The 56852-nt window shown below is 60.2% G+C and carries 51 protein-coding genes, 2 rRNA genes and 1 pseudogene (2 of these 54 only partly in view); 36 read left to right on the top strand and 18 right to left on the bottom strand.

Features of this window, described 5'->3' with window-relative positions; translation table 11 throughout:
- The 8 genes from LVW35_RS24220 to LVW35_RS24185 form a co-directional block, all read left to right on the top strand.
- Positions 1–1694: ribosomal RNA gene (locus tag LVW35_RS24220) — 23S ribosomal RNA — on the top strand (it extends 1198 nt beyond the left edge of the window).
- 157 nt (positions 1695–1851) lie between these two features.
- Positions 1852–1967, top strand: a 5S ribosomal RNA gene (gene rrf / locus LVW35_RS24215).
- Positions 1968–2110: 143 nt separating this feature from the next.
- Positions 2111–5563: an exodeoxyribonuclease V subunit gamma gene (recC, locus tag LVW35_RS24210; RefSeq protein ID WP_233892347.1), complete on the top strand. Its 3453-nt coding sequence runs from the start codon at positions 2111–2113 to the stop codon at positions 5561–5563.
- On the top strand, positions 5560–9234 hold the full coding sequence (recB, locus tag LVW35_RS24205) for an exodeoxyribonuclease V subunit beta (RefSeq protein WP_233892346.1): 3675 nt from the start codon (positions 5560–5562) through the stop codon (positions 9232–9234). The genes recC and recB overlap by 4 nt, the downstream gene beginning before the upstream one ends.
- Positions 9231–11336: an exodeoxyribonuclease V subunit alpha gene (recD, locus tag LVW35_RS24200; protein ID WP_233892345.1), complete on the top strand. Its 2106-nt coding sequence runs from the start codon at positions 9231–9233 to the stop codon at positions 11334–11336. Before recB ends, recD begins: the two co-directional genes overlap by 4 nt.
- A gap of 12 nt (positions 11337–11348) precedes the next feature.
- The gene (locus LVW35_RS24195; RefSeq protein WP_233892344.1) at positions 11349–11915 is read left to right on the top strand and encodes a YfiR family protein; all 567 of its coding nucleotides are present in this window, start codon (positions 11349–11351) and stop codon (positions 11913–11915) included.
- Entirely contained in the window at positions 11912–13174 is a 1263-nt protein-coding gene (locus tag LVW35_RS24190; RefSeq protein ID WP_233892343.1) for a diguanylate cyclase domain-containing protein, read from the top strand. The genes LVW35_RS24195 and LVW35_RS24190 overlap by 4 nt, the downstream gene beginning before the upstream one ends.
- 4 nt (positions 13175–13178) lie before the next feature.
- Positions 13179–13670 carry an OmpA family protein gene (locus tag LVW35_RS24185; protein ID WP_175486726.1) on the top strand — a complete coding sequence of 164 codons (492 nt, stop codon included), beginning with the start codon at positions 13179–13181 and terminating at the stop codon, positions 13668–13670.
- Positions 13671–13829: 159 nt separating this feature from the next.
- Here LVW35_RS24185 and LVW35_RS24180 read toward each other — a convergent pair whose 3' ends face one another.
- Positions 13830–14120, bottom strand: a complete 291-nt coding sequence (locus LVW35_RS24180; protein WP_233892342.1) for a DUF3077 domain-containing protein — start codon at positions 14118–14120, stop codon at positions 13830–13832.
- A 325-nt stretch (positions 14121–14445) separates the two neighbouring features.
- Entirely contained in the window at positions 14446–15393 is a 948-nt protein-coding gene (locus tag LVW35_RS24175; RefSeq protein ID WP_028617937.1) for a LysR family transcriptional regulator, read from the bottom strand.
- Positions 15394–15525: 132 nt separating this feature from the next.
- Between LVW35_RS24175 and LVW35_RS24170 the strand changes: the two genes are divergently transcribed.
- Positions 15526–17043, top strand: a complete 1518-nt coding sequence (locus LVW35_RS24170; protein ID WP_233892341.1) for a CoA-acylating methylmalonate-semialdehyde dehydrogenase — start codon at positions 15526–15528, stop codon at positions 17041–17043.
- Positions 17044–17058: 15 nt separating this feature from the next.
- A complete protein-coding gene (gene mmsB, locus LVW35_RS24165; protein ID WP_233892340.1) occupies positions 17059–17946 on the top strand; it encodes a 3-hydroxyisobutyrate dehydrogenase in 888 nt (295 codons plus the stop codon).
- A gap of 48 nt (positions 17947–17994) precedes the next feature.
- Here the strand turns inward: mmsB and LVW35_RS24160 are convergent, their stop codons facing one another.
- The gene (locus tag LVW35_RS24160; RefSeq protein WP_015885872.1) at positions 17995–18339 is read right to left on the bottom strand and encodes a cupin domain-containing protein; all 345 of its coding nucleotides are present in this window, start codon (positions 18337–18339) and stop codon (positions 17995–17997) included.
- 240 nt (positions 18340–18579) lie between these two features.
- Here LVW35_RS24160 and kynB point away from each other — a divergent pair, with 240 nt between their 5' ends.
- Together kynB and kynA are read left to right on the top strand one after the other, a co-directional pair.
- A complete protein-coding gene (kynB, locus tag LVW35_RS24155; RefSeq protein WP_233892339.1) occupies positions 18580–19230 on the top strand; it encodes an arylformamidase in 651 nt (216 codons plus the stop codon).
- Positions 19227–20084: a tryptophan 2,3-dioxygenase gene (kynA, locus tag LVW35_RS24150; RefSeq protein WP_233892338.1), complete on the top strand. Its 858-nt coding sequence runs from the start codon at positions 19227–19229 to the stop codon at positions 20082–20084. The genes kynB and kynA overlap by 4 nt, the downstream gene beginning before the upstream one ends.
- A 56-nt stretch (positions 20085–20140) precedes the next feature.
- On the opposite strand, the gene LVW35_RS24145 is transcribed toward kynA, so the two are convergent.
- The 4 genes from LVW35_RS24145 to antA form a co-directional block, all read right to left on the bottom strand.
- A complete protein-coding gene (locus LVW35_RS24145; RefSeq protein ID WP_177075111.1) occupies positions 20141–21541 on the bottom strand; it encodes an amino acid permease in 1401 nt (466 codons plus the stop codon).
- A 72-nt stretch (positions 21542–21613) separates the two neighbouring features.
- On the bottom strand, positions 21614–22621 hold the full coding sequence (gene antC / locus LVW35_RS24140; protein ID WP_233892337.1) for an anthranilate 1,2-dioxygenase electron transfer component AntC: 1008 nt from the start codon (positions 22619–22621) through the stop codon (positions 21614–21616).
- 18 nt (positions 22622–22639) lie between these two features.
- A complete protein-coding gene (gene antB / locus LVW35_RS24135) occupies positions 22640–23131 on the bottom strand; it encodes an anthranilate 1,2-dioxygenase small subunit (protein WP_233892336.1) in 492 nt (163 codons plus the stop codon).
- Positions 23131–24522 (bottom strand): anthranilate 1,2-dioxygenase large subunit, encoded by a 1392-nt coding sequence (antA, locus tag LVW35_RS24130; protein ID WP_233892335.1) that lies wholly within the window; start codon positions 24520–24522, stop codon positions 23131–23133. The genes antB and antA overlap by 1 nt, the downstream gene beginning before the upstream one ends.
- Before the next feature lie 195 nt (positions 24523–24717).
- Between antA and LVW35_RS24125 the strand changes: the two genes are divergently transcribed.
- Entirely contained in the window at positions 24718–25704 is a 987-nt protein-coding gene (locus LVW35_RS24125; RefSeq protein ID WP_233892334.1) for an AraC family transcriptional regulator, read from the top strand.
- Here LVW35_RS24125 and LVW35_RS24120 read toward each other — a convergent pair.
- The gene (locus LVW35_RS24120; RefSeq protein WP_233892333.1) at positions 25701–26576 is read right to left on the bottom strand and encodes a LysR family transcriptional regulator; all 876 of its coding nucleotides are present in this window, start codon (positions 26574–26576) and stop codon (positions 25701–25703) included. The two genes, LVW35_RS24125 and LVW35_RS24120, sit on opposite strands and share 4 nt — an antisense overlap.
- 114 nt (positions 26577–26690) lie before the next feature.
- Here LVW35_RS24120 and LVW35_RS24115 point away from each other — a divergent pair, with 114 nt between their 5' ends.
- The 3 genes from LVW35_RS24115 to catA are packed head-to-tail and all read left to right on the top strand — an operon-like array spanning position 26691 to position 29092.
- Entirely contained in the window at positions 26691–27818 is a 1128-nt protein-coding gene (locus LVW35_RS24115) for a muconate cycloisomerase family protein (protein ID WP_233892332.1), read from the top strand.
- Between the two features lie 12 nt (positions 27819–27830).
- On the top strand, positions 27831–28121 hold the full coding sequence (catC, locus tag LVW35_RS24110) for a muconolactone Delta-isomerase (RefSeq protein ID WP_233892331.1): 291 nt from the start codon (positions 27831–27833) through the stop codon (positions 28119–28121).
- A gap of 41 nt (positions 28122–28162) precedes the next feature.
- The gene (gene catA, locus LVW35_RS24105; RefSeq protein ID WP_233892330.1) at positions 28163–29092 is read left to right on the top strand and encodes a catechol 1,2-dioxygenase; all 930 of its coding nucleotides are present in this window, start codon (positions 28163–28165) and stop codon (positions 29090–29092) included.
- 60 nt (positions 29093–29152) lie between these two features.
- On the opposite strand, the gene LVW35_RS24100 is transcribed toward catA, so the two are convergent.
- Positions 29153–29626, bottom strand: coding sequence for an Lrp/AsnC family transcriptional regulator (locus LVW35_RS24100; protein WP_016974903.1), 474 nt, complete (start codon positions 29624–29626; stop codon positions 29153–29155).
- 144 nt (positions 29627–29770) lie between these two features.
- Between LVW35_RS24100 and kynU the strand changes: the two genes are divergently transcribed.
- On the top strand, positions 29771–31021 hold the full coding sequence (kynU, locus tag LVW35_RS24095; RefSeq protein WP_233892329.1) for a kynureninase: 1251 nt from the start codon (positions 29771–29773) through the stop codon (positions 31019–31021).
- A 164-nt stretch (positions 31022–31185) separates the two neighbouring features.
- A complete protein-coding gene (locus tag LVW35_RS24090) occupies positions 31186–32592 on the top strand; it encodes an amino acid permease (RefSeq protein WP_233892328.1) in 1407 nt (468 codons plus the stop codon).
- Here the strand turns inward: LVW35_RS24090 and LVW35_RS24085 are convergent.
- Positions 32538–33428 carry a LysR substrate-binding domain-containing protein gene (locus tag LVW35_RS24085; RefSeq protein ID WP_233892327.1) on the bottom strand — a complete coding sequence of 297 codons (891 nt, stop codon included), beginning with the start codon at positions 33426–33428 and terminating at the stop codon, positions 32538–32540. The two genes, LVW35_RS24090 and LVW35_RS24085, sit on opposite strands and share 55 nt — an antisense overlap.
- A 120-nt stretch (positions 33429–33548) precedes the next feature.
- Here LVW35_RS24085 and LVW35_RS24080 point away from each other — a divergent pair, with 120 nt between their 5' ends.
- From LVW35_RS24080 to LVW35_RS24065, 4 genes are all read left to right on the top strand, one after another.
- Positions 33549–34313, top strand: a complete 765-nt coding sequence (locus tag LVW35_RS24080; protein ID WP_233892326.1) for a sulfite exporter TauE/SafE family protein — start codon at positions 33549–33551, stop codon at positions 34311–34313.
- Positions 34314–34373: 60 nt separating this feature from the next.
- The gene (locus LVW35_RS24075) at positions 34374–35270 is read left to right on the top strand and encodes a LysR family transcriptional regulator (protein WP_233892325.1); all 897 of its coding nucleotides are present in this window, start codon (positions 34374–34376) and stop codon (positions 35268–35270) included.
- Positions 35271–35372: 102 nt separating this feature from the next.
- Positions 35373–36266 carry an NAD-dependent epimerase/dehydratase family protein gene (locus tag LVW35_RS24070; protein WP_233892324.1) on the top strand — a complete coding sequence of 298 codons (894 nt, stop codon included), beginning with the start codon at positions 35373–35375 and terminating at the stop codon, positions 36264–36266.
- Between the two features lie 195 nt (positions 36267–36461).
- Complete coding sequence (locus tag LVW35_RS24065) at positions 36462–37907, top strand: SulP family inorganic anion transporter (RefSeq protein ID WP_233892323.1); 1446 nt, start codon at positions 36462–36464, stop codon at positions 37905–37907.
- A 4-nt stretch (positions 37908–37911) separates the two neighbouring features.
- On the opposite strand, the gene LVW35_RS24060 is transcribed toward LVW35_RS24065, so the two are convergent.
- Positions 37912–38292 (bottom strand): lysozyme inhibitor LprI family protein, encoded by a 381-nt coding sequence (locus LVW35_RS24060; RefSeq protein WP_233892322.1) that lies wholly within the window; start codon positions 38290–38292, stop codon positions 37912–37914.
- 247 nt (positions 38293–38539) lie between these two features.
- Here LVW35_RS24060 and LVW35_RS24055 point away from each other — a divergent pair, with 247 nt between their 5' ends.
- Genes LVW35_RS24055 through LVW35_RS24040 form a run of 4 tightly spaced genes read left to right on the top strand, consistent with a single transcriptional unit; the run spans position 38540 to position 42638 of the window.
- Entirely contained in the window at positions 38540–39889 is a 1350-nt protein-coding gene (locus LVW35_RS24055; protein ID WP_233892321.1) for a GntT/GntP/DsdX family permease, read from the top strand.
- A gap of 27 nt (positions 39890–39916) precedes the next feature.
- Positions 39917–40777, top strand: coding sequence for a MurR/RpiR family transcriptional regulator (locus LVW35_RS24050; protein ID WP_233892320.1), 861 nt, complete (start codon positions 39917–39919; stop codon positions 40775–40777).
- Between the two features lies 1 nt (position 40778).
- Positions 40779–42242, top strand: a complete 1464-nt coding sequence (locus tag LVW35_RS24045; protein ID WP_233892319.1) for an N-acyl-D-amino-acid deacylase family protein — start codon at positions 40779–40781, stop codon at positions 42240–42242.
- Between the two features lie 27 nt (positions 42243–42269).
- Entirely contained in the window at positions 42270–42638 is a 369-nt protein-coding gene (locus LVW35_RS24040) for a glyoxalase superfamily protein (RefSeq protein ID WP_233892318.1), read from the top strand.
- A 621-nt stretch (positions 42639–43259) separates the two neighbouring features.
- Here LVW35_RS24040 and LVW35_RS29285 read toward each other — a convergent pair.
- Together LVW35_RS29285 and LVW35_RS29280 are read right to left on the bottom strand one after the other, a co-directional pair.
- The gene (locus tag LVW35_RS29285; protein WP_370636473.1) at positions 43260–44123 is read right to left on the bottom strand and encodes a methyl-accepting chemotaxis protein; all 864 of its coding nucleotides are present in this window, start codon (positions 44121–44123) and stop codon (positions 43260–43262) included.
- Positions 44115–45044 (bottom strand): annotated as a pseudogene (locus tag LVW35_RS29280) (methyl-accepting chemotaxis protein); the annotation flags it as partial. The gene LVW35_RS29285 and the pseudogene LVW35_RS29280, both read right to left, overlap by 9 nt.
- 384 nt (positions 45045–45428) lie before the next feature.
- Between LVW35_RS29280 and LVW35_RS24030 the strand changes: the two are divergent.
- Positions 45429–46046 carry an FKBP-type peptidyl-prolyl cis-trans isomerase gene (locus tag LVW35_RS24030; RefSeq protein ID WP_017531131.1) on the top strand — a complete coding sequence of 206 codons (618 nt, stop codon included), beginning with the start codon at positions 45429–45431 and terminating at the stop codon, positions 46044–46046.
- Positions 46047–46106: 60 nt separating this feature from the next.
- Here the strand turns inward: LVW35_RS24030 and LVW35_RS24025 are convergent, their stop codons facing one another.
- The 3 genes from LVW35_RS24025 to LVW35_RS24015 form a co-directional block, all read right to left on the bottom strand.
- Entirely contained in the window at positions 46107–46364 is a 258-nt protein-coding gene (locus tag LVW35_RS24025) for a PA4570 family protein (protein WP_003194088.1), read from the bottom strand.
- Positions 46365–46525: 161 nt separating this feature from the next.
- Entirely contained in the window at positions 46526–46867 is a 342-nt protein-coding gene (locus LVW35_RS24020; protein WP_233892316.1) for a zinc ribbon domain-containing protein YjdM, read from the bottom strand.
- Positions 46868–47010: 143 nt separating this feature from the next.
- Positions 47011–47979 (bottom strand): polyprenyl synthetase family protein, encoded by a 969-nt coding sequence (locus LVW35_RS24015; RefSeq protein ID WP_010206495.1) that lies wholly within the window; start codon positions 47977–47979, stop codon positions 47011–47013.
- Positions 47980–48218: 239 nt separating this feature from the next.
- On the opposite strand from LVW35_RS24015, the gene rplU reads away from it, so the two are divergent.
- From rplU to LVW35_RS23980, 7 genes are all read left to right on the top strand, one after another.
- Complete coding sequence (gene rplU, locus LVW35_RS24010) at positions 48219–48533, top strand: 50S ribosomal protein L21 (protein ID WP_007950961.1); 315 nt, start codon at positions 48219–48221, stop codon at positions 48531–48533.
- Positions 48534–48567: 34 nt separating this feature from the next.
- Positions 48568–48825: a 50S ribosomal protein L27 gene (gene rpmA / locus LVW35_RS24005; protein WP_003176049.1), complete on the top strand. Its 258-nt coding sequence runs from the start codon at positions 48568–48570 to the stop codon at positions 48823–48825.
- 193 nt (positions 48826–49018) lie between these two features.
- Positions 49019–50242 (top strand): Obg family GTPase CgtA, encoded by a 1224-nt coding sequence (cgtA, locus tag LVW35_RS24000; protein ID WP_015885843.1) that lies wholly within the window; start codon positions 49019–49021, stop codon positions 50240–50242.
- 111 nt (positions 50243–50353) lie between these two features.
- Entirely contained in the window at positions 50354–51472 is a 1119-nt protein-coding gene (proB, locus tag LVW35_RS23995) for a glutamate 5-kinase (protein ID WP_233896545.1), read from the top strand.
- Positions 51473–51487: 15 nt separating this feature from the next.
- The gene (locus LVW35_RS23990; protein ID WP_233892315.1) at positions 51488–51952 is read left to right on the top strand and encodes a CreA family protein; all 465 of its coding nucleotides are present in this window, start codon (positions 51488–51490) and stop codon (positions 51950–51952) included.
- Positions 51953–52053: 101 nt separating this feature from the next.
- The gene (locus tag LVW35_RS23985; protein WP_071489177.1) at positions 52054–52536 is read left to right on the top strand and encodes a glutathione peroxidase; all 483 of its coding nucleotides are present in this window, start codon (positions 52054–52056) and stop codon (positions 52534–52536) included.
- Positions 52537–52668: 132 nt separating this feature from the next.
- A complete protein-coding gene (locus tag LVW35_RS23980) occupies positions 52669–53772 on the top strand; it encodes an NADH:flavin oxidoreductase (protein WP_233892314.1) in 1104 nt (367 codons plus the stop codon).
- On the opposite strand, the gene LVW35_RS23975 is transcribed toward LVW35_RS23980, so the two are convergent.
- Together LVW35_RS23975 and cysZ are read right to left on the bottom strand one after the other, a co-directional pair.
- Entirely contained in the window at positions 53741–54943 is a 1203-nt protein-coding gene (locus tag LVW35_RS23975; protein ID WP_233896544.1) for a glycosyltransferase family 4 protein, read from the bottom strand. The genes LVW35_RS23980 and LVW35_RS23975 overlap by 32 nt on opposite strands.
- Positions 54944–54997: 54 nt before the next feature.
- Complete coding sequence (gene cysZ, locus LVW35_RS23970) at positions 54998–55765, bottom strand: sulfate transporter CysZ (RefSeq protein WP_233892313.1); 768 nt, start codon at positions 55763–55765, stop codon at positions 54998–55000.
- On the opposite strand from cysZ, the gene LVW35_RS23965 reads away from it, so the two are divergent.
- Positions 55764–55919 carry a hypothetical protein gene (locus tag LVW35_RS23965; RefSeq protein ID WP_233892312.1) on the top strand — a complete coding sequence of 52 codons (156 nt, stop codon included), beginning with the start codon at positions 55764–55766 and terminating at the stop codon, positions 55917–55919. The two genes, cysZ and LVW35_RS23965, sit on opposite strands and share 2 nt — an antisense overlap.
- Positions 55920–56048: 129 nt before the next feature.
- Positions 56049–56852, top strand: partial view of a thioredoxin-disulfide reductase gene (gene trxB, locus LVW35_RS23960; protein WP_016976180.1) — the 5' portion only. Its footprint extends 159 nt past the window's final position; the window shows 804 of its 963 coding nt (coding positions 1–804); it begins with the start codon at positions 56049–56051; its stop codon lies beyond the right edge, outside the window.

Genomic DNA, 56852 nt, shown 5'->3' with positions numbered 1-56852 from the left:
TGAAGGTGAGTTGAGAAGCTTGCTGGAGGTATCAGAAGTGCGAATGCTGACATGAGTAACGACAATGGGTGTGAAAAACACCCACGCCGAAAGACCAAGGTTTCCTGCGCAACGTTAATCGACGCAGGGTTAGTCGGTCCCTAAGGCGAGGCTGAAAAGCGTAGTCGATGGAAAACAGGTTAATATTCCTGTACTTCTGGTTATTGCGATGGAGGGACGGAGAAGGCTAGGCCAGCTTGGCGTTGGTTGTCCAAGTTTAAGGTGGTAGGCTGAGATCTTAGGTAAATCCGGGATCTTAAGGCCGAGAGCTGATGACGAGTTAACTTTTAGTTAACGAAGTGGTTGATGCCATGCTTCCAAGAAAAGCTTCTAAGCTTCAGGTAACCAGGAACCGTACCCCAAACCGACACAGGTGGTTGGGTAGAGAATACCAAGGCGCTTGAGAGAACTCGGGTGAAGGAACTAGGCAAAATGGCACCGTAACTTCGGGAGAAGGTGCGCCGGTGAGGGTGAAGGACTTGCTCCGTAAGCTCATGCCGGTCGAAGATACCAGGCCGCTGCGACTGTTTATTAAAAACACAGCACTCTGCAAACACGAAAGTGGACGTATAGGGTGTGACGCCTGCCCGGTGCCGGAAGGTTAATTGATGGGGTTAGCTAACGCGAAGCTCTTGATCGAAGCCCCGGTAAACGGCGGCCGTAACTATAACGGTCCTAAGGTAGCGAAATTCCTTGTCGGGTAAGTTCCGACCTGCACGAATGGCGTAACGATGGCGGCGCTGTCTCCACCCGAGACTCAGTGAAATTGAAATCGCTGTGAAGATGCAGTGTATCCGCGGCTAGACGGAAAGACCCCGTGAACCTTTACTATAGCTTTGCACTGGACTTTGAATTTGCTTGTGTAGGATAGGTGGGAGGCTTTGAAGCGTGGACGCCAGTCTGCGTGGAGCCATCCTTGAAATACCACCCTGGCAACTTTGAGGTTCTAACTCAGGTCCGTTATCCGGATCGAGGACAGTGTATGGTGGGTAGTTTGACTGGGGCGGTCTCCTCCTAAAGAGTAACGGAGGAGTACGAAGGTGCGCTCAGACCGGTCGGAAATCGGTCGTAGAGTATAAAGGCAAAAGCGCGCTTGACTGCGAGACAGACACGTCGAGCAGGTACGAAAGTAGGTCTTAGTGATCCGGTGGTTCTGTATGGAAGGGCCATCGCTCAACGGATAAAAGGTACTCCGGGGATAACAGGCTGATACCGCCCAAGAGTTCATATCGACGGCGGTGTTTGGCACCTCGATGTCGGCTCATCACATCCTGGGGCTGAAGCCGGTCCCAAGGGTATGGCTGTTCGCCATTTAAAGTGGTACGCGAGCTGGGTTTAGAACGTCGTGAGACAGTTCGGTCCCTATCTGCCGTGGACGTTTGAGATTTGAGAGGGGCTGCTCCTAGTACGAGAGGACCGGAGTGGACGAACCTCTGGTGTTCCGGTTGTCACGCCAGTGGCATTGCCGGGTAGCTATGTTCGGAATAGATAACCGCTGAAAGCATCTAAGCGGGAAACTAGCCTCAAGATGAGATCTCACTGGAACCTTGAGTTCCCTGAAGGGCCGTCGAAGACTACGACGTTGATAGGTTGGGTGTGTAAGCGCTGTGAGGCGTTGAGCTAACCAATACTAATTGCCCGTGAGGCTTGACCATATAACACCCAAGCAATTTGATTACTCTAACGAGCATCAGATTGCGGTGTGTGAAGACGAAATGAACCGAAAGTTCGAATCTCACAAAACACCGAATGCTGTCACATACCCAATTTGCTGAAGCGAGGCCAACAGGTCACGACTCAGTACCCGAATTTCTTGACGACCATAGAGCATTGGAACCACCTGATCCCATCCCGAACTCAGCAGTGAAACGATGCATCGCCGATGGTAGTGTGGGGTTTCCCCATGTGAGAGTAGGTCATCGTCAAGATTAAATTCCGAAACCCCATTTGCGAAAGCAGATGGGGTTTTGTTTTGGGCGGGCGAAAGACAGCTAACATCCCAATTCCGCCAAAAACTGCCCACAGTGCTAAAGTCGCACCCTCGATTTTTGCTTTTCCCAAGGAAGCCGTTATGCCGGATGCGACGTCCCTCAGTGCTGGATTCATGGTGGTTCACGGCAACCGCCTGGACGAACTGCGCAGCCTGGTGGTCAGCTGGATGCGCCGCTACCCGCTGGCGCCCCTGGAAAACGAAATTGCCCTGGTACAAAGCAACGGCATCGCCCAATGGCTCAAGCTGGCCTTGGCTGAAGACCCGCAAGAAGACGACATGGGTGGTTGCGGTATCGCCGCCGCCATCGATGTTCAACTTCCCGGCAGCTTTATGTGGCAACTCTACCGCATGGTATTGGGAAAAAATGAAATTCCGCCCAAGTCCCTGCTCGATAAAGCCCCTCTGACCTGGCGCCTCATGCGCCTGCTCCCGGAGCTTATCAATCAACCCCATTTCGAACCGCTACAACGTTTTCTCACCCACGACACCGATTTGCGCAAACGCTACCAACTCGCTGAGCGCCTGGCTGACCTGTTCGACCAATATCAGGTCTACCGCGCCGATTGGCTCGAAGACTGGGCTGCCGGCCGCCACCAGCTGCGCAACGGGCGAGGCGAATCCAAACCCCTCAACCCGGCCAACTGCTGGCAAGCCGAATTGTGGCGAGCACTGTTGTTGGATGTAGGTGAAGAAGGCATGGCCGAAAGCCGTGCCGGCGTTCACCAGCGCTTTATCGAACGCATCAATAAACTTGAGAAAGCACCCGAGGGGCTGCCATCCCGAGTCATCGTTTTCGGAATCTCATCATTACCCGCACAGGCGCTTGAAGCCCTGGCCGGCCTCGCGCGATTCAGCCAAGTCCTGCTCTGCGTACACAACCCCTGTCGCCACCATTGGTCCGACATCGTCGCTGACAAAGACCTGCTGCGTAACGAATACAAACGCCAAGCGCGGAAAGTCGGCATGCCGGTCACCATCGATCCACAAACCCTGCACCAGCACGCCCACCCGCTACTGGCCGCCTGGGGCAAACAAGGCCGTGACTACATCAGCCTGCTGGACAGCTACGACGACCCCAATAGCTATCGCGCAGCATTCCGCGATGGTCGCATTGACCTGTTCAGCGACAGCGAACCCACCACACTGCTCAACCAGCTCCAGGACGATATCCTCGAACTGCGTCCACTCAATGAAACCCGCGAGCTATGGCCTGCCGTCGAGCTGGAACGTGATACCTCCATCCGCTTCCACATCGCCCACAGCGCCCAGCGCGAAGTGGAAATTCTCCACGACCAATTGCTCCAACGCTTCAGTGCCGACCCCACGTTGCGCCCCCGGGACATCATCGTCATGGTCCCGGATGTCGACAGCTACGCGCCGCACATTCGCGCCGTGTTCGGGCAACTCGAACGCAATGACCCACGCTTTATCCCGTTCACCCTGACCGACCAAGGCCAACGTGGCCGCGACCCGCTGCTCATCGCCGTCGAACACCTGCTGAAGCTGCCCGACAGCCGCTTCCCGGTCAGTGAGATCCTCGACCTGCTCGACGTGCCGGCCCTGCGCGAACGCTTCGCTATCAAGGAGCGAGACCTGCCCACGCTGCATCGCTGGATCGAAGGCGCCGGCATCCGTTGGGGGCTCAACGCAGACCAACGTGCCGGTCTTGGCCTGCCAGCGGAGCTGGAACAAAACAGCTGGCGTTTCGGCCTGCGCCGTATGTTGCTCGGTTACGCCGTAGGCACCGGCACCGCGTGTGACGGTATCGAGCCCTACGACGAAATCGGTGGCCTTGATGCAGCACTCATCGGCCCTTTGGTCGCTTTGCTTGACGCACTCAACGACGCACATCAAGCACTGTCGCTACCTGCTGCTCCGGCGGAATGGGGCGAGCGCCTGCAACACCTGACGCAACTGTTCTTCCTACCCAGCAGCGAACACGATGACTACCTGCTGGGCCAACTCGAACAACTCAGGGAGACCTGGCTGGAAACCTGCGAATCTGTCGGCCTGCAGGACGAGTTACCTCTCACCGTCGTCCGCGAAGCCTGGCTTGCAGGTCTGGACCAGGGGCGACTGTCCCAGCGTTTTCTGGCCGGAGCTGTCAATTTCTGTACTTTGATGCCGATGCGTGCGATTCCATTCAAGCTTGTTTGCCTGCTCGGCATGAACGACGGCGACTATCCGCGCGCCCAACCCCCGCTGGACTTCGACCTGATGGGCAGCGACTACCGCCCCGGCGACCGCTCACGGCGTGAAGACGACCGCTATCTGCTGCTCGAAGCGCTACTGTCTGCCCGTGACCAGTTGTACATAAGTTGGGTGGGCCGCAGCATCCGCGACAACAGCGATCGCCCGGCCTCAGTGTTGATAGGCCAGCTTCGCGACCATCTCGCCAGCGGCTGGCATCATGCCAACAGCGACGAACCGCTGATCGAAGCCATGACACAAGAACACCCGTTGCAACCGTTCAGCGCCCGCTATTTCCATGAGGGCGACGTGCTGTTCAGCTACGCCCGTGAATGGCAATTGCTGCACGAAAAACCGGATGCAATCTCAAAAGAAAACGAACTCACCTCGCATCAACAGGACGAACCTCTGAGCCTCGGCCAGCTTCAAGACTTCCTGCGCAACCCGGTCAAACACTTCTTCAGCCAGCGCCTGAAAGTGTTCTTCGAGGCCGCCGAGGTGCCGTTGGCTGACGAAGAGCCCTTCGTTCTCGACGCACTGCAGCGCTACAGCCTGAGCGATAGCCTGCTCAGCGCCGCACTCACCCAACCCGATCACCTTGATCACGCGCTGAACGCCCAGGCTTTGCGCCTGCAAGGCAGTGGCCTGTTGCCGATGGTGGGTTTCGGTGAGTGCCTGCGCAACGAACTGATCGAGCCCTTGCCCGATCTGCTGCGACGCTACCAGCAATTACTGGCCCTTTGGCCCATCCCGCACCCCGTCGCCGAACCAGTCAGTTTTGAGCATCATGGCGTTCAATTGGAAGGCTGGATCAGTGGTCTGCACCGACGCAGTGATGGCGGGTTGCTCAGCGTCACCACCATCCCCAACAGCATCGGCTCGATCAAGACCCGTAAGTGGCATCGCCTGATTCGCCCCTGGGTCAATCACGTGGTTGCCTGCGCCTGCGGCCTGCCACTGAGCACCGGCTTGGTGGCCAGCGATGACACCCTGCTGCTGCCGCCTCTGGATAAAGCCAATGCTCAAGAAATACTCGGTCACCTGCTGTTGGCCTGGCACACAGGAATGAGCAAACCGTTGCCCGTCGCCGTCAAGACGGCTTTTGCCTGGCTCGGCCAAACTGATCCTGCCAAGGCCCAGGCGGCTGCCAGCAAAGCCTACGAAGGCGATGGCTTGACCACCGATGGCGAGCGCCGCGAAACCCCGGCATTCACCCGTCAGTTCCCCGACTACGCCGCTCTGATCGCCAGCGAAGAATTCGAAGGTTGGTGCGAAACCCTGTATCGCCCGCTGCTCAACGCGCCGTGGCGATCACTCACAGGTGAGGAGGCCGGTGCATGACCAACAAACCCTTGGCCCTGGCGTTCCCGCTCAAAGGCAGCCAGCTGATTGAAGCCAGCGCCGGCACGGGCAAGACTTTCACCATCTCCGCCCTCTACCTGCGCCTGGTCCTCGGCCACGGTGGTGAGGAATCAGCCTTCGGCCGCGAACTGCTGCCGCCGCAAATCCTGGTGGTGACCTTCACCGATGCCGCCACCAAAGAACTGCGCGAACGCATCCGCATCCGCCTGGCCGAAGCCGCACGCTTCTTTCGCGAAGAAATCGAACAGCCCGACGTTCTGATCGCTGATCTACGCGATGAGTACCCACTCGAACAATGGCCCGCCTGCGCCAACCGCCTGGACATCGCCGCCCAGTGGATGGACGAAGCCGCTGTCTCAACGATCCACAGTTGGTGCCAGCGCATGCTGCGTGAGCATGCCTTCGACAGCGGCAGCCTGTTTACTCAGACCCTGGAAACCGATCACAGCGACCTGCTCGGCGAAGTGCTGCGCGACTACTGGCGGCTGTTCTGCTACCCAATGCATGACGACGCACTCAACTGGGTGCGCAGTCACTGGGGTGGCCCCGCTGCGTTGATGCCGCGAGTACGCGCGCTGTTCGGCAGCGAACGACCGACGGACGAAACCCGCGAACCCGCAGAATTGATCACGGCTTGCTTGCAAGAGCGCCGCGAAGCACTGACGACCATCAAGGCGCCTTGGCAGCAATGGGCCACTGAGCTGCGCGACATCTGCCTGCAAGCCGTGGCCGCCAAGGCCGTAGACGGGCGCAAGATGCAAGCCCGCTACTTCGAACCCTGGTTCGAAAAGATCAGCGCCTGGGCCGCCGACGAAACCCTTGAACAACTGGATATTGGCACCGGCTTCACCCGCCTCACACCCGAGGGCATGGCCGAAGCCTGGAAAGGCGAGCCACCTCAGCATCCCGGTATCGACGCCATGGCTGGCCTCAAGGCGGCGCTTGATGCGCTGCCAACCCCCGACGCCGCGGTGTTGCAACACGCCGCCGGCTGGGTGGGCAAACGCTTCGAAGAAGAAAAACGCCGACGCGCCGAAATGGGCTTCGACGACATGCTCATCCGCCTCAACGCCGCTCTGCAAGCCGACGGCGGTGATCGCCTGGCCAGTGTGATCCGCGAGCAATTTCCGGTGGCCTTGATCGACGAGTTCCAGGACACCGACCCGGTTCAATACAGCATCTTCGACAGCATCTACCGCATCGAAGAAAACCACCTCGACAGTGGTCTGTTCCTGATTGGCGACCCCAAACAAGCGATCTATGCCTTCCGGGGCGCCGACATCTATACCTACCTGCGCGCCCGCCAGTCCACCACCGGCCGCCACCATACGTTGGGCACCAACTTCCGCTCCAGCCACGCGATGGTCGAGGCGGTGAACCACGTGTTTCAGCGTGCGGAAACGGGCCGTGGTGCATTCCTGTTCCGCGAGCCTGATGGTGAAAACCCGGTGCCGTTCCACTTGGTGCTGTCCCAGGGCCGTAAAGAGCAATTGCAGGTCGATGGCCAAACGCTCCCTGCGATGAACCTCTGGCACCTACCCACCGACCAGCCGGTTTCCAATGTGCTTTATCGTCAGCAATTGGCGGCCGCCTGTGCCACGCAAATAGTTGAATTGCTCAACGGCGGGCAGCAAGGCAGCGCAGGTTTCCTGCAACCGGACGGCAACTTCAAAGGTGTGCTTCCGTCAGACATCGCCATCCTCGTGCGCGACGGCAAGGAAGCCCAGGCCGTGCGTGCTGCATTAGCCGTCCGTGGCGTTCGCAGCGTTTACCTGTCCGACAAGGACTCGGTCTTCGCCGCCCAGGAAGCCCACGACTTGCTGGCCTGGCTCAAGGCCTGCGCCGAGCCGGATGTCGAGCGCCCGCTGCGCGCCGCTTTGGCCTGCGTCACCCTGAACCAGTCACTGCCGGAACTGGAGCGTCTGAACCAGGACGAACTGGCGTGGGAAAGTCGTGTCATGCAGTTCCGTGGCTACCGCGCGATCTGGCGCACCCAAGGCGTGCTGCCGATGCTGCGTCGCCTGCTGCACGACTTCAAGCTGCCGCAAACCCTGATCGCACGCAGTGACGGTGAGCGTGTGCTGACCAACCTGCTGCACCTCAGCGAACTGCTGCAACAGGCGGCATCGGAACTGGATGGCGAGCAGGCACTGATCCGCCATCTGGCCGAGCACCTGGCACTCTCGGGGCAGGCGGGCGAGGAACAGATCCTGCGCCTGGAAAGTGATGAGCAACTGGTCAAAGTGGTGACTATCCACAAATCCAAAGGCCTGGAATACGATCTGGTTTTCCTGCCGTTCATTTGCTCTGCCAAACCCGTGGATGGCAGCCGATTGCCGCTTCACTACCATGATGACCACGGCAGATCCCAAGTCAGCCTGCGCCCTACGCCTGAGCTGATCGCTCAGGCCGACAATGAGCGCCTGGCCGAAGACCTGCGCCTGTTCTACGTAGCCCTGACCCGCGCCAAGCATGCGTGCTGGCTGGGTATCGCGGACCTCAAGCGTGGCAACACCAACAGCACCGTACTGCACCTGTCGGCACTGGGCTATTTGCTCGGCGCAGGCGCATCGTTGGGTGAGTCCGCCGGCTTGGCGCGCTGGCTCTTGGACCTTCAAGAAGGTTGCAGCGCAATCAACTACGCCCAGGTACCCGAAGCACAAGACATCCTTTTCCACCCACCGCGCAACGAAGCCACGCTGCGGGCGCCCTTGCTGCCCAAGCGCAAGGCCGCGGAAAACTGGTGGATTGCCTCCTACAGTGCCTTGCGCATTGGCGACAGCATGAGCGCCGCCGCTCTCGAAGCACCGGAAAGCCCACAGGCCCAGAAGCTGTTCGATGACGAACGTCTCGACCCCGACGCACCGCGCGAAGTGGCGGCGGCCGGCGGCGACATTCACCGTTTCCCACGCGGCCCTAACCCAGGGACCTTCCTGCATGGCCTGCTGGAATGGGCTGGAGAAGAGGGTTTCAACGTCACGCCCGAGGCGATCGAAAAAGCCGTGGGTGCTCGCTGCAACCGACGCAACTGGGAAGGCTGGATCATCACCCTCAGCAGTTGGCTCGGTCACCTGCTGCAAACGCCATTGCCTGTGGATAACGGTCACGTTTCCCTCAGCGCTTTGCAGCAGTACCAGATCGAGATGGAATTCTGGTTTGCCAGCCACAAGGTCGACGTACTCGCCCTCGACAAGCTGGTCTGCCAATACACCCACCACGGCGTTTCCCGCGTCGCCGCCGAGCCTGTGCTGCTCAATGGTATGTTCAAGGGCTTCATCGATTTGACCTTTGAACATGACGGTCGCTATTACGTGGCTGATTACAAATCCAACTGGCTGGGCCCCGACGAGTCGGCCTACACCGTCGATGCCATGGAACAGTCGATCCTCGATCATCGGTACGACCTGCAATACGTGCTCTACCTGCTTGCCCTGCACCGCCAGCTCAAGGCGCGCCTGCCGGACTACGACTACGACCGCCACGTCGGCGGTGCGCTGTATATTTTCCTGCGTGGCACGCAATCCGCGAGCCAGGGGGCGTATTTCACCCGGCCGCCACGGGAGCTGATCGAAGGCCTGGACCTGCTGTTCCAGGGCAAGCCCATCCCGCCCAAGGTTGAGCCCGCCTGGGAACAAGGAGTGTTGTTATGAGCCTGTCGCCGCTACCGCTGGAGGAACTGACGCCCCTCAGCCGCGCCGCCGACCTGTTGCAATTGCTGGAGCGTTGGGTGGATCGCGGTTGGTTGCGTGCCCTGGACAAAGCCTTCGTCGGCTTCCTGCACGAGCTTGATCCACAGGCCGACCCGCTGGTGCTGCTCGCCGCGGCGCTGACCAGCCATCAATTGGGCCATGGCCACGTCTGCCTTGACCTGTTCGAAACCCTCAAGGCACCCGACTTCGCTCTGTCGTTGCCGCCGGAAGGCGATCTGCAAACCGGCGCCATGCTGCTGCCGTCGCAGTTGCTCGACGGCCTCGACGGCGCCCACTGGTGCCACGCGCTGGCCGCCAGCCACCTGGTCGCGCTGGCGGTCGATGGCAGCGAGTCCGCCCAAAGCCGCCCGCTGGTCCTATCCGGCAAACGCCTGTACCTGCGCCGCTACTGGACCTACGAGCGGCGTATCGATACCGCATTGCGCCTGCGGCTCGCCACTCAGGAAAGCGTCGTCGCCGATTTACCGCAGCGCCTGAACAGTTTGTTCGACCAACCGCCGCCCGACGGCGTGATCGACTGGCAAAAACTGGCCTGCGCCCTGGCCACTCGGGGTGCATTCAGCATCGTCACCGGGGGCCCCGGTACCGGCAAGACCACCACCGTGGTGCGCCTGCTCGCGCTGTTGCAGGCGCCGGCCGTGGAAACCGGCAGCCCGTTGCGCATTCGCCTGGCCGCGCCCACCGGTAAAGCCGCCGCACGCCTCACCGAGTCCATCAGCCAACAAGTGCTGTCGCTGAAAGTGCCGGACAGCGTAAAGGAAAAAATCCCGACTCAGGTCACCACTGTCCACCGCTTGCTCGGCAGTCGCCCAGGCACGCGGCATTTTCGTCATCACCTCGGCAATCCGCTACCTCTGGATGTGCTGGTGGTGGACGAAGCCTCGATGATCGATCTGGAAATGATGGCCAACCTGCTCGATGCCTTGCCGCCCCATGCACGCTTGGTACTGCTGGGTGACAAGGACCAACTCGCGTCGGTAGAGGCGGGCGCGGTCCTCGGTGATTTGTGCCGCGACGCCGAAGCCGGTTTCTATAGCGCCGAGACCCGCCAATGGCTGCAAGCCGTCAGCGGTGAAGACCTCAGCGCCAGCGGCCTGCAGGAAGACCTCGACGCCAGCCACCCGTTGGCCCAGCAAGTGGTGATGCTGCGTTACTCGCGACGTTTCGGCGAAGGCAGTGGTATCGGCCAACTGGCGCGTTGGGTCAATCAACAAAATGCCGAAGAGGCGCGCAAGCTGCTGGCGGCGCACAGCCATAGCGACCTGTTCTGCGTCAGCCTCAAGGGCGAGCACGACCCTGCACTGGAGCGTCTGGTGCTGGATGGGCAGGGCGACGGCGCCCAAGGTTATCGCTATTACCTCAACCTGCTGCAAAGCGCCCGTCCGTCACTTGATACCCCGCGTGAAAGTGCCGCCTGGACCCATTGGGCAAAACAACTGCTGCAAGCCTTCGACGCGTTCCAACTGCTCTGCGCGGTACGCAAAGGCCCCTGGGGCGTGGAAGGCCTGAACCTGCGCATCACCGCGGCCCTGCGCAAAGTGGGGCTGATCGAAGGCGACGAGCAATGGTACGAAGGTCGCCCGGTACTGATGACCCGCAACGACTACGGCCTGGGCCTGATGAACGGCGATATCGGCATCGCGCTGAAATTGCCCGAAAGCGACGGCGGCCCGCAGGTGCTGCGCGTGGCCTTCCCACGTAACGACGGCCAGGGCGGTGTGCGATTTGTGCTGCCCAGTCGTCTGAACGATGTGGAAACCGTGTACGCCATGACCGTGCACAAATCCCAGGGCTCGGAGTTCACTCACACTGCGCTGATCCTGCCGGACGCATTGAACCCGGTGCTCACCAAAGAGTTGATCTATACCGGCATCACCCGGGCCAAGCGCTGGTTCAGCCTGATCGAGCCCCGAGGCGGCGTGTTTGAAGAAGCCGTAAGGCGCAAGGTCAAGCGGTTGAGTGGGTTGATGCTGGAGTTGGGTCAGGAGTCAGACATTTCTGACGCTGTGCTATCGTTGCGGCATCACCCTGAAAACATCTGAGAGAATCGCTGCATGAACGTGGCTGTCTCGCCTGCAGAGCGTAGTTTTAGCTGGAGACAACTGCTGCTTGTGGCGGTTTTGTGTGTGTTCGCGTCGGGTGCATTTGCCCAGGCGCCCAGCCCTGCCGAGGCCCGCGCCCAGGCGGTTACCCAAGTGGTACTCGGTATCCTCAGTTATGCGCGCTGGCCGGTAGAACCTGCGCAATTGCGCCTGTGCATCGTCGGCCCGACTCAATACACCGACGACCTGATCAAGGGCACCACACAGGCCACCGGCCGCCCAGTGGTGGTGCGACGCCTGCTGGCCAGCCATCCCGATATCGTCAATGCGTGCGACGCCGTGTATATCGGCAAACTCAGTGCCGATGAGCGCAGCCAGTTGTTCACGTCGTTAATCGGCCATCCGGTACTGAGCATCAGCGAAGTTGGCGACCAATGCACGGTGGGCAGTCTGTTCTGCCTGCGAGTGAGCGATGAGCAGGTGTCGTTTGAGGTCAACCTCGACTCCGTCGCCCGCAGCGGCGTGCGCATTCACCCCAGTGTGCTGCAGTTGTCACGTCGCCGAGCATCCGCGTCATGACGGTCGATAAAGTGCGACCGACCCTGCGCTCGGTCATTGGCCGAGGGCACCTGATTCTGGCGCTGGTGGCCGTGACTCTGGCCAGCGTCTCACTGACCTTGCTCGGTGTACTGGCGCTGCGCGTCTATGCCGAACACAACCTGCACCTGATCGCACGCTCTATCAACTACACCGTGGAAGCCGCGGTGGTGTTCAACGATAGCGCGGCGGCCACTGAAGCCCTCAGCCTGATCGCCTCCACCGAAGAAGTGGCCGAGGCTGAGGTCTTCGATGCCAGTGGCAAGCTGTTGGCGAAGTGGATACGTCCGGAAACCGGCATGCTCTCGCGAGTCGAGCTGGAGCTGGCACATACCCTGCTCGAGCAACCCATCAGCCAGCCGATCCTGCATCAAGGCAAAGCCATCGGCAGCATTCACCTCACCGGCCACGGCGGTAGCCTGCTGCGCTTCCTGCTCAGCGGCCTGGCCGGGATCCTCATCTGCACCGCCCTCAGCGCGTGGGTGGCCCTGCATCTGGCGCGACGCTTGTTGCGCGGCATAACCGGCCCGCTGCAAAGCCTCGCCGCCGTGGCCCACGCGGCCCGCAGCGAACGCGACTTCGACCGCCGCGTGCCACCGGCGCGGATCGCCGAACTCGACAGCCTGGGCAGCGACTTCAATGCCTTGCTCGGCGAGATGGAAGCCTGGCAAAGCCATCTGCAAAGCGAAAACGAATCCCTCGCCCACCAAGCCAACCACGACAGCCTCACCGGCCTGCCCAACCGCGCCTTCTTCGAAGGCCGTTTGATCCGCGCCCTGCGCAGCGCGGCCAAGGCCAAAGAACAGGTGGCGGTGCTGTACCTCGACAGCGACCGCTTCAAAGAGATCAACGACAGCTTTGGCCATGCCGCCGGCGATGCCGTTCTTGTGGCCGTCGCCGAACGTGTGCGTGCGCAATTGCGTGAAGACGACCTGATGGCGCGTCTGGGCGGCGATGAGTTCGCCATCCTGCTGGCGCCGTTGCACAAGGCGCAAGATGCCGAGCGTATCGCCGACAAGATCATCGCCAGCATGGACCTGCCCATCCCCGTGCCTGGTAACACCCAGGTATTGACCTCCCTCAGTATCGGCATTGCGATCTACCCCGATCATGGCGCCACCCCTGGCACCTTGCTCAATGCCGCCGACGCGGCGATGTACCAGGCCAAGCGTTTGTCCTCGGGCGGCCAGCAAACGGCGGAGTCGGAGAATTCCGTCGTCAACGTTCAACACAGGAGTTGACCCCTTGTTCACGACCGCGCGTTTCATGTTTATCACCCTGCTGGTAGCCCTGCTCGCCCTCGGCGGCTGCCAGACGCCGCCCCCCAAAGGCCTGACCCCAGCGCAAGTGGCCGTCCTCAAGCAACAAGGCTTCGAATTGACCGACGAAGGCTGGGCATTCGGCCTGTCCGGCAAAGTGCTGTTCGGCAGCGACGTTGAAACCCTCAACCAACCCAGCACCGACATCGTCCAACGCATCGGCAAGGCCCTGCTGGGCGTTGGCATCGAACGCGTACGCGTCGACGGCCACACCGATGCGTCGGGTAAGGAAACCTACAACCAGCAACTGTCCCTGCGCCGTGCGAAAAGCGTGGCGGCGGTGTTGACCGGTGTGGGCATGAAGGAAGAAAACATCCAACTGCGCGGGTTGGGCAGCAGCGAGCCGGTGGCCTCCAACGATACGGCGGCAGGACGCACAGAGAATCGGCGGGTGTCGATTGTGGTGATTGCGGACTGACCCCGTCCCGCCAATCTCAATGTGAAACCCAATCAACTGTGGGAGCTGGCTTGCCTGCGATAGCGGTGTGAAGTACCGGATGTACTGGCTGACACACAGCCATCGCAGGCAAGCCAGCCCCACAGTGGGTTTTTGCGGTGTGCTTGCTAAAGTCTGCGCTTAACGGCTTGGCGTCATTGCTTGCGTCAGGTCATCAACCACGGCTTTGCCCATCTCACACAGGTAATGCGCGGCCCACGCGTATTGCTCGCCGCGCACATCCATGGCGGCTTCCATCGCGAGTTTCTTGGAGTAGAAAAGCAGGGTGGAAGCGTGCTCTAACGCTTCCTCAATGGGCATGCCGGCGTTGAGGCGGAACAGGGGTTTTTCGTTTTCGCCGTAGTCCCCGAAGGTGACGACGCCGAGGGTGGTGATGGAGGAAAGCGGTGGATCGGGGACGATTTTGCTCATGATGATTGCTCTCTGCTGAAGTAGAGCCGCCACATCACATCGCTAAACATGAAAAGGGTGGCAGCTGTGTGCAGGTTAGCGATCCGGGTTGAGAGACCCCGGGTAGACTCAAGGTCTCCCGCACACAGCCGCCATAAAACGCTAAAAGCTAGCGAGAGCCAGCTAATACTGTTGGAAGCGGTGCCTCATGAATCCGGATCGCTAAACCCGATCGCTGATGAGCAGCGAAGTCAGGAGGCTAGTGACCCAAACGGTAAGGCGCAATGGGGTAGAGAGTCTCTAGGAAACGTCCTGCAAATTAAAGCGAATCATCGTTGATGGCCCTTTAATCCGCGAACCTGATCTCTCGTGTCTCCCCCATCAACAACCCCTGATTCTGCTCCGTCACCTCCCGGATGTAGTCCCACAACAACGTAATCCGCTTCAACTTCCTCAGATCCTCCCGGCAATACATCCAGAACTGGCGAGTGATGGAAATCTGCTCCCCCAGCACCGGCAACAACCGCGGATCCTGCGCAGCGAGAAAGCACGGCAATATCGCCATCGACCGGCCCTGCTGCGCCGCCACGTACTGCGCGATCACGCTGGTACTGCGCAGGCTGGCGCTGGCGCCGGGCACTACGTTTGCCAGGTACAGCAACTCCGAGCTGAACGCCAAATCATCCACATAACTGATAAACGGATGCTCGGCCAAGTCCGCCGGTTTGCGGATCGGTGGGTGCTGGTCCAGGTACTCCTGGGTCGCGTACAGCTGCAATTTGTAGTCGCACAGTTTGCAGCACACATACGGCCCGTGTTCCGGGCGTTCCAGGGCGATGACGATGTCGGCTTCGCGTTTGGACAGGCTAATGAAGTGGGGCAGGGGCAGGATGTCGACCGAGATGGCCGGGTAGGTGTCGACGAAGTGGCTCAGTTGCGGGGTGACGAAGAAGCTGCCGAACCCTTCGGTGCAGCCCATGCGCACGTGGCCGGACAGGGCCACGCCGGAGCCGGAAACTTGCTCGCAGGCCATGTGCAGGGTGCTTTCGATGGACTCGGCATAGCCCAGCAAACGCTGGCCTTCGGTGGTGAGCACAAAGCCGTTGGTCCGGGATTTTTCGAACAGCAGCGTACCGAGTGACACTTCCAATGAACTGATGCGCCGCGACACGGTGGTGTAGTCCACCGCCAGGCGTTTGGCGGCCACGCTGGCTTTGCGGGTGCGGGCCACTTCGAGGAAAAACTTCAGGTCATCCCAGTTCAGGGAGCCCAGGGACGTAATGTTTTTTTGCATATTGGTCCGGCTTTTATGTGCGTTCTTATTAGAGATTTGCACATCTATACTCCAAATACAGTCCGAACGCCTCATTCTTCAAGGCGATTCAACGCCTTGGTTCTCTGCATATAAATAAGAATTGGAGACCACATGAACGCATCTGCCGATATTTCCGTGCAACAGGTCAAGTTGCTGATCAACGGTGAGTGGGTCGAGTCCAAGACCACCGAGTGGCAAGACATCGTCAACCCGGCCACCCAAGAGGTGCTGGCCAAAGTCCCGTTCGCTACTGCCGATGAAGTCAACGCTGCCATCGACGCTGCCCACCGCGCCTTCCAGACCTGGAAGCTGACGCCGATCGGCGCGCGCATGCGCATCATGCTCAAGCTACAAGCCTTGATCCGCGAACATTCCAAGCGCATTGCCGTGGTGCTCAGCAACGAGCAGGGCAAGACCATTGCCGATGCCGAAGGCGATATTTTCCGTGGCCTGGAAGTGGTGGAACACGCCTGTTCCATCGGCACCCTGCAAATGGGCGAATTCGCCGAGAACGTCGCCGGTGGCGTCGACACCTACACCCTTCGCCAACCCATCGGCGTGTGCGCGGGCATCACCCCGTTCAACTTCCCGGCGATGATTCCGCTGTGGATGTTCCCGATGGCGATTGCTTGCGGTAACACCTTCGTCCTTAAACCGTCCGAGCAGGACCCGTTGTCGACGATGCTGTTGGTGGAGCTGGCGCTGGAAGCTGGCGTGCCGGCTGGCGTGCTCAACGTGGTGCACGGCGGCAAGGATGTGGTGGATGCGCTGTGCACCCATAAAAACATCAAGGCCGTGTCCTTCGTGGGTTCGACCGCCGTGGGCACTCACGTCTACGACTTGGCCGGCAAACACGGCAAGCGTGTGCAGTCGATGATGGGCGCCAAGAACCACGCCGTGGTGCTGCCGGATGCCAACCGCGAACACACCCTCAATGCCCTGGTCGGCGCCGGTTTTGGCGCGGCGGGCCAGCGTTGCATGGCGACCTCGGTGGTGGTGCTGGTGGGCGCGTCCAAGCAATGGCTGCCGGACCTGAAAGCACTGGCGCAAAAGCTCAAGGTCAACGCAGGCAGCGAAGCCGGTACCGATGTGGGCCCGGTGATTTCCAAGCGCGCCAAGGCACGTATCCTGGAACTCATCGAGAGCGGCGTGAAAGAGGGCGCCAAGCTGGAGCTGGATGGCCGCGACATCAAGGTGCCGGGCTTCGAGCAAGGCAACTTCGTCGGCCCGACCCTGTTCTCGGGCGTGACCACTGATATGCGCATCTACACCGAGGAAATCTTCGGCCCCGTGCTGGTGGTGCTGGAAGTCGACACCCTCGACCAGGCCATCGCACTGGTCAACGCCAACCCGTTCGGCAACGGCACCGGCCTGTTCACCCAAAGTGGCGCGGCGGCGCGCAAGTTCCAGAGCGAGATCGATGTAGGCCAAGTGGGCATCAACATCCCGATCCCGGTGCCGGTCCCTTTCTTCAGCTTCACCGGTTCGCGTGGTTCCAAGCTTGGCGACCTCGGCCCATACGGCAAGCAAGTGGTGCAGTTCTACACCCAGACCAAAACCGTCACCAGCCGCTGGTTTGACGACGACACGGTCAACGATGGCGTCAACACCACCATCAACCTGCGCTGATTCCGGGAGACGACCATGAAGATTGCATTTATCGGCTTGGGCAACATGGGCGCTCCCATGGCCCGCAACCTGATCAAGGCCGGCCATGCGCTGAACCTGTTTGACCTGAACCAGGCGGTGCTCAAGGAGTTGGCCGAACTGGGTGGCACTGTCAGCGATTCACCACGCGATGCGGCGAAAGACGCTGAGCTGGTGATTACCATGCTGCCGGCGGCGGCGCATGTGCGCAGCGTGTGGCTGAATGAAGATGGTGTACTCGCCGGCATCGGCAAAGGCGTACCGGCTGTGGATTGCAGCACCATCGACCCGCAAACCATCCGCGACGTAGCGGCTGCGGCGGCCAAGCAAGGTGTAGTCGTTGCAGACGCCCCGGTCTCCGGCGGCACCGGTGGCGCCGCAGCAGGGACGCTGACCTTCATGGTCGGCGCCACCCCGGAACTGTTCGCCACCCTGCAACCGGTGCTGGCGCAGATGGGCCGTAACATCGTGCACTGCGGTGATGTGGGCACGGGGCAAATCGCCAAGATCTGCAACAACCTGCTGTTGGGGATCAGCATGGTCGGCGTCAGTGAGGCCATGGCCTTGGGTGATGCTCTGGGCATCGACACCCAGGTACTGGCCGGCATCATCAACAGCTCGACCGGACGCTGCTGGAGTTCCGACACCTACAACCCATGGCCGGGCGTGATTGAAACCGCACCGTCGTCGCGGGGTTACACCGGTGGGTTCGGTGCCGACCTGATGCTCAAGGATTTGGGCCTGGCCACCGAAGCGGCGCGTCAGGCCAAGCAACCCGTGATTCTGGGCGCTGTGGCCCAGCAGTTGTATCAATCGATGAGCCAGCGTGGGGAAGGGGGCAAGGACTTCTCGGCGATCATCAACAGCTATCGCAAGCCCAAGTAGGGGCGTTTCCGGGAGCCTGCCAATAGTGGGCTCCCGGGTTTTTGCGGCTCAAGCAAACACAAAATACTTACGCACTGTCTCCACCACTTCCCACGTCCCCTTCATCCCCGGTTCCACCACAAAGATATCCCCAGCCCGCAGGTGAATCGGCTCCATGCCTTCCGGGGTGATGATGCAGTAGCCTTCCTGGAAGTGGCAGTATTCCCACTTCACGTAGTCCACATACCACTTGCCCGGTGTGCAGATCCAGGTGCCCATGATCTTGCTGCCGTCTTCGCTGGTGTAGGCGTTGAGGTTGACGGTGTGCGGATCGCCTTCGAGTTTTTCCCATTTGCAGGCGTCCAGGACCGGCAGGGGATGGGTGTCGCGCAGTACGGTGATGGGCTTGGACATGACGTCTCCAGGGCAGGGAATGGAAAGATCCACCCTAAGGCCTTGGGCGTTGCGTCAGTGGTCTGAACTCGACATCGGGATGCCCAGAAGCGCAGCGGTGTTTATTTGATATAACCCATCACCAATTCGCCATTTCCTCGCAGTAAGTGCGAAAGATTTCCCACTTCACGCCAGAATTCGCAAGAAAATTCGCAGCCGGGCCTCGTATCATTCACCCCAGTAACCGCCGAGAGCCTGCAAATGAACCCAATAAAAACGTGGTGGGATATCAGCCCGCCCTTGAGTACGGCGACCCCGACCTGGCCGGGGGATACGCCGTTCCAGGAAGAGCGTGTGTGGCAGTTTGGCCCGGAGTGTCCGGTGAATGTCGGGCGTATCACGTTGTCCCCACACACCGGCGCCCATGTGGACGCGCCGCTGCATTACAGCGCAGACGGCGCGCCGATTGGCGAAGTGTCGCTGGATGTGTACATGGGCCCATGCCGGGTGCTGCATTGCCTGGACAGCGGCGCGCTGGTGCAGCCGCATCAGTTGGAAGGCCGTGTGGATAACTTGCCGGAGCGCGTGCTGCTGCGCACTTATCCACAAGCGCCGTTGACCGAATGGGATTCGAATTTCACCGCCATTGCTCCGCAGACCATTGAGTTGCTGGCTGGCCTGGGTGTGCGCTTGGTCGGTATCGATACGCCCTCGCTGGACCCGCAACAATCCAAGACCATGGATTCCCACAACGCCGTGGCGCGCCATGGCATGGCGATTCTCGAAGGCATCGTGCTCGATGACGTACCCGAGGGCGACTATGAACTGATCGCCCTGCCGCTGCGTTTTGCCAACCTCGATGCCAGCCCGGTTCGCGCAATCCTGCGCCCGCTCAAGGAGCCCACGCGATGAGCCAATGTCCTTTCTCTGCTGACTACCAGCCGCCTGAAGAATGGCATAACGCCGAACTGAATTTTTCCGAGTCCATGAGCTATGGCGATTACCTGGACCTGGGCAAAGTCCTCAGCGCTCAGCACCCGCTGTCGCCGGACCACAACGAAATGCTCTTCATCATCCAGCACCAGACGTCCGAGCTGTGGATGAAACTGATGCTCCACGAACTCAAGGCTGCCCGCGAGCATGTACGCCTGGGCGAGTTGCCGCCGGCGTTCAAGATGCTGGCACGGGTGTCGCGGATCTTCGATCAACTGGTGCACGCCTGGGCGGTGCTGGCGACGATGACGCCGTCGGAGTACAAGGCGATCCGCCCGTTCCTGGGGCAGTCGTCGGGGTTCCAGTCGTTCCAGTACCGCGAAATCGAATTTATCCTCGGCAATAAAAGCGCGGCGCTGTTGCGGCCCCACACCCATCGGCCGGAGCTGTTGAACGAGTTGAAAGTGGCGATTGCCACGCCGTCGCTGTATGACGAGGCGATCAACCTGATGGTCAAGGCCGGCCTGGCGATTGACCCGAAACGCGCCGAGCGCGACCCGACGGCGGCGACGGTGCACGATGAATCGGTGGAAGCGGCGTGGCGCGAGGTGTATCGCGATCCCAGCCGTTACTGGGATTTGTATCAGTTGGCCGAGAAGTTTATCGACCTGGAGGACTCGTTCCGTCAGTGGCGCTTCCGCCATGTGACCACGGTGGAGCGAATCATCGGCTTCCAGCCCGGTACAGGCGGCACGGAAGGGGTGGGGTATCTGCGCAAGATGCTCGACACCGTGCTGTTCCCAGAACTGTGGCGAGTGCGTTCCACACTCTAAACAAAAAGCCCCGGATCACCGGGGCTTTTCATTTGGAAGGTATTCAAAATGGGGGGTTATTGCGCTACGGCTACTTTCGCGTTTCTCATCCGCAACCGGTAGGCAACATAAATAATCCCCACCCACACCGGCATCGCATACACCGACTCGCTGATCCCCGGAATCGCCAGCATTACACTGATGATCATCACCATGAACGCCAGGCACAGGTAGTTGCTGAACGGGAACCAGAAGGTCTTGAACGACGGCGTCAGGCCTTGTTCGCCCATGGCTTTGCGGAACTTGATGTGGGTGATGCTGATCAGCGCCCAGTTGATCATCAGTGAGGCAACCACCAGGGCAAACAGCAGCTCCAGCGCACTCTGCGGCGCCACGTAGTTGACCACCACGCACAGCATCGTCACCAACGCCGAAATCGCCAGGGCGCGGATCGGCACGCCTTGCTTGTTCAGCTTCATCAGCGATTTCGGTGCATCACCTTGCTCGGCCAGGCCGAACAGCATGCGGCTGTTGCAGTACACGCCGCTGTTGTACACCGATAGCGCCGCCGTCAGCACCACGAAATTGAGGATATGCGCGGCGGTGTCGTTACCGATCAGCGAGAAGATCTGCACAAATGGGCTGCCGCTGTAAGCATCACCCGACGCGCCGAGGGTTTGCAGCAGTTGGTCCCACGGGTACAGCGACAGCAGCACTGTCAGGGCGCCGACGTAGAAAATGAGAATCCGGTAGACCACCTGGTTGATCGCTTTCGGGATCACTTTGCGTGGCTCGCTGGCCTCGGCGGCGGTGATGCCCACCAGCTCCAGGCCACCGAACGAGAACATGATGAACGCCATCGACATCAACAGCCCCATGCCGCCATTCGGGAAGAACCCGCCGTGGCTCCACAGGTTGCTGACCGACGCTTGCGGGCCGCCGGTGCCGCTGAACAGCAGGTAGCAGCCGAGCACGATCATGCCGACAATCGCCACCACCTTGATGATCGCAAACCAGAACTCGGCTTCACCAAAGAACTTCACGTTCAGGGTGTTGATCAGGTTCACCGCGACAAAGAACACCAGCGCACTGACCCAGGTCGGGATCTCCGGCCACCAGAACTGGATGTACTTACCCACCGCCGTCAGTTCGGCCATACCCACCAGCACGTAGAGCACCCAGTAGTTCCAGCCCGCCAGGAAGCCTGCGTAGCCGCCCCAGTATTTGTGGGCGAAGTGGCTGAAGGAGCCGGCCACCGGCTCTTCGACGATCATCTCGCCGAGCTGGCGCATGATCAGGAACGCGATGAAACCGGCAATCGCGTAACCCAGGATCATCGATGGCCCCGCCGACTTGAGTACCCCGGCCGAGCCGAGGAACAGCCCCGTGCCGATCGCCCCTCCCAAGGCGATCAGCTGAATATGCCGGTTCTTCAGGCCACGCTTGAGGCCTACCGGGTTAACCATGTCATCCGCCATTAACATTCCCTTCTACTTGTTTTTCTTGAGGGTGAGTGCACGCCGCATCAGCCCCTCAGAAGTGCTGAGGGGTCAGATATTACTCTGCGTGAACTTTTCGTAATACAGCTGAACGCCATCAAGTGCCTGATCCACCAGCCATTGCTGGATGGATTCGACCATTGGAGGGGGGCCGCACAGATACATATCCGCCGAACTGTCCCGCAATTCGGCCAGGTCGAAATGCTCGGTGAGATAGCCGCGCTTGCCGGGCCAATCCTCTGAGGGTGCGCTGAGGACTTCGGTGTAGCGAAAGCCCGGAATTTTCGCGATATAGGCCTGGATGCGCGCCGCTTCGCACAAGTCCTGGGCACCGCGCACGCCGTAGTAGAGGTGCACCGGTTGGTCGCAACCCTTGTCGGCCAGTTCATCGAGCATACCCAGCAAGGCCGATAACCCGGTGCCACCCGCCACCAAGACCAATGGTTGAGTGACGTGGCGCAGGTAGAAGGCGCCGAGTGGCGCTTCCATCAACAGCTCATCACCCACCTGACAGCGCTCGCGCAGGTAATTGCTCATCACTCCATCTGGCAACAGGCGCACCAGGAATTGCAGGTGGTTGCCCGGAAGATTGGCGAAAGAGTACGACCGCCAACTGTCCGTGCCAGGCACCGACAGGCGCGCGTATTGGCCTGGCAGAAAAACCAGCGCCTGATCCAACTGTACCTGCAGGATCGCCGTACTCGTCGACACGTGCTGCACCGCGCTCACCGTACCGCGCACCTGCACCGGGCCCGGCGCATTGCACAGGCTCGAATCAAAGTCGAAATAGAACGTCGCGTCGGACTTCACCCGGGTCTGGCAACTGAGCATCTTGCGCTGTTGCAAGTCGAGGCTGGACAGGGCCTCTTCGTCCACATAGTCCTGGCTGTAATCGCCGGATTCGCAACGGCCCTGGCAGGTGCCGCAGACACCTTCACGGCAATCCAGGGGAATCTTGATGCCGTTGCGCAGTGCCGCATCCAGCAGGATTTCATGGGCGCCCACGGGGAAGAACAGCGTCTTGCCGTCGGCAAAACTGAAGGCCACTTTGTGATTCATCAATTAGATTCCCAGCGCCTAGAGGTGATAGAAGTCCAGCACCGAGTTGATGGTGTCGTTGAGCAGCAGCGCATGCTTGCGGATGATCAACCAGCTGTCGCCGTCAGGCTTGAGGGTGTAAGTGGCGTGGCCGTAAAACTGCTCCGACGTGGCCAGGCGATAGAACAGCGTGTGCCAATTCAGTCGCACCTCCAGAGTGCCATCCGCCTGCTCGGCAACGCGCACGTTATTGATCAGGTGCAAGGTACGCGGCATCGGTGTAGCCGACGCGGCCTTGCCCGTGCGTAAACGGAACACGCGATCTTCCAGGCCCGAGCGGTTGGGGTAATAGATCAACGACATCTCGCGCTTGGGATCACGGGTGTACACGTGTTCCGAGTCCCACTGCGGCAGGTGGAACTCGCTCTGCGGGTCGAACAGCTGCACATAGGCGTCCCAGTCCTGGGCGTCGCACAGCTCGGATTTTCGGTAGAAGAACTGCTCGATCTGGTACTGCAGTTGCGCATTCATCACTTCACCTCCCGCAGTGTCAGCGCTTGGTTGTCCAAGCCCTTGAGCAGGAATTGCTGCCAGTTGCGATGCTGGTTTACGTAAAGGCCTTCATGGGTGAATTCGGTGCCGGTCATGGCCGGCTGGATGCCGATGGCTTCGCTGTTCGGCGTGGGCCCGGTTTCCCAGCGATGACTGCCACGGGAGATATCGCTCCAGCGCTCCAGGCGGCCCTGGAAACCACGCTGGGCTTCGCGAAATTCCACCAGGTCATCTGGCGTGCCCATGCCCGACACGTTGAAGAAGTCCTCGAACTGGCGAATACGGTTTTCGCGGTCGGCGTCGGATTCGCCTTTCACGCCAAGGCACTGGCTGATGATCTCGGTCTTGTTCCACGCCACCGGGCGGATGATGCGCAGTTGCGAGCTGATCTGGTCGAGAAAGAGCAGGCTCGGGTAGATATTCAGGTTGCGCAGGCGATGCATCATCCACTCGGCCTTTGGCTGGCCGTGTTCTTCTACCAGGCGCGGCATGATGGTGGCGTATCCGGAGCGCACGCTGGGGTTGGGCATGTCGCTGAACAACACACTGTGGCCATTGTTGAAGGCGAACCAGCCGTCGTCGGTGTTCGCATCACCTGCGCCAAGCTTGCTGTAGTCCAGGGTGGAGCCTGCACCTGTGCCATTCTCGGTGTTCACCTGCTGGCGATGCTGCACCGTGGCCACGTAGTTGTAGTGAACGGTACTGACGTGATAACCGTCCAGGCCGTTCTCGTTTTGCAGCTTCCAGTTGCCGTCATAGGTATAAGCGGATTTGCCCGGCAGCACCTCCAGCTCACCGGAAGCGGACTGGGCGACCATCATGTCGAAGAACACTTTGGCGTCGCCCAGGAAGTCTTCCAGGCTGTCGGTGCCATTCACGTCCAGGCTGATAAATACGAAGCCCTTGTAGCTTTCGATACGCGCCTTTTTCAGGCCACGTGTGGCCTTGTCGAAACCCTCCGGGTATTCCCCCGGCGCCTTGACCTTCACCAGGCGGCCATCACTCTTGTAGCACCAGGCGTGGAACGGACAGGTGAAGGTGGACTGGTTGCCCTTGCCGACACGGGTAAGCGTGGTGCCGCGATGCTGGCAGGCGTTGATCAGCGCATTGAGTCGGCCTTCGCCATCGCGGGTGATGATCATCGGTTGGCGCCCGGCGCGCATCGTCACAAAGTCGTGGTTATTCGCCAGTTCGCTTTCGTGGCAGGCGTAGATCCAGTTCTTTTCGAAGATCAGCTCCATCTCCAGGTCGAACAGTTCCGGCTCGGTGAACATGTCGCGGGCGATGCGGAACACTTCATCCGCCGGGCGAAAATCCAGGCAACCTTCGATAAATGTTTTCCACTGCTCGACGCTTCTTGCACCACTCATGGGAGGCACCTTTTTTGTTAGGGCTGATCGGTGGCTTATTAAAGGCAGTGAGATTGGGCGTGGGCTATCCAGTTAATAGGGGAAGCTGGGCCGAATAATTGGGGCAGGTGCCGTTCGCCGGCGCAATGCGCTACTGTAATTCAGCAGACGCGCCGCCAGAGCGCGCAACAGCCTAACCGCCGTGGGTGCACCCTGATGAGCAGCCAAACGATTCAACGCTTCGACCTGGAAGGCGCCCGCAGCTGGATGTCCGGCATCTGCGGGCCCCATCGCCTGGCCACCGCCACGCCCGAACGCCTGCGTTTCCATCACAGCGCCAATGTGTTCAAGTCCCGCGCCACCACCTTGGGCGTGATCGAATACGGCACCGATGTGACCATCGACATCGAAGACGCCGAGCACTTCAGCAGCTACAGCCTGAGCCTGCCTTTGATGGGCGAGCAGGAGTTGAGCAAGAACGGTGAGCGCCTGAGTTCCAACCGCGACCAGGGCGTGATCATCTCGCCCAACGAGCATCAGGTGCTGGCGATTTCCGGCGACTGCCGCAAGTTGCAGGTGGTGATCACGCGGGCGGCGATGAGTGAGTCGCTGGAAGGTTTGCTGCAACGACCGATTGATGCGCCGGTGCGCTTTGAGTCGGTGATGGACGCGGTGGAGGGGGCTTCGGCGGCATGGTGGCGCATGGCGCGATATTTCATCGCCGAGCTGGAGCACGGCAGTGAGTTGTATGAGCAGGCTGCTTTTACCCGCGACCTGGAAAGCTCGCTGATCAAGGGCCTGATCCTGGCCCAGCCGAACAATTATTCCGAAGAGCTGCGCGATGTCCTCGGCGTGAAACTGCCGCATTATTTGATCCGTGCGCGCCAGTACATCCACGACAACGCCCGCGAAGCCGTGCACCTGGAAGACCTGGAAGCTGCTGCGGGTGTGTCACGGTTCAAGTTGTTCGATGCGTTTCGCAAATACTTTGCGCTGTCGCCGATGGCCTATTTGAAGAAACATCGGCTTTCTGCGGTACGCCAGGCAATCCTGGAGCATGGCTCCACCCGCACCATCTCCGAGATCGCCTTGGGCTGGGGCTTTACCCATCTGGGGCGGTTCTCGGCAGAGTATCGCAAGCTGTTCGATGAGTCGCCGAGCCAGACCCTGCAGCGCAATGATGCGCGGCGCCTGCGTGGCTAGATCAACTCTTCCACCAGTTGCAGGCAATGACTGAGCCCTGGCGACTGATCATTAACCCGCCGACTCAGAATGATTGGCGACGTCGCCGTGGCCTCCACAACCGGAGTGTAGCCGATGTCCGCGCGGTGCAGCACCTGCACGGAGGCGGGCACCAGCGTCACGCCCATCCCGGCGCCGACCAGGCCGATGGCGGTCTGCAACTCGTTGGTCCACTGCGCCACCTTGAGGCTCAGACCATGGGCATCGAACAGCGCGATCACATGGTCAGCGTAGCTGGGGCGTGGGTTGCCGGGGTAGAGCACAAAGGGCTCGGCCGCCAGTTGGGCGAGGGTAGCGGGCGCATCGAGCAACGGGTGACCGGCGGGCAGTACGGCGACCAGCCGATCCTCCACCAGGACGCGCTGGACGATGGCCGGGTCGTCGATACGAATCCGCCCGAACCCCACGTCGATCCGCCCGGCCTTAAGCGCTTCGACCTGTTGCAAGGTAGTCATCTCCGACAGTCCCAACTCCAGCTCCAGTGCCTCATGGGTGCGCAGTCGTCGAATCAGCTCCGGCAACACGCCGTACAGGGTCGACGGCGCAAAGCCGATACCCAGCCAGGTCTTTTCACCTTGGCCAATGCGTCGCGTGTTGTCGCAGACCTTGTTCAGTTGTTCCAGCAGCACATTGGCGTGCTCATAGAAAAACCGCCCTGCCTCGGTCAGCCGCAGCGGTCGGCCACGTTCCAGCAGGATCACGCCCAATTCCTCCTCCAATTGCTGGATCTGCCGGCTCAACGGCGGCTGGGCGATGTGCAGGCGTTCGGCGGCTCGGGTGAAGTTGAGGGTCTCTCCCAATACCTGGAAGTAGCGCAGGTGACGCAATTCCATGATGGCTCCTATAATACCTTGAGGGTATTGTTCGAGACCCATTCTATATTGGAAGCTTTGAAAAATACGGCACAGAATCGGCTAAAGCCTAAAAAGAACCTAACGGGTATAGCCATGCCGATTTGCGCCATCGAGTCGATCGACACGATCATCGTCGACCTCCCCACCCTTCGCCCGCACAAGCTGGCGATGCATACGATGCAGAACCAGACCCTGGTGATCATCCGCCTGCGCTGCGCCGACGGCGTCGAAGGCATCGGCGAAGCCACCACCATTGGCGGTTTGAGCTACGGCAACGAAAGCCCCGACAGCATCAAGGTCAACATCGACCGCCACTTCGCTCCACTGCTGATCGGCCAGGACGCGAACAATATCAACGCCGCCATGTTGCGTCTGGAGCGCAGTATTCGCGGCAACACCTTTGCCAAGTCCGGTATCGAAAGCGCCTTGCTCGATGCTCTGGGTAAACGCCTGAACCTGCCGGTCAGCGAACTGCTCGGCGGCCGTGTGCGTGACGCCTTGCCGGTGGCCTGGACCTTGGCCAGCGGCAACACCGAAAAGGACATTGCCGAAGCCGAAAAAATGCTCGACCTGCGCCGCCACCGCATTTTCAAATTGAAGATCGGCGCCGGTGAAGTCGCTCATGATCTGGCCCACGTTATTGCGATCAAAAAAGCCCTGGGCGACCGCGCCAGTGTGCGCGTCGACGTCAACCAGGCCTGGGATGAAGCGGTGGCGCTGCGTGCGTGCAAGGTGCTCGGCGACAACGGGATCGACCTGATCGAACAACCGATCTCACGCAACAACCGTGGCGGCATGGCCCGGCTCAATCTATCGAGCCCGGCGCCGATCATGGCGGATGAGTCCATCGAATGCGTCGAGGATGCCTTCAACCTGGCCCGTGAAGGCGCGGCCTCGGTGTTCGCCCTCAAGATCGCCAAGAACGGCGGCCCGCGCGCCGTATTGCGCACCGCCGCGATTGCCGAGGCGGCGGGTATCGGGCTGTATGGCGGCACCATGTTGGAAGGCGGAATCGGCACCCTGGCCTCGGCCCATGCCTTTCTCACGCTGAGCAAACTGGCGTGGGACACCGAACTGTTCGGCCCGTTGCTGCTTACCGAAGACATCCTCACCGAGCCGCCGGTGTACCGCGATTTTCAGCTGCATGTCTCAACCGCGCCGGGCCTGGGCCTGGCCATCGATGAAGAGCGCCTGGCGTTCTTCCGTCGTGACAAACACTAAGAGGCGCCTGCTATGTTGTTCCACGTAAAAATGACCGTGAACCTGCCCCTCGACATGAACCCCGAGCGCGCAGCCAGCCTCAAGGCTGAAGAAAAAGCCTTGGCGCAGCGCCTGCAACAGGAAGGCAAATGGCGCCACCTGTGGCGCATCGCCGGGCACTACGCCAACTACAGCGTGTTCGATGTCGACAGTGTGCAGGCGCTACACGACCTGCTGATGCAACTACCGCTTTTCCCCTACATGGCCATCGAAGTGAACGCCCTGTGCCGTCACCCTTCGTCGATCCATGAGGATGACCGCTAGGCCGGTTTTCACCCTGATAACTACAAGATGAGGAACGCTCCATGTCCATCCGACTGTCCCAGACTGCCCATGCCCAACAGTTTCTCGAAGAAGCCAGCGGTAACCTCAACAATGGTGGTAACCCGCGCACCAAGGCGCTGATCTACCGGATCCTGCGCGACACCGTGAACATCATCGAAGACCTGGAAGTGACCCCGGAAGAGTTCTGGAAGGCGGTCAACTACCTCAACGAGTTGGGCAAGAATCAGGAAGCCGGATTGCTCGCCGCCGGGCTGGGTCTTGAGCATTATCTGGACCTGCTGATGGACGCCGCCGATGAAGAGGCCGGCAAATCCGGTGGCACGCCGCGCACCATCGAAGGCCCGTTGTACGTGGCCGGTGCGCCGCTGTCGAAGTACGAAGCACGGTTGGATGATGGCAAGGACGATGCGGTGCCGCTGTTCATGCGCGGGCAGGTGCGTGACACCGAGGGCAAGCCACTGGCCGGGGCGATTGTGGACGTGTGGCAGGCCAACACCGGTGGCACCTATTCATGGTTCGATCCTACGCAATCGGCGTTCAACCTGCGCCGACGTATCGAGACCGATGCCCAGGGCAATTACCGTTTCCGTAGTATCGTACCGTCGGGCTACGGTTGCCCGCCGACCGGTCCGACCCAGCAACTGCTCGATCAATTGGGGCGCCACGGGCAGCGGCCGGCGCATATCCACTTCTTCATTTCTGCGCCGGGGCATCGGCACCTGACCACCCAGATCAACCTGTCGGATGACCCGTACCTGCATGACGATTTTGCCTATGCGACGCGGGATGAGTTGATAGCCGAGATTCGCTTCAGTGACGATCCGCAGCTGGCGCGCGAGTTTGGCGTGGAAGGGCGGTTTGCTCAGATTGATTTTGACTTTGAGTTGCAGACTGCCGATGCGCCGGTGGAACAAAAGCGCATGCAGCGCGTGCGTGCTTTGGAAGATTAAACGCGGTTAAAAATGTGGGAGCGGGCTTGCTCGTTCCCACAGGGTTTTGTGGTGTTGTCGTTATTTGCGGATGACCAGGTCCAGCACCTCATCGCGATCCTTGATCTTCTGCAACACGATCTCCGAGCGTATATCCATCACCCCCGCCGTGCGGTTCAGGTGGTTCACGATAAAGTCCGAAAAGTGCTTGAGGTTGCGTGCCTGCACCCGCAGCACATAGTTGCTGGCGCCGGTGATCACATAGGCGCTGGCCACCTCCGGCCAGCCCTGCACCTTCTTGATGAACGTCTCGTGCCAATCCTCCACATCCTGGCGTAAGGACAGGTGGACGATGGCCTCCAGCTCGATCCCCAATTGCTCGGCATTCAGCACCGCGCGGTAGCCGCTGATGATGCCCTCGCTCTCCAGCAGCCGCAGACGGCGCAGGCAGGCGGACGGTGACAGCGCGACTTTTTCGGCCAGTTCCTGGTTGCTGATGCGGCCATCCTGTTGCAGGAAATGCAGGAGGCGCAGGTCGGTGGCGTCGAGAATCATGGTTAGAATAAATCCGCGTGTTTTGGGGCTAAATTCGAATTTCCTACAGCTTAATTAGCCTGTTGCTACTCACTTTGCACGAAAATTCTCTAAAAGTTCGTTCATTATTTGGTCCATTCTTACTGATAAAAACCAGGACAGCCCATGACCCCTCGAAGCCATTGCCTAGCCCTCGATGCCCAAGATCCACTGGCACCTTTGCGTAGCCAGTTCGCTTTGCCGCAGGGTGTTATCTACCTCGACGGCAACTCCCTCGGCGCCCGCCCGGTGGCGGCATTGGCGCGGGCGCAGGCGGTGATTGCCGAAGAGTGGGGCAACGGGCTGATCCGCAGTTGGAACTTCGCCGGCTGGGCGGATTTGTCCCAGCGCCTGGGCAATCGCCTGGCACCCTTGATCGGCGCGCGTGATAACGAAGTGGTGATCACCGATACCACCTCCATCAACCTGTTCAAGGTGTTGAGCGCCGCGTTGACCGTGCAGCGTCAACGCCAGCCTCACCGCAAGGTGATTGTCAGCGAGGCGAGCAACTTTCCCACCGACCTGTACATCGCCGAGGGCCTGGCCGAACTGCTGCAACAGGGCTATTCCCTGCGCCTGGTGGACAGCCCGGACGCGTTGCCCCAGGCCATCGACCAGGACGTGGCGGTGGTGATGCTCACCCACGTCAATTACAAGACCGGCTACATGTACGACATGCAGGCGCTGACCGCGCTGAGCCATGAATGTGGCGCGTTGAGCATCTGGGATCTCGCGCACTCGGCCGGCGCGGTGCCCATCGACCTGCATCAGGCCGGTGCCGATTATGCGATCGGCTGCACCTACAAATACCTCAACGGTGGCCCTGGCTCCCAGGCGTTTGTGTGGGTCAACCCGGCGTTGGTGGACGTGGTGCGCCAGCCGTTGTCGGGTTGGTTCGGGCACACCCGGCAGTTCGCCATGGAGTCGACCTACGCACCGAGTGCCGGCATCGCTCGTTATCTGTGCGGTACCCAGCCGATCACTTCACTGGCGATGGTGGAATGCGGCCTGGAGATTTTTGCCCAGACCGATATGGCGAGTTTGCGCAGCAAGTCCCTGGCGTTGACCGACCTGTTTATCGCGTTGGTCGAAGCCCGTTGCGCCGCCCACGACTTGAAGTTGATCACCCCGCGTGAGCACGCCAGGCGCGGTAGCCATGTGAGCTTTGAACATCCTGAGGGTTATGCGGTGATCCAGGCCTTGATCGCCCGTGGAGTGATCGGTGACTACCGTGAACCGCGCATCATGCGGTTTGGTTTCACGCCTTTGTATACCCGCTTTACCGAGGTTTTCGACGCCGTGGAAATCCTCGGCGAAATCCTCGACAACCACACCTGGAACCAGCCGCAATTCAAAGTCCGCAATAGCGTCACCTGAGTAAACGCAGAGCAAAAATGTGGGAGCGGGCTTGCTCGCGAATGCGGTCTATCGGTCACTTATGTGTTGACGGGTACACCGCTTTCTCGAGCAAGCCCGCTCTCACAGGGGACAGTGTTTTAACCAGAAAACAGTGCAATCACAATAATAAAGGGGCCCACCACGTGACCACGCCAGACAACGGCTTTGCAGAGATCACCCACCGCGAACTGGGCCTGCGGCGCCAGCTCACTTCCGGCCAGATGAGCATGATCGCCATCGGCGGCGCCATTGGCACCGGGCTGTTCATGGGCAGTGCCTACGCCATCGGTTATGCCGGGCCCAGCGTGTTGGTGAGCTATGCCATCGGCGCGTTGATCACCTTGCTGTTGATGGGCTGCCTGGCGGAAATGACGGTGGCTCATTCCACCTCGGGCTCTTTCGGTGCGTACGCCGAGTTCTACATCAGCCCGTTGGCCGGGTTTCTGGTGCGCTACGCCTATTGGGCGGCAATTGTGCTGGCGGTGGGTGCCGAGGTTACGGCCGTGGCGATGTACATGAAGTACTGGTTTGCCAACGTGCCGGAATGGGTGTGGATCGTGTCGTTTTCCAGTCTGTTGATCCTGCTCAATGCCATCAGCGTGAAGACCTTTGGCAACTTCGAATACTGGTTTTCCACGATCAAGATCAGCGCCATCGTCGGCTTCATCATCCTTGCGGCGTACGTGGTGTTCGGCTCCGGCAACCCGGAGTACGGCGTGCAGAACTACACGGCCCACGACGGCTTTTTCCCCCAAGGCCTGAGCGGCATGTGGATGGCGGTGATTGTGTCGATCTTCAGTTACTTGAGTGTGGAGATGATCGCGGTGGCCGCCGGTGAAGCTGCCGACCCGGAACAGGCGGTGAGGAAAGCCTTTCGCGCCACCATCGTGCGCCTGGTGGTGTTTTACCTGTTGACCCTGGCGCTGATGTTGGCCATCGTGCCGTGGAATCAGGCCGGGCAAACCCAGAGCCCGTTCGTTACGGTGATGCAGACCATCGGCATTCCCGGCGCCACCGGGGTGATGAACTTCGTGATCCTGATCGCGGCGCTGTCGGCGATGAACAGCCAACTCTACATCACTACCCGCATGATGTTCAGCCTGTCCCGCGCCGGCTTTGCACCCCAGTCCATGGGCGCATTGAGCAAGAGCGGCATTCCGTTGAACGCGTTGCTGCTGTCCAGCTCGGGTATTGCGCTGGCGACGTTGCTGAATGTGGTGTACCCGGAAAGCTCGTTCACCCTGATGATGGCGATCTCGATGTTTGGCGCGATCTTCACCTGGTTCATGATCTTCCTCACCCACCTGTTCTTCCGGCGCTACCGCAAGCGCCACGGTGGGCCGAAATTGTCGTTCCAATTGCGGCTGTTTCCCTACAGCACGCTGCTGGGGCTGGTATTGATGGGGGCGGTGATGATCACTACGTATTTCACCGAGGCATTCAAGATGACGTTGGTGTTTGGCGTGCCGTTCCTGGTGATTCTGTCGGCGGTGTATTACGGGTTCTTCCGCAAGGGCAAGGCCAAAGCGTCGAACAAGGCTTTGGCGTAACCGGGTAGTTGATCGAACGCGCGGGCGCAGAGCAGCAGCTTTCGGCAGGCCCAGTCTTCTTGCAGGGGAAGGGCCTTGAAACGAGGTTCCAGCGGCCATCGGTCGAGTGCAGCCTGGGGAACGATCCCCAGGCCTGCGCCCCCTGATACCATGCGGATCACCCCATCAAAACCCTCGGCGCGGATGCGCGTTTGCAGGCGGAAACCCGCATGCAACGCTTGCTCTTCGAGGTAAACCGTCAAGGCGCTGCTGGCGGTCAGGCCCACAAAGTCATGATGCAGGCTGTCAATAAACCCCCCGTGGGTGAATGGATGATCCAGTGGCGCGATCAGCACCAGCGGATCGTCCCGAAACGGCAATGTCTGCAAACCATGGGTGTCTACAGCATCGGAGATAATCCCAAGGTCCGCCGTGCCCTGGCGCAAGGCCTGGGTGATGCGCAGGCTTGGCAGCTCCTGCAGGTCGATGTCAAGGTTGGGATGCCTGCGCAAAAAGTCCGCCAGCAGTTCCGGCAAGTATTCGCTGAGGGCCGTGGTGTTGCACAGCAGGCGCACTTGGCCTTTGCTGCCGCTGGCGTATTCCGCCAGGTCCTGTTGCAGATGTTCAGCCTGTTGCAGCATCAGCCGGGCGTGGCGGGCCAGTGCTGTACCGGCGGGTGTTGGTGTGACACCTCGACGGTTACGCTCCAGAAATTCGATACCCAGCGAAGCTTCCATCGCGCGGATGCGCGCGCTTGCGGCCGCCAGGGACAAATGGCTGCGCCCGGCGCCGGCGGTGATGTTGCCGGTGTCGAGGATGTGCAGGTACAGGCGCAGGTCGATCAGGTCAAAGTGCATGGCTGGGTTTCTCGGGTGACTGGCTTGCTCGCGAAGGCGGCCTCAGCCTCTCATAAAACAAGAGGCTACCTCAGTATATGGCGAATTTCCGGTACCATCGAAAAGCCTCACACTTGCCCCATGAATACTTTCCTCGCGTTCTACCAAGATATCGGCCCCGCCCTGACCCTGCTGGTGATCGGCACCTTCGTGCTGGCCGGCACCGTCAAGGGCGTGATCGGCCTGGGCTTGCCGACAGTCTCCATGGGCTTGCTCGGCCTGGCTATGTTACCGGCGCAGGCTGCGGCGTTGCTGATCATTCCGTCGATGATCACCAACCTGTGGCAACTGGCGTTCGGCGGTCATCTGAGTGCGTTGCTTAAACGCCTGTGGCCGATGCTACTGCTGATCTTCCTCGGCACAGGGCTTGGGAGCTTGTGGCTGGGCATGAGCGGGGGAAGCTGGGTGGGCCATGCGTTGGGCGGGGCGTTGCTGGTGTATGCGCTGAGCGGATTGTTCCTGCCCACGTTCAAGGTAAAGCCTGAGGCCGAGCGCTGGCTGGGCCCTCTGTGCGGCGTGATTACCGGCATCATCACCTCGGCGACCGGCGTGTTCGTGATTCCTGCTGTGCCCTATCTGCAAGCCCTGGGCTTGAACCGTGATCAGTTGGTGCAGGCGCTGGGGGTATCGTTCACCGTATCGACGCTGGCATTGGCCGCCGCCCTGGCCTGGCGCGGCACCCTTGGTGGCGGTGAGATCAATGCATCGCTGCTGGCGCTGGTGCCGGCATTGCTGGGCATGTGGCTGGGCCAGGCGGTGCGTCAGCGAATCAGTGCGGTGTTGTTCAAGCGCGTATTTTTCGTCGGTATGGCGCTATTGGGCGCTCATCTACTGATCAGTGGTTAAGGGCGCGGCAGTCCAATCTCTCAGTGTAAGCTGCTGCGAACCGATTAAAGAGGACAGCCTGTGAAAGCCCGATCCGATGAGCTACAGATCTTCGTCAGCGTGATTGAATGCGGTTCGATTTCCGCTGCCGCAGAACAGGTCGGTCAGACACCCTCTGCGGTCAGTCGCACCTTGTCACGCCTGGAAGCCAAGCTCGACACCACGCTGATCAACCGCACCACACGGCGCATGGACCTGACCGAGGAGGGCAAATACTTCTTCGAACAGGCCAAGGTGATCCTGACGCAGATGGATGAGCTGGAAGAGCACCTGTCTTCGCGGCACAAGCAACCGGCAGGGCGCCTGCGCATCAATGCGGCGGTGCCGTTCATGCTGCATGGAATCGTGCCGTATATCGCCGAGTTTCGCAGCCTTTACCCGGATATCCAGCTGGAGCTGAACAGCGATGACCTGATCATCGACCTGCTGGAACAGAGCACCGATATTGCCATCCGCATCGGTGCGTTGGCCGACTCCACCCTGCACGCGCGCGCACTCGGCTGTACGCCGCTGCATATCCTTGCCAGCCCCGATTACCTCAAGCAATACGGTACGCCGACCACGGTCGCTGAATTGGCGGACCACACCTTGCTGGGGTTCACCCAGACCGAAACCCTCAACCACTGGCCACTGCGCCATGTGGAGGGCGACCGTTGGCTGATCCAGCCCGGTGTGGCGGCGTCCAGTGGTGAAACCGTGCGCCAGTTGGCGCTGGAAGGGCAGGGTATCTGCTGCTTGTCGAACTTCATGACCATCGCCGACATCGAGGCCGGGCGCCTGGTGCCGGTGCTGGAGGCGTTCAACAGCGGTTATCGCCAGCCGATCCACGCGGTGTTCTACCGAAACTCGCAGTTGGCGTTGCGCATCCAGTGTTTCCTGGACTTCATCCAGGCCAAGCTGGCGCGTTATGCCAGCTGATTCGTGACCCTCGCGCAAGAGTGAATTGGGCAATAGGGGCTTATTCGTCAGGGATAGGCCCTTGATACTGGCCCCATCACTTACCCACCAGGAGCACTCTCCATGAACGTATTCGTAACCGGCGCTGCAGGTTTTATCGGTGGTTCCATCGCAACAGGCCTGGTTAAGGCTGGCCACCATGTTACCGGCCTGGTGCGCAATGCTGAGCAAGCGGCCGAGATGACTGCGCTGGGCATCAACCCAGTGATCGGCACCCTGGATGACGCCGCTGTATTGACCGAACAAGCGCAAAAGTCAGATGCGGTGATCAATGCCGCGAGCAGCGATCATCGTGCCGCTGTGGAAACCCTGCTGGCAGCATTGAAGGGCTCGAACAAGCCATTTCTGCACACCAGCGGTTCAAGCATTGTGGGGGATGCGTCGGGCGGCAAGTCCAGCGATGTCATCTACTTCGAAGACAACCTGCCGGAGCCGACCGTCGATAAGGCCGCTCGCGTCGCCATCGACAACCTGATCCTGGCCGCTGCCAACGAAGGCGTGAATTCGGCGGTGATCTGCAACACCTTGATCTACGGTCACAGCCTGGGCGTGAAGCGTGACAGCGTGCAATTGCCGCGTCTGCTCAAGCAAGCACGCAAGAGTGGCGTGGTACGCCATGTGGGCAGCGGGCAGAACATCTGGTCCAACGTGCACATCGAAGACGTGGTGGCGCTGTATCTGCTGGCACTGACCAAGAATGTGCCGGGCACCTTCTACTTCGTGGAAAGCAGCGAAGCGGCGTTTATCGACATGACCGCCGCCATCGCCGATGCACTGAACTTGGGCAAACCTCAGGATTGGCCATTGGCCGACGCCGAAGCCGAGTGGGGCTATGAAATGGCCAACTACGGCCTGGGCTCCAACAGTCGGGTGCGAGGCAAGCATGCCCGTGAACTGCTGGGCTGGGCGCCGAAGCGCACCTCGGTCGTGGAGTGGATTCGCAACGAGATGGTGTGATGTTCGCTTGATACCGGGGCGCATCCTTTGCGAGCAAGCCCCCTCCCACATTTGACCGAGTTCCAGTTTTGGAATGCAGTCAGTGTGGGAGCGGGCTTGCTCGCGAAAGGGGCAATACGGTCTTCGAGACTAGCCCCATTCCCCTCAATTCCGTACCATTCCCCGCCTTATCCCCCGCATTACCCCCGGTACCTCATGAACCTCACCCGTCTGCGCGCCGATGCCCTGGCTGGCCTCACCACGTCTTTCGCGTTGCTGCCCGAATGCATTGCTTTTGCCCTGGTGGCCCACCTCAACCCGCTGATGGGGCTCTACGGCGCCTTCATCATCTGCACATTGACTGCATTGTTTGGCGGTCGCCCCGGCATGGTGTCCGGTGCGGCGGGCTCGATGGCGGTGGTGATCGTGGCGTTGGTGGTGCAACACGGTGTGGAATACCTGCTGGCGACGGTATTGCTGGGCGGGTTGATCATGGTTGCCTTCGGCCTGTTGCGCCTGGGCAAGCTGGTGCGCATGGTGCCGCACTCGGTGATGCTGGGGTTCGTCAACGGCCTGGCGATCATCATTGCCCTGGCGCAGTTAGAGCATTTCAAAAGCGGTGAACACTGGCTCAGCGGCACGCCGCTGTACGTGATGATCGCCCTGGTGCTGGTGACCATGACCATCGTCTACCTGCTGCCGCGCATCACCCGTGCGGTGCCGCCCGCGTTGGTGGCGATCCTTGGCGTCGGCCTGGCGGTTTATCTGCTGGGCTTGCCGACTCGCACGTTGGGCGACATGGCTCACATCGCCGGCGGCCTGCCGACCTTTGCGCTGCCGCAAATTTCCTGGACCCTGGAAACCCTCGGCATCATCGCGCCGTACGCCTTCCTGATGGCCATTGTCGGCCTGCTGGAAACCCTGCTTACCCTCAACCTCACCGACGAAATCACCGAAACCCGCGGCTACCCGGACCGCGAAAGCGTGGCCTTGGGCGCGGCGAATATGGTCTCGGGTCTGTTCGGCGGCATGGGCGGTTGCGCGATGATCGGGCAAACCGTGATCAACCTCAGCTCCGGCGGGCGCGGGCGTTTTTCCGGTGTGTTTGCCGGGGTGATGATCCTGTTGTTCATTCTGTTCCTGTCACCGTTTATCGAGCGGATCCCGCTGGCGGCGCTGGTGGGTGTGATGTTCGTGGTGTCTCAGCAGACCTTCGCCTGGGCCTCCTTGCGGGTGATCAACAAGGTGCCGCTCAACGACGTGCTGGTGATTATCGCGGTAACGGTGATCACCGTGTTCACCGATCTGGCCACGGCGGTGCTCTGCGGGATTGTAATTGCGGCGCTGAACTTTGCCTGGCAACAAGCGCGCGAGCTGTATGCCGATGAGCATCTGGAAGCCGATGGCAGTAAGCTCTATCGCCTGCATGGCACTTTGTTCTTTGCCTCGACCACGCCGTTCCTGAACCAGTTCGACCCGGCCAACGACCCGGCCCAGGTGACGCTGGATTGCCGTCACCTGAGCTTTGTCGACTACTCGGCGATTGCCGCGCTGATGACATTGCGCGAGCGTTACACCAAGGCCGGCAAGCACCTGCGTGTGCTGCATCTGTCGGAGCGCTGCAAGAAACTGCTCAAGCGCGCCCGGGTTCATCATGAATAAGTAATCACGGCCCAACCAGGTCTTCCAGCTCCTGGGCCCGGGTCTGGGTCATGTCCAGCACGCAGGCGGCGCCGTTGACCTGGTCGATGGTGCCACCGGTGGCGGAGCCGGCGAAGCCGCAATTAGCATCACGGTATTTTATCCACAGGCGCTGCACGTCTTGCAATTGCTGCTTGCGCGCACCTTCCTGGGCGGCGAGGGCGGTCTTGTAGGCCTTGTTCAGGCGCGTGTCCTGCACCTTGGCTTCCTTGGCGTTGCAATTGACCATGGCCGCGGTCGTGTTGGCGCTGTCCATGCATTTTTTCAACGCTGCGTTTTCGGCAGCCGAGGCGGAGCCGCACAGGGCGAGAAACAAAGCGCTGGCGGCGAGGGAGGTGCGAATCATGGTCGGTTTTCCTTGGCATGAGGGGAGGCGCATTCTAAGACTCGATGGCGGCGTTCGAGTTTCCGGCATCTTCTGATCTTCATGTAAGAACACCCCTCGAATTTTCATACACACCTGTCGGGCATATCCCAACGCGACAGCGCTTATCCGTGGGCGAAAATTATTTTCATGAAAATTGAAAATATTCATCGGTAATGATTTATGAGTTTCACAACAGATCGACGTGACCCTTTCCGAGGAGTACCGCATGGCCGCATCACCGGGCTTCGGGCTATTGGCATACGCTGCCATCGCCATCATTGCTTTGATCGTGCTGATTGCACGTTACCGGCTCAACCCGTTTATCGTCATCACCCTGGTGTCCATTGGCCTGGCGCTGATGGCCGGGATGCCGGCAGACACCATCATGGGTTCGTATGAAGCGGGCGTCGGTAAGACCCTGGGGCACATTGCCCTGGTGGTGGCGCTGGGCACCATGCTCGGCAAGATGATGGCCGAGTCCGGTGGCGCCGAGCAGGTGGCGCGCACGCTGATCAATCGTTTTGGCGAGCGAAACGCACACTGGGCCATGGTGTGTATCGCCTTTCTGGTGGGGCTGCCGCTGTTTTTCGAAGTCGGTTTTGTGTTGCTGGTGCCGATCGCTTTTACCGTGGCGCGCCGCGTCGGTGTGTCCATCTTGATGGTTGGCTTGCCAATGGTTGCCGGGCTGTCGGTGGTGCATGCGTTGGTGCCGCCGCACCCGGCGGCGATGATGGCGGTGCTGGCGTACAACGCATCGGTGGGGCAGACCGTGCTGTATGCGATTCTGATCGGTATTCCTACGGCAATCATCGCAGGTCCGCTGTACGCCAAATTCATCGTGCCGCGTATTCACCTGCCGGCGGAAAACCCGCTGGAACGCCAGTTCATCGACCGCGAACCGCGTACCCGCTTGCCGAGTTTCACGCTGACCATGGGCACCATCCTGTTGCCAGTGGTGCTGATGATGATCGGCGGCTGGGCTAATGTGATTTCCACGCCGGGCACTGGCTTCAACCAGTTCCTGTTGTTTATCGGCAACTCGGTGATTGCGCTGCTGGTGGCGACCCTGGTGAGCTTCTGGACCCTGGGCTTGGCGCAAGGCTTCAACCGCGAGTCGATCCTCAAATTCACCAATGAATGCCTGGCGCCGACCGCCAGCATCACCTTGCTGGTGGGCGCGGGCGGCGGTTTGAATCGCATTCTGGTGGATGCGGGCGTCACCAATGAAATTCTCGGCCTGGCCCATGCTTTCCATTTGTCTGCGCTGGTGATGGGCTGGCTGTTTGCGGCGTTGATGCGTATCGCCACCGGTTCGGCCACCGTCGCCATGACCACCGCGTCTGGCGTAGTGGCGCCGGTTGCAATGGGCCTGGGTTATCCACACCCCGAATTGCTGGTGCTGGCCACCGGTGCGGGCTCGGTGATCTTTTCCCATGTGAACGACGGTGGCTTCTGGCTGATCAAGGAATACTTCAATATGACGGTGATCCAGACCTTCAAGACCTGGACCGTGCTGGAGACCTTGATTTCAGTGGTCGCCTTCGGTCTGACCTACGGGCTGTCTCTTGTTTTATGAGCCTCATTTTTGTGACCCGGAGCCCCCATGGATATCCTCTACCAGATCCGCGCCCGCCAGGACTCCTTCAGCGCCGGCGAAGGGCGTATCGCCAAGCTGATGCTCGATGATGTGGGCTTTGCCGCGTCGGCCAGCCTGGAAGAGCTGTCCCAACGGGCCGAGGTCAGCACGGCCACTTTGTCGCGGTTCGCGCGCAGTGTGGGCTGCCGGGATCTGCGTGATTTGCGCCTGCAATTGGCCCAGGCCAGTGGTGTCGGCAGTCGCTTCCTCGACCCGGCGGGGTTGCCGGAGCAGTCGGCGTTTCATCGCCAGATTCTGGGTGATATCGAAGCGACGTTGCGTCAGCATTTGTCGGGGTTCAACCAAGCGAGTTTCGTCGATGCGGTCAACCTGTTGAGCAAGGCGCGGATGATCCATGCGTTCGGCATGGGCGGTCCGTCGAGCCTGTGCAGCGATGAGTTACAGGTGCGTCTGGTGCGCCTGGGTTATCCGATTGCCGCCTGCCATGACTCGGTGATGATGCGCGTCACGGCGGCGACGCTGGGACCGGAGCATGCGTTGATTGTGTGTTCGCTGACTGGCCTCACCCCTGAACTGCTGGACGTGGTGGAGCTGGCGCGCAACTACGACGCGCGCATCGTCGCCATCACGCTGGCCGACTCTCCCTTGGCGCAGATGGCGGATGTCTTGCTGCCGCTGCAACCGGCTGAAACCAGTTTTATCTACAAGCCTACCGCCGCGCGCTACGGAATGCTGCTGGCCATCGATCTGCTCGCCACCGAGCTGGCGTTGGCCCTGCCGGACGACAACCAGGAACGCCTGCGCCGCATCAAGCTGGCCCTGGACGATTATCGCAGTGGCCCCGACAGCCTGCCGCTTGGAGACTGATATGAAGTACGACACGTTGATCCGCCAGGCGCTGATCATTGATGGCAGTAACACCCCAGGCTACGTCGCCGATGTGGGGCTGCGCGACGGGCGCATCGAGACGATCGGCGACTTGTCGGCGGCTGTGGCCGAGCATGAAATCGAGGGGTGCGGACGTGTGCTGGCGCCGGGGTTTATCGACGTGCACACCCACGACGATACCGTGGTGATCCGCCATCCGCAGATGCTGCCCAAGCTGAGCCAGGGTGTGACCACGGTGATTGTCGGCAACTGTGGCATCAGCGCGTCGCCGGTGACGTTGCGCAGTGATCCGCCGGATCCGATGAACCTGTTGGGCAGTGCTTCGGCGTTTGTGTATCCGCGTTTCAGCGACTATCGCACGGCGGTCGAGAACGCTCACCCGGCGGTCAACGTCGCGGCGTTGGTCGGCCATACGGCGCTGCGCAGCAACCATATGGATGACCTGCACCGCACTGCCTCAGCGGATGAAATTGCCGCCATGCGCGTGCAGTTGCAAGAGAGCCTCGAAGCCGGTGCCCTCGGTTTATCCACAGGCCTGGCGTATGCCAGTGCATTCAACGCCGAGACCGATGAAGTGCTGCAACTGTGTGAAGAACTCACCGCATTCGGCGCGCTGTACACCACCCATTTGCGCAGTGAGTTCGAGCCGGTGCTGGAGGCGATGGAGGAAGCGTTCCTTGTCGGCCGGCGTGCCCAGGCGCCGGTGATCATTTCCCACCTCAAATGTGCCGGTGCCGGTAACTGGGGTCGTAGTCCGCAGCTGTTGGCGTCGCTGGAACTGGCGGCGAAAACCCATCCGGTGGGCTGTGACTGCTACCCCTATGCGGCGAGTTCTTCGACCCTGGATCTCAAGCAGGTGACCGACGCGTTTCGAATTACCATCACCTGGTCGACGCCACATCCAGAAGTGGGCGGGCGTGATTTGCAGGATATTGCCGCTGAGTGGGATGTTTCGCTGATGGACGCAGCCTGCCGACTACAACCGGCAGGTGCGGTGTACTACGGGATGGATGAAGCGGATGTGCGGCGCATCCTGGCGCATCCGTTGTCGATGGTCGGGTCGGATGGGTTGCCGGAGGATCCGTTCCCGCATCCGCGTTTATGGGGCGCGTTTCCACGGGTGTTGGGGCATTTCAGCCGGGATGTGGGGTTGTTCCCACTGCACACCGCCGTGCACAAAATGACGGGGTTGTCGGCGGCGCGGTTTGGTTTGGCTGAGCGCGGAGAGATCCGTGAAGGGCACTGGGCCGACCTGGTGCTGTTCGACCCCTTGCGCGTGCGCGATGTGGCGGATTTCAAGGAGCCGCAGCGCGCGGCGGAAGGCATTGACGGGGTATGGGTCAACGGCGTGTTGAGCTACAGCGACGGGCAGGCGAACGGTCAGCGGCCGGGTCGGTTCCTGGCGCGTAGTGGGGATTTGCGTCATGGGTTTTCGTCTTTATAGGATGCTTATTTAAATGGAGCGGTTGCCATGCACTTAGGAAAAGTCATCCCCATCCTGCGGATTTTCGACGAGGCCAAGGCGTTGGAGTTCTACGTCGATTTCCTGGGGTTCAAGGTGGATTGGCAGCATCGTTTCGAGGCGAATTTTCCGTTGTACCTGCAAGTGTCGCTGGGTGAGTGCGTGTTGCATTTGACTGAGCATCATGGCGACGCCTCGCCAGGTTCGGCGGTGCGGATTCAGGCTCAGGGTGTGGATGCTTACCAGCAGCAGTTGGTGGGCAAGGATTACCGTTATGCCAAGCCCGGGGTTGAGGACACGCCTTGGGGATCGCGGGAGATGAGCATCAAGGACCCGTTTGGGAATCGGGTGGTGTTTGTCGAGGAAGGCGAGGGCTGAGGGGGAAATCGCAGGCAATAAAAAACCGCCTTAGTAGGGCGTTTTTTTTTTTGCAAACCCAGTGAGTGGCTGGGGTTGTTGTCTCAAAGATGCGATGACCCGCAGGCGGATACTACCGCCGGTCATTTTATCGCGCAAGGTTAGGCGATGGTCGGCACCGATAATCTTGAACGTTTCATTATGTCGATTTTCGCTGCACTAGTTTGCAGTAAATCTTCGAAACAAATACTGGATATTTAACCACTTTCTGTCACACCTTCATGGCGGATTTTGGTTAGGCTTCACCCCGTTCTGCGTTGGTTGCTTTTAGGTGAGCCGGGTACTGATCGCCACGGGCTAGTAATCCGTGCCGGATTCATGCGGTAAGCCCATTAGCCCGGCCGCCTCAAAGATGCGATGACCCGCGTCCAAAGGCTCACATGTTCCGGTAAGTGCGCTGGAGGTAAGGCCCAACTCACGGAGGGCCGAGTATGTCTAAGTTTGCACGACGTACGTGGAACCTCGTAGTGAACTGCCTGCGTGCTTATCACGTCTGGAAGTTCCTGCGGGACAGCTTCGATGACCGCTAAGGTCTGAGAAGTGGAGCCGCCTCAGTTCAGACTGAGGCGGCTTTTTGGTTTCTTACACGCGGAAGTGGCTGACCATCTGTTGCAACTGGCTCCCCAACCGCGCCAGTTCCACACTCGACTTGGCCGTCTCGTCACTTGCGGTCGCGGTCTGCTCCGACACATCACGCACATTCACAATGCTGCGGCTGATCTCTTCAGCCACGGCGCTTTGCTGCTCGGCGGCGGCGGCGATCTGCTGGTTCATCGACTGGATATTCGATACGGTTCGGGTGATGTTCTCCAGCGACACACCGGCCTTGCGCGTCAGCTCGACACTGCTGTCGGTGAGGCTGCGGCTGTTGTTCATCACATTGGCCACTTGCTGGGTACCGTTCTGCAAGCCGGCGACCAGGCCTTCGATTTCCTCGGTGGATTTCTGCGTACGCTGGGCCAGGCCGCGAACTTCGTCGGCGACCACGGCAAACCCACGCCCGGCTTCACCAGCCCGCGCTGCTTCGATCGCGGCGTTGAGGGCCAGCAGGTTGGTCTGTTCGGCGACGGCCTTGATCACATCCATCACGCTGCCGATCTTGTTGCTCTCTTGTTGCAGGTGCGTCATGGCATCGGTGGAACGAGCCACCTCCGCCGCCAGACGCTCGATCTGGGCGATGGCTTCAGCAACTACCTTGTCGCCCGCGCGGGCCTGGCCATCGGCGTCGGCGGCGGCCAGGGAAGCTTGTTCGGCGTTGCGCGCCACTTCCTGCACGGTGGCGGTCATTTCGTGCATCGCCGTGGCGACCTGATCGGTCTCGATCTTCTGGCTGTTGACGCCGGCGCTGGTCTGCTCGGTCACGGCCGACAGCTCTTCGGCGGCGCTGGCGATCTGAGTCACGCCGTCGCGAATACCGCTGATCAGCTCACGCAAGGTGGTGCCCATGCGCTGGATGCCTTGTTGCAACACGCCCAGCTCATCCCGGCGAGTAACCTGGATGTTGTGGCTCAAGTCTCCGGAGGCAATGCGTTCCACCACGGCCAGGGTTTCCTGGATCGGCCGGGTGATCTGACGGGTGATGACCCATGCGGCGATGACACCCACCAGCAGTGCCAGCAAGGTGCTGATCAATTGCAGGCTGCGGGCCTGGGCACTTTCGGCGTCGCGGCGATTGAGTTGGATCTCGTACAGCTTGTCGCTGATCGTGACGATATCAGCGCCTTGGGTGGTCATTTCGGCACGGGCCGCGACGATGTTGGCGTTGGCCGCCTTGTAGTTCTGCACGGCGCTGCGATAGGCCCCCAGCGCGGTCTCCAGCGCGATCAATGCGCTTTGCTGGCTGGAGCCGAAGACGACACTGAGATCTTTCAAACCGGCAATGGCCTTTTCAATCTGTGCGGCAGCGCGGGCTTCAGTCTCCGGACTGACGTTACCGGTGTAGCCACGCACTTCGTAGCGGGCCAACTGGAATTGCATCTTGGCGTCGGCCACAGCCTGGAACTGAGCAAGGTGCTCCGAACTGTCGGGCATTTGCTTCACACTGGTTTCCAGCGCGTTGATTTGTGCATTGGCGATATCGGCCTTGTCACCCATCACCTGGCGCGAGGCGTTACCGTTACGGTAGGCCTCGCGCATTTTGTTCAGTGACTGCTGATAAGCGGTGATGATGGATTTCTGCTCGTTGAGCAGCTTGAGGTTGTCCGGGCTCTTGAAGCTGTCCAGCAATTGTTGCTGCTGGGCAGCGAAGGCATCCAGGTTGGTCTGTACGTTTTGGGCCACGGCTTCGTCGCCATTGGCGAGCATGTACTGCAGGCGCACGATGCGCAGTTTGGTCAGCGACGCATTGAGCTGGGTGATGTCGCTCATCCAGTTGCTGCGATCGATCAGGCCGCCCAGGCTGGTCCAGCCGGTCAGGGCCAGGATCGAGGTGAGGGCCAGTACCAGGCCGAAGCCCAGGCCCAGTTTGAGGTTGACGCTGATGTTGCCGAACCAGCTATTCATCGAATGCTCCACAAGAATGATGGGGTGTGCTGGACGGTTATTGATTTTGGAGCCAGCTGCTGTGTAGGGCTGTATCGGCGGGAGGTGCTGAATCTGAAATGCTAATTTGCCGGGTGTGACAAAGGGCCGTCGCCACAGTAGCGGCGCGGGGAGGGGCTGATCATTGGGCGGTCTTGTGTGCTAGTCTGCGGGCCCTTTTAGTTCTGGGTAGCCTGGGAAACCAATGCTGTCCTACAGCGGAGCCTCTTCATGTCCGAAGTTAATCTGTCCACCGACGAAACCCGCGTCAGCTACGGTATCGGCCGTCAGTTGGGCGACCAACTGCGTGACAACCCGCCACCGGGTGTAAGCCTGGACGCAATCCTGGCCGGCCTGACCGACGCCTTCGCCGGCAAGCCAAGCCGTGTGGACCAAGAGCAAATGGCCGCCAGCTTCAAAGTGATCCGCGAAGTCATGCAAGCCGAAGCGGCCGCCAAGGCTGAAGCAGCAGCGGGCGCCGGTCTGGCGTTCCTGGCGGAAAATGCCAAGCGTGATGGCATCACCACCCTGGCTTCCGGCCTGCAATTCGAAGTATTGACCGCAGGTGACGGCGCCAAGCCGACCCGTGAAGACCAAGTGCGTACTCACTACCATGGCACCCTGATCGACGGCACGGTGTTCGACAGCTCCTACGAGCGCGGTCAGCCTGCAGAATTCCCGGTGGGCGGCGTGATCGCCGGCTGGACCGAAGCCCTGCAACTGATGAATGCCGGCAGCAAATGGCGCCTGTACGTGCCGAGCGAACTGGCTTACGGCGCTCAAGGCGTTGGCAGCATCCCGCCGCACAGCGTGCTGGTATTCGACGTCGAGCTGCTCGACGTTCTGTAAGACCTGCTGATTACCTGTGGGAACGAGCCTGCTCGCTCCCACAGTGTTTTGCAGGTGTGTTCATGGATGGAACTTGCCATTGAGCTCTGTCGCCGGGCGCAACGCTCGGGCGTAGCAGAACAGAAATAGATTGCGTACCACTTCCTTCAAAACTCCGGGTTCACTGGAACTCAGGCCATTTACATCCAGGTCGCCTTGGTCCTGCAGTTCATTCAGCGCTTCTTCTTCCAGCACCGCACAGACTTCGCCGGTTTCCCGATGCAGGATCCGCAGGTAGGGGTGTGGTCGGTCCAGCCAAGCATCTATCAAATAAGTCATGAGTCTCATCTCCTTGATGGGTTTCAATGAGAATAATTCTTATTCGTAAAATAGCAAGTGCCTATTGGCGGTTTCTGTTTTTTTCTGTGTGGACATTGCGCGGGATCAGACGAGAGGGCGAAACGCCATCCCGCGGCAGGCGCGGGATGGAGGCAACAGGTTCAGACTTTGCGCACGAACTCGGACTTGAGCTTCATCGGGCCGATACCGTCGATCTTGCAGTCGATATCGTGGTCGCCGTCACACAGGCGGATGTTCTTGACCTTGGTGCCGACCTTCACGACCAGGGAAGTGCCCTTGACCTTGAGGTCCTTGATCACGGTGATGGTGTCGCCGTCCTGCAGCACATTGCCGACAGAATCTTTCTTCACGGTGTCGTCGCTGGCCGCTTCGGCCTCGCCATCGGCGGACCACTCATGGGCGCATTCCGGGCAGATCAGCTGGGCGCCGTCTTCGTAGGTGTATTCGGAATTGCATTTCGGGCAGGGTGGCAACGTGCTCACTAAGGCTCCTTGAGAGTCAGGATGGCTAAAGGGCGCACATTATATAGGGTTTTGCAGCGAGAGCGGGGCAGTGGGTGGTAATGAGGTCTAAATGTGGGAGCGAGCAAGCCCGCTCCCACAAAAGCCCGTTGCGCCAATAGTCTTTAGTGAGTACGCGCGACCGCAAACTCACTCAGCTCCACCAGGGCGTCCCGGTATTCGCTGGCGGGAAGGGCTTCCAGGCACTGGATGGCACGGGCCACGTAGTCACGCGCCAGCTGTGCGGTGTACTCCAAGGAACCCGAGGCCTCAACGGCGGCACGGATGGCCTCCAGGTCCTCGATCCCGCCTTTCTGGATCGCCTTGCGCACCAGGGCAGCCTGTTCCGGCGTGCCTTCGCGCATGGTGTAGATCAGCGGCAAGGTCGGCTTGCCTTCGGCCAGGTCGTCACCGACGTTCTTGCCCAGGGTTTCTGCGTCGCCCTTGTAGTCGAGCAGGTCGTCGACCAGTTGGAACGCCACGCCCAGGTGGTCACCAAAGGTACGCAGGGCTTCGGCCTGTTCGGCCGTAGCACCGCACAGTGCAGCGGCGCTGTGGGTGGAGGCTTCGAAGAGCATCGCGGTTTTGCCGCGAATCACTTCCATGTAGGTTTCTTCGGTCGTGCTGGCGTCGCGGACCTTCGACAACTGCAATACTTCGCCTTCGGCGATGATGCGGGTGGCCTGTGAAAGAATCTTCATCACCGGCATCGAGCCCAGTTCGACCATCATTTCGAACGAGCGCGAGTACAGAAAGTCTCCCACCAGCACGCTGGGTGCGTTGCCCCACATGGCATTGGCGGTCTCGCGACCACGGCGCATGCCGGACATGTCGACCACGTCGTCATGCAGCAGGGTGGCGGTGTGCAGGAATTCGATCGTGGCTGCCAGCAGGCGCAGGTCATCGCCTTCGCGACCCAGGGCCTTTCCGCACAGCAACACTAATAAAGGACGCAGGCGCTTACCGCCCGCCGACGTAATATAGTCGCCAATTTTGGAGACCAGCGGCACTTTGGAAGTCAGCTGCTTCTTGATGATGCCGTCGACGGCGCTAAAATCGTCCGCGACCGCGCGGTAGAAAGCTTGGGGTTGCATCAGCGACAGTCGCTCCAGAAGGGTTGCGCGGCATGCTAGGACCCAGGCCCCGTAGTGTCAAGGCGCGATAGACGGCCTCTTGCAACACCTCGTTGCCTTGCGTACAATCGCGCACCCTGAACTTCCTGGGCAGCACCTGCCTTACGCAATTGCATTCGGGACGTCCATCCCATGCAGCCATGCCAGCCAATACCTCTTCTTATAAAGCGCTGGGTGAGCAGGATTATCGGAGAAATACCATGTCGTACGCAGTAATTGTTACTGGTGGCAAGCAATACAAAGTCGCCCCAGGTGAATACCTGAAGATCGAAAAACTGGAAGTCGCTACCGGCGAATCCGTTACTTTTGATCGCGTTCTGTTGGTCGCCAATGGCGATGACGTGAACATCGGCGCTCCAGTTGTTGCTGGCGCTACCGTTGTGGCTGAAGTGATCTCCCAAGGTCGTCACGATAAAGTCCGCATCATCAAGTTCCGTCGTCGTAAGCACCACATGAAGCGTATGGGCCACCGCCAGTGGTACACCGAGATCAAAATCACCGGTATTCAGGCTTAATTTCAGCCTAATTCCTCACTAGGAGAATTGACTCATGGCACACAAAAAAGCTGGTGGTAGTACCCGTAACGGTCGCGACTCAGAAGCCAAACGCCTTGGCGTGAAGATGTATGGCGGCCAGAAAATCATTCCGGGCAACATCATCGTGCGTCAGCGCGGCACCCAATTCCACGCCGGTTACGGTGTAGGCATGGGTAAAGATCACACCCTCTTCGCGAAAATCGAAGGCGTGATCAAGTTTGAAGTAAAAGGCGCGTTCAACCGCCGTTACGTGAGCGTTGTCGCAGCTTAATCGCGAGATCGCTGGAAAAGCCCTGTCTTGCGACGGGGCTTTTTCGTTTGTGGGGTGAGTCTCTTGCAAAGCTGTTTGTAATGGGCTCAGGCGCTGGTTTTGCGGTCGCTGATTGAGGTCGCTGCGCTCATTTTTGCAAGAGTCTTATGTCTTGGTTTCTTAAGCTCGTCCGTGCGACGAGAGGCGTTTTGTTATGAAGTTCGTTGATGAAGTTTCCATCCGAGTAAAAGCAGGCGACGGCGGTAACGGTTGCATGAGTTTCCGTCGCGAAAAATTCATCGAAAATGGTGGCCCAAACGGCGGTGACGGCGGTGACGGCGGTTCCATCTACATGATGGCCGACGAAAACCTCAACACCCTGGTCGACTACCGTTACACCCGGCACTTCGATGCCGAGCGTGGCTCCAACGGCGGCAGCACCGATTGCACCGGTAAAAAAGGCGAAGACCTGGTACTGCGCGTGCCGGTCGGCACCACGATCATCGACTCCGCGACCCAGGAAGTGATCGGCGACCTGACCAAGGCCGGCCAGAAGCTGATGGTGGTTCAGGGCGGCTGGCACGGTCTGGGTAACACCCGATTCAAGTCCAGTACCAACCGTGCGCCACGCCAGACTACGCCAGGCAAGCCGGGCGAGCAGCGTGACCTCAAGCTGGAAATGAAAGTACTTGCCGACGTGGGCCTGCTGGGCCTGCCAAACGCCGGTAAAAGTACCTTTATCCGCTCGGTGTCGGCCGCCAAGCCGAAAGTTGCTGACTACCCGTTCACTACTTTGGTGCCAAACCTGGGTGTGGTCAGCGTCGACCGTTGGAAAAGTTTTGTGATCGCCGACATTCCCGGCCTGATCGAAGGGGCTTCCGATGGTGCAGGCCTGGGGATTCGCTTCCTCAAGCACTTGTCTCGTACCCGTTTGCTGCTGCACCTCGTCGATATGGCGCCGCTGGATGACACCAGCGCACCGGACGCTGCTGAAGTGATCGTCAGCGAACTGACCAAGTTCAGCCCGGCCCTGGCCGAGCGTGATCGTTGGCTGGTGCTGAACAAGTGCGACCAGATCCTCGAAGAGGAGCACGAAGAGCGCGTCAAGGAAATCGTTGATCGCCTGGAGTGGACTGGCCCGGTCTACGTGATCTCCGCCATCGCCAAAGAAGGCACTGAGCGCCTGACCCGCGACATCATGCGCTACCTCGAAGACCGTGCCGACCGCCTGGCGGCCGACCCGGTGTTCAAGGCTGAACTGGCTGAACTCGATCAACAGATCGAAGATGAAGCCCGTGCCCAGCTGCAAGCCCTGGACGACCAGCGTGCCCTGCGCCGCAGCGGCGTGAAGTCGGTCCATGACATCGGCGACGATGACTGGGACGAGGAAGACGTGGATGATGAAGACGGTCCTGAAATCATTTACGTGCGCGACTGATCTGTTGCGATAAACTTGAACGCCGCTCCTGTTAGAGCGGCGTTTTAGTATCCGGGTTTAACGTTATGGGCCGCGCTGGGTCGCGCAACCCTCAATCTAAGGTCGAAGATGATGCGGAGCAAAGTGACAGGTGCGCAGCGCTGGGTCGTAAAGATCGGCAGTGCGTTGCTGACGGCGGATGGCAAGGGGCTGGATCGCGCCGCCATGAGCGTCTGGGTCGAGCAAATGGTGGCCTTGCATGAGGCCGGTGTAGAGCTGGTGTTGGTGTCGTCCGGGGCCGTTGCCGCCGGGATGAGCCGCCTCGGCTGGACCGCGCGACCCAGCGCGATGCACGAACTGCAAGCCGCCGCCGCGATCGGCCAGATGGGCCTGGTGCAAGCCTGGGAATCCAGTTTTGCCGAGCACGGCCGCCACACGGCGCAGATCCTGCTGACCCACGACGACCTGTCAGACCGCAAGCGCTACCTCAACGCCCGCAGCACCCTGCGTGCGCTGGTGGAGCTCAAGGTCATTGCGGTGATCAATGAGAACGACACGGTGGTCACCGACGAAATCCGCTTCGGCGACAACGACACCCTGGCTGCCCTGGTGGCCAACCTGGTGGAAGCCGACCTGCTGGTGATCCTCACCGACCGCGATGGCATGTTTGACGCCGACCCGCGCAACAACCCCGAGGCCCAGCTTATTTATGAGGCTCGCGCGGATGACCCCGCGCTGGACGCTGTGGCCGGCAGTGTCGGAGGCGCCCTGGGCCGTGGCGGCATGCAGACCAAGCTGCGTGCAGCACGTTTGGCCGCACGTTCCGGTGCTCACACCATCATCGTCGGCGGGCGCATTGAACGTGTGCTGGATCGCCTGAAAGCCGGCGAGCGCATCGGTACGCTGCTGTCGCCGGAACGCGGCATGCTGGCGGCGCGCAAACAGTGGCTGGCCGGTCATCTGCAAACCCGTGGCACGCTGGTGCTGGACGGGGGGGCCGTGTCGGCGTTGTCCCAAGGCAACAAGAGCCTGCTGCCGGTCGGCGTCAAGTTGGTGCAGGGCAGCTTCCGCCGGGGAGAGATGGTGGTGTGCGTGGCGCCGGACGGTCGTGAGATTGCCCGTGGCCTGGCCAATTACAGCGCCCTTGAAGCACAGAAAATCATTGGACAATCCTCCGATGCGATTGTCGGACTATTGGGCTACATGGCGGAGCCCGAACTGGTGCATCGCGACAACCTGATCCTGGTCTAACCAAAGGAACACATAATGCGTGTCATGAAGGGATTGCTCGGCCTGCTGGTGGCCATGCCGCTGTTGGCCTGCGCCGAAGAAGTCGGCCAGGTGTCGACGGTGTTCAAGTTTGTCGGCCCCAACGACCGGATCGTGGTTGAAGCCTTCGATGACCCCAAGGTCGACGGTGTGACGTGCTACCTGTCGCGCGCCAAGACTGGCGGTGTGAAAGGCGGCCTGGGCCTGGCCGAAGACCGCGCCGAAGCTTCGATTGCCTGCCGTCAGGTCGGCCCGATCCGCTTCAAGGGCGAGCTCAAGGACGGCGACGAAGTGTTCAAGGAGCGCACCTCGTTGGTGTTCAAGACCATGCAGGTGGTGCGCTTCCTCGACAAGAAGCGCAACACCCTGGTTTACCTGGTGTACAGCGACCGTCTGATCGAAGGCAGCCCGCAGAATGCAGTGACGGCGATTCCGATTTTGCCCTGGCCGACCGCTCAGTAACTCGCAGGCGAGTTTTGCAATCGACGTCTATGATTGCAGGCTTGCGGGTTGTAATCTCGACGTGCCGCAATGCGAAGAACATGGGATATCTGGAGTTCGTCATGAGTGCTTTCCACGATCTGAAACTCAAAGCTTTGGACGGACAAGAGCTGCCGCTGGCGCCCTTCAAGGGGCAAGTGGTGCTGGTGGTCAACGTGGCCTCCAAGTGTGGCTTGACCCCGCAATATGCCGCCTTGGAAAACCTCTACCAGCAGTACAAGGACCAGGGCTTTACCGTGCTCGGCCTGCCGTGCAACCAGTTTGCAGGCCAGGAGCCGGGGACCGAGGAGGAGATCCAGGAATTCTGCAGCCTGAACTACGGGGTGACATTCCCGCTGGGCAGCAAGCTCGAGGTCAACGGGCCTGATCGTCATCAGCTGTACCGCCTGCTGGCGGGCGAGGGTGCCGAGTTTCCTGGAGACATCACCTGGAACTTCGAGAAGTTCTTGCTGGGCAAGGATGGGCGAGTGCTCGCGCGCTTCTCCCCACGCACGGCGCCGGATGATCCGACGATCGTCCAAGCCATCGAAAAAGCCCTGAGCTGAGTAACTCTTCTGTGGGAGCCGGCCGGCTCCTACACTTCTACCCTTTAATCACCCAGATCAATAGTGCTATCCGGTACGCTGCGCGCCCCATATTATCCACGTCATAAACCTCGTCTCCCGTGGAGTGCTTCCATGCCTGTTCAAGCCTTGTTCAAGCCTTTCCAGCTCGGTGCGTTGCAATTGTCGACCCGCGTCGTCATGGCGCCAATGACCCGCTCATTTTCACCAGGCGGCGTGCCCAACTCCAAAGTGATCGAATACTACCGCCGCCGCGCCGCCGCCGGCGTGGGCCTGATCATCACCGAAGGCACGGTGGTCGGCCACCTAGCGTCCAACGGCTACCCCAATGTCCCGCACTTCTATGGTGAAGCCGCTCTGGCTGGCTGGAAGAAGGTCGTCGACGCGGTACACGCCGAAGGCGGCAAGATCGTCCCACAACTGTGGCACGTGGGCAGCGTACGTCGCATTGGCACAGAGCCGGATGTCAGCGTGCCAGCCTATGGCCCGATGGAAAAGCTCAAGGACGGCACCGTGGTCGTGCACGGCATGACCCATCAAGATATCAAGGATGTGATCAATGCCTTCGCCCAAGCCGCCAAGGATGCCCAAAGCATTGGCATGGACGGCGTTGAAATCCACGGTGCCCACGGCTACCTGGTCGATCAGTTCTTCTGGGAAGGCAGCAACCAGCGCACTGACGAATACAGCGGCAGCCTGGCCAACCGCTCGCGCTTTGCCATCGAGCTGATCGAGGCTACCCGCGCGGCCGTTGGCGCGGACTTCCCGATCATCTTTCGTTTCTCTCAATGGAAGCAGCAGGACTATACCGCGCGTCTGGTGCAGACCCCCGAAGCGCTGGGCGAGTTCCTCAAGCCGCTGTCTGACGCGGGCGTGGATATTTTCCACTGCTCCACCCGCCGTTTCTGGGAGCCTGAATTCGAAGGTTCCGACCTCAACCTGGCCGGCTGGACCCGCCAGCTCACTGGCAAACCGACCATCACCGTGGGCAGCGTTGGCCTGGATGGCGAGTTCCTGCAGTTCATGGTCAATACCGACAAGGTCGCGCAACCCGCGAGCCTGGAGAAATTGCTGGAGCGCCTCAATAACGACGAGTTCGACTTGGTCGCCGTGGGCCGTGCCCTGCTGGTGGATCCGGATTGGGCCCTGAAAGTGCGCGAAGGCCGCGAGAGCGACATCCTGCCATTCAGTCGTGAGGCGTTGACGACTCTGGTGTAAGTGGCAACAGGGCGGGCACCGGGTGCCCGTCCTTGCATACCCCGCGCAGCTGGCGCTCGAACTGCTCGATAATCGCCGGCCAACCCTGGCGGCTCGCATGTTGGCGCGCATTCAGGCGCATGCGGCGCAGGCTTTCAGCGTCCTCCAGCAGCCAATTGGCCGCCTCGCAAAAAGCGTTCTCATCCCCCGGCATCGCCAGCACGCCGTTGTAGCCATGGCGAATATGCTGGGTCGCGGCCGCCTGGTCGTAGGCCACTACACCCAGTCCCGACGCCATCGCTTCCAGCACTACGTTGCCGAAGGTTTCAGTCAGGCTGGGGAATAGGAATACATCGCCTGAAGCGTAATGCCGCGCCAGTTCTTCGCCGCGCAAGGTGCCGCAGAAAATCGCCTCTGGCAGTTCCTTTTCCATCGTTGCGCGTTGCGGGCCATCACCGACAATAATCAATTTCATCTGGCGCAGTGGATAGGCGTCCTGCAAGGTCTCGAAGCAGCGCTTGAGCAGGCCCAGGTTTTTCTCCTGTGCCAACCTGCCGACATAAAGCACGGCGGTCTGCTCGCTGTTCAATGCCCAACTTTCCCGCAGCGCGTTGTCGCGTTTGGCCGGATGGAACAACTGGCTGTCCACGCCGCGCGCCAACATCCCCAGGCGCTCGAAATGCCGGCGTTCCAACTCCAGGCGCTGGCTGGCGCTGGGCACCAGGGTCAGGGTCGAGCGGTTATGGAACCAGCGCAGATAGTGCGTGACCATCCGGCTCAGCAGGCTCAAGCCGTATTGGTTCGAGTACTGCTGGAAGTTGGTATGAAAGCCGCTGACCACGCTGATCCCCAGGCGACGTGCAGCGCGCAGGGCAGACAAGCCCAAAGGCCCTTCCGTGGCGATGTACAACACGTCCGGGCGCTGGCGTGTCCAGCGCCGCAGCAATTTATGCATCGACGACTGCCCCCATTGCAGGCCCGGATAGCCCGGCAGCGGCCAACCGCGGCACAGCAGCAGTGCATCGTCGCTGGGACGGCTCTGGTCAACGCCCTGGCGCGGGCGCACCAACTCGACTTGATGGCCGCGAGCGCGCAAACCCTCGCACAGGCGGCCAAGGGTATTGGCCACCCCGTTGATCTCTGGCGGGAAGGTTTCGGTAATGAGAGTGATGTGAAGCGAAGCTGTCGTCATGACCCACAGTGTCACCGCGGGCCATGTCGTCATTGTGTCATCGAGATGATGGATTTATGACCGGGTCACTTTTTGCTGCTGTGCCATCGCCTCTGCACCTTGCTCACGCACCCAGAACAGTGTCGCCCCGGCCACCGCCGCCGGCATCATCAGCAGGTTCACCACCGGCACCAGCAGCACCAGGTAGACGATGCCGCCGAAGCTCATGCTCTGCCAGCGTTTCTGGCGCAGCCAGGCGAGCATTTCGTTCCAGCCCAGCTTGTGGTTGTCGGCCGGGTAGTCGATGTATTGGATCGCCATCATCCATACGCCAAACAACAGCCACAGCGGGGCGGCGATCAGGTTGACCACCGGAATGAACGACAGGATAAACAGGCCAATGGCCCGTGGCAGGAAGTAACCCAGCTTGCGCATTTCCCGGGCCAGGGTGCGCGGGACCATGGCGATCAACTCGCCCCAGCTGAAGGCCGGGAAGTCATCGGTGCCGCGCACCACCACTTCCACTTTCTCCGAGAGAAAGCCGTTGAAGGGCGCCGCGATGATGTTGGCGAGCATGGTGAAGGTGAAAAACACCATCAACACCACCAGCACGACAAACAGGGGCCAGAGCAGGTAATTCAGAAAACTCAGCCAACTCGGCAGCGTCGGCATCAAATGATCGACCCACAAACTGAACTGATGGCCGGCGAAATAGATCAAGCCGACGAACAGCACCAGGTTGATCGCCAGCGGCAGCAACACAAACAGGCGCAGGCCGGGGCTCAACACCAGTTTGAGGCCTTCACGCAGGTATTGCGGGCCGGAAAGAGCGGGGGCGGGCATGGGTAACTCCGAGCAAGAGGGCGAACGCGCCGACCTTACCGGCTTTGTTCAACTGGCGAAAGCTGCGACATCAGCAGTAACAAACGTGTCGATCAACCTGGCCAACTGCATAGAGACCACCTATGAGCTGGATTGTTATTCCGTATTTCCTTAATCTTGCCCCCCTCGATACGCTGCACCCATTATTTTTCAGGGCCTGCGAGTTCAAGCCTTCCCCAAGTGCTTCGTGGTCCCTTTTTTATTCCAGCCGCCTTGTAGTCTGGGTGGTCGATAGGAGTGAGTCATGTCTGATACCCGTCATTCGCGAGTGATTATTCTCGGTTCCGGCCCTGCCGGTTACAGCGCTGCCGTTTACGCTGCCCGGGCCAACCTCAAGCCGCTGCTGATCACCGGCATGCAAGCGGGCGGTCAGTTGACCACCACCACTGAAGTCGACAACTGGCCGGGTGACGTCCACGGCCTGACCGGCCCGGTGTTGATGGAGCGCATGAAAGAGCACGCCGAGCGCTTTGAAACCGAGATCGTCTTCGACCATATCAACCAGGTCGACTTCTCCAAGAAGCCTTACAGCCTCACCGGCGACAGCGGCGTATACACCTGTGACGCGCTGATCATCGCCACTGGTGCCAGCGCTCGTTACCTGGGTCTGCCATCGGAAGAAGCATTCATGGGCAAAGGCGTTTCCGCCTGCGCGACCTGCGACGGTTTCTTCTACCGCAACAAGCCGGTCGCCGTGGTCGGTGGTGGCAACACTGCTGTGGAAGAAGCGCTGTACCTGGCCAACATCGCCAGCACCGTGACCCTGGTTCACCGCCGCGAGACTTTCCGCGCCGAGAAGATCCTGATCGACAAGCTGCACGCCCGTGTGGCCGAAGGCAAGATCATCCTCAAGCTCAACGCCACCCTGGATGAGGTCCTGGGCGACAATATGGGCGTGACCGGCGCCCGCCTGAAGAACAATGACGGCAGCTTCGACGAGCTGAAAGTCGACGGCGTGTTCATCGCCATCGGCCACACGCCGAACACTTCGTTGTTCGAAGGCGTGCTGGAAGCCAAAGACGGTTACCTGGTGGTGCAGGGCGGCCGC

Origin of the sequence: Pseudomonas sp. HN11 (genome assembly GCF_021390155.1) — a bacterium.
Classification (GTDB): domain Bacteria; phylum Pseudomonadota; class Gammaproteobacteria; order Pseudomonadales; family Pseudomonadaceae; genus Aquipseudomonas.
The sequence above is the reverse complement of the archived record's forward strand: the minus strand, read 5'-3'. Positions and strand labels throughout refer to the sequence as shown.

Coding starts and splice junctions, on each gene's coding strand:
- recC (WP_233892347.1), top strand. CDS start 2,111: ATGCCGGATGCGACGTCCCTCAGTGCTGGATTCATGGTGGTTCACGGC.
- recB (WP_233892346.1), top strand. CDS start 5,560: ATGACCAACAAACCCTTGGCCCTGGCGTTCCCGCTCAAAGGCAGCCAG.
- recD (WP_233892345.1), top strand. CDS start 9,231: ATGAGCCTGTCGCCGCTACCGCTGGAGGAACTGACGCCCCTCAGCCGC.
- LVW35_RS24195 (WP_233892344.1), top strand. CDS start 11,349: ATGAACGTGGCTGTCTCGCCTGCAGAGCGTAGTTTTAGCTGGAGACAA.
- LVW35_RS24190 (WP_233892343.1), top strand. CDS start 11,912: ATGACGGTCGATAAAGTGCGACCGACCCTGCGCTCGGTCATTGGCCGA.
- LVW35_RS24180 (WP_233892342.1), bottom strand. CDS start 14,120: ATGAGCAAAATCGTCCCCGATCCACCGCTTTCCTCCATCACCACCCTC.
- LVW35_RS24175 (WP_028617937.1), bottom strand. CDS start 15,393: ATGCAAAAAAACATTACGTCCCTGGGCTCCCTGAACTGGGATGACCTG.
- LVW35_RS24170 (WP_233892341.1), top strand. CDS start 15,526: ATGAACGCATCTGCCGATATTTCCGTGCAACAGGTCAAGTTGCTGATC.
- mmsB (WP_233892340.1), top strand. CDS start 17,059: ATGAAGATTGCATTTATCGGCTTGGGCAACATGGGCGCTCCCATGGCC.
- LVW35_RS24160 (WP_015885872.1), bottom strand. CDS start 18,339: ATGTCCAAGCCCATCACCGTACTGCGCGACACCCATCCCCTGCCGGTC.
- kynB (WP_233892339.1), top strand. CDS start 18,580: ATGAACCCAATAAAAACGTGGTGGGATATCAGCCCGCCCTTGAGTACG.
- kynA (WP_233892338.1), top strand. CDS start 19,227: ATGAGCCAATGTCCTTTCTCTGCTGACTACCAGCCGCCTGAAGAATGG.
- LVW35_RS24145 (WP_177075111.1), bottom strand. CDS start 21,541: ATGGCGGATGACATGGTTAACCCGGTAGGCCTCAAGCGTGGCCTGAAG.
- antC (WP_233892337.1), bottom strand. CDS start 22,621: ATGAATCACAAAGTGGCCTTCAGTTTTGCCGACGGCAAGACGCTGTTC.
- antB (WP_233892336.1), bottom strand. CDS start 23,131: ATGAATGCGCAACTGCAGTACCAGATCGAGCAGTTCTTCTACCGAAAA.
- antA (WP_233892335.1), bottom strand. CDS start 24,522: ATGAGTGGTGCAAGAAGCGTCGAGCAGTGGAAAACATTTATCGAAGGT.
- LVW35_RS24125 (WP_233892334.1), top strand. CDS start 24,718: ATGAGCAGCCAAACGATTCAACGCTTCGACCTGGAAGGCGCCCGCAGC.
- LVW35_RS24120 (WP_233892333.1), bottom strand. CDS start 26,576: ATGGAATTGCGTCACCTGCGCTACTTCCAGGTATTGGGAGAGACCCTC.
- LVW35_RS24115 (WP_233892332.1), top strand. CDS start 26,691: ATGCCGATTTGCGCCATCGAGTCGATCGACACGATCATCGTCGACCTC.
- catC (WP_233892331.1), top strand. CDS start 27,831: ATGTTGTTCCACGTAAAAATGACCGTGAACCTGCCCCTCGACATGAAC.
- catA (WP_233892330.1), top strand. CDS start 28,163: ATGTCCATCCGACTGTCCCAGACTGCCCATGCCCAACAGTTTCTCGAA.
- LVW35_RS24100 (WP_016974903.1), bottom strand. CDS start 29,626: ATGATTCTCGACGCCACCGACCTGCGCCTCCTGCATTTCCTGCAACAG.
- kynU (WP_233892329.1), top strand. CDS start 29,771: ATGACCCCTCGAAGCCATTGCCTAGCCCTCGATGCCCAAGATCCACTG.
- LVW35_RS24085 (WP_233892327.1), bottom strand. CDS start 33,428: ATGCACTTTGACCTGATCGACCTGCGCCTGTACCTGCACATCCTCGAC.
- LVW35_RS24080 (WP_233892326.1), top strand. CDS start 33,549: ATGAATACTTTCCTCGCGTTCTACCAAGATATCGGCCCCGCCCTGACC.
- LVW35_RS24070 (WP_233892324.1), top strand. CDS start 35,373: ATGAACGTATTCGTAACCGGCGCTGCAGGTTTTATCGGTGGTTCCATC.
- LVW35_RS24065 (WP_233892323.1), top strand. CDS start 36,462: ATGAACCTCACCCGTCTGCGCGCCGATGCCCTGGCTGGCCTCACCACG.
- LVW35_RS24060 (WP_233892322.1), bottom strand. CDS start 38,292: ATGATTCGCACCTCCCTCGCCGCCAGCGCTTTGTTTCTCGCCCTGTGC.
- LVW35_RS24055 (WP_233892321.1), top strand. CDS start 38,540: ATGGCCGCATCACCGGGCTTCGGGCTATTGGCATACGCTGCCATCGCC.
- LVW35_RS24050 (WP_233892320.1), top strand. CDS start 39,917: ATGGATATCCTCTACCAGATCCGCGCCCGCCAGGACTCCTTCAGCGCC.
- LVW35_RS24045 (WP_233892319.1), top strand. CDS start 40,779: ATGAAGTACGACACGTTGATCCGCCAGGCGCTGATCATTGATGGCAGT.
- LVW35_RS24040 (WP_233892318.1), top strand. CDS start 42,270: ATGCACTTAGGAAAAGTCATCCCCATCCTGCGGATTTTCGACGAGGCC.
- LVW35_RS29285 (WP_370636473.1), bottom strand. CDS start 44,123: ATGGGCACCACCTTGCGTGAGCTGATCAGCGGTATTCGCGACGGCGTG.
- LVW35_RS24030 (WP_017531131.1), top strand. CDS start 45,429: ATGTCCGAAGTTAATCTGTCCACCGACGAAACCCGCGTCAGCTACGGT.
- LVW35_RS24025 (WP_003194088.1), bottom strand. CDS start 46,364: ATGACTTATTTGATAGATGCTTGGCTGGACCGACCACACCCCTACCTG.
- LVW35_RS24015 (WP_010206495.1), bottom strand. CDS start 47,979: ATGCAACCCCAAGCTTTCTACCGCGCGGTCGCGGACGATTTTAGCGCC.
- rplU (WP_007950961.1), top strand. CDS start 48,219: ATGTCGTACGCAGTAATTGTTACTGGTGGCAAGCAATACAAAGTCGCC.
- rpmA (WP_003176049.1), top strand. CDS start 48,568: ATGGCACACAAAAAAGCTGGTGGTAGTACCCGTAACGGTCGCGACTCA.
- cgtA (WP_015885843.1), top strand. CDS start 49,019: ATGAAGTTCGTTGATGAAGTTTCCATCCGAGTAAAAGCAGGCGACGGC.
- proB (WP_233896545.1), top strand. CDS start 50,354: ATGCGGAGCAAAGTGACAGGTGCGCAGCGCTGGGTCGTAAAGATCGGC.
- LVW35_RS23990 (WP_233892315.1), top strand. CDS start 51,488: ATGCGTGTCATGAAGGGATTGCTCGGCCTGCTGGTGGCCATGCCGCTG.
- LVW35_RS23985 (WP_071489177.1), top strand. CDS start 52,054: ATGAGTGCTTTCCACGATCTGAAACTCAAAGCTTTGGACGGACAAGAG.
- LVW35_RS23980 (WP_233892314.1), top strand. CDS start 52,669: ATGCCTGTTCAAGCCTTGTTCAAGCCTTTCCAGCTCGGTGCGTTGCAA.
- LVW35_RS23975 (WP_233896544.1), bottom strand. CDS start 54,943: ATGACGACAGCTTCGCTTCACATCACTCTCATTACCGAAACCTTCCCG.
- LVW35_RS23965 (WP_233892312.1), top strand. CDS start 55,764: ATGGGTAACTCCGAGCAAGAGGGCGAACGCGCCGACCTTACCGGCTTT.
- cysZ (WP_233892313.1), bottom strand. CDS start 55,765: ATGCCCGCCCCCGCTCTTTCCGGCCCGCAATACCTGCGTGAAGGCCTC.